The organism is Pseudomonas sp. G166 (assembly GCF_037027455.2).
GTDB lineage: Bacteria > Pseudomonadota > Gammaproteobacteria > Pseudomonadales > Pseudomonadaceae > Aquipseudomonas.
On sequence record NZ_CP146985.1, the window covers coordinates 5,900,798 to 5,957,726 of the forward strand.

At 56.6% G+C, this 56,929-nt stretch carries 58 protein-coding genes, 4 tRNA genes and 2 rRNA genes (1 of these 64 only partly in view); 6 read left to right on the forward strand and 58 right to left on the reverse strand.

Annotated features, from left to right (window positions below; genetic code table 11):
* Positions 1–226: 226 nt before the first annotated feature.
* Positions 227–1,225, reverse strand: coding sequence for a GlxA family transcriptional regulator (locus tag SGN16_RS26170; protein ID WP_335945999.1), 999 nt, complete (start codon positions 1,223–1,225; stop codon positions 227–229).
* Positions 1,226–1,321: 96 nt separating this feature from the next.
* On the opposite strand from SGN16_RS26170, the gene SGN16_RS26175 reads away from it, so the two are divergent.
* Positions 1,322–1,876: a cysteine hydrolase family protein gene (locus SGN16_RS26175; RefSeq protein ID WP_210641370.1), complete on the forward strand. Its 555-nt coding sequence runs from the start codon at positions 1,322–1,324 to the stop codon at positions 1,874–1,876.
* Positions 1,877–1,965: 89 nt separating this feature from the next.
* On the opposite strand, the gene SGN16_RS26180 is transcribed toward SGN16_RS26175, so the two are convergent.
* Positions 1,966–5,265, reverse strand: a complete 3,300-nt coding sequence (locus SGN16_RS26180) for an AAA family ATPase (protein ID WP_335946000.1) — start codon at positions 5,263–5,265, stop codon at positions 1,966–1,968.
* 210 nt (positions 5,266–5,475) lie between these two features.
* Here SGN16_RS26180 and SGN16_RS26185 point away from each other — a divergent pair, with 210 nt between their 5' ends.
* The 3 genes from SGN16_RS26185 (at position 5,476) to SGN16_RS26195 (ending at position 9,113) form a co-directional block, all read left to right on the forward strand.
* Positions 5,476–7,401, forward strand: a complete 1,926-nt coding sequence (locus tag SGN16_RS26185) for an MAC/perforin domain-containing protein (RefSeq protein ID WP_210641374.1) — start codon at positions 5,476–5,478, stop codon at positions 7,399–7,401.
* Positions 7,402–7,491: 90 nt separating this feature from the next.
* Entirely contained in the window at positions 7,492–8,346 is an 855-nt protein-coding gene (locus SGN16_RS26190; protein WP_335946001.1) for a hypothetical protein, read from the forward strand.
* 143 nt (positions 8,347–8,489) lie between these two features.
* On the forward strand, positions 8,490–9,113 hold the full coding sequence (locus tag SGN16_RS26195; RefSeq protein ID WP_210641376.1) for a hypothetical protein: 624 nt from the start codon (positions 8,490–8,492) through the stop codon (positions 9,111–9,113).
* Positions 9,114–9,211: 98 nt separating this feature from the next.
* Here the strand turns inward: SGN16_RS26195 and SGN16_RS26200 are convergent, their stop codons facing one another.
* Complete coding sequence (locus SGN16_RS26200; RefSeq protein ID WP_335946002.1) at positions 9,212–11,596, reverse strand: glycoside hydrolase family 31 protein; 2,385 nt, start codon at positions 11,594–11,596, stop codon at positions 9,212–9,214.
* Positions 11,593–12,909: an MFS transporter gene (locus SGN16_RS26205; protein ID WP_210641380.1), complete on the reverse strand. Its 1,317-nt coding sequence runs from the start codon at positions 12,907–12,909 to the stop codon at positions 11,593–11,595. The genes SGN16_RS26200 and SGN16_RS26205 overlap by 4 nt, the downstream gene beginning before the upstream one ends.
* Before the next feature lie 211 nt (positions 12,910–13,120).
* Between SGN16_RS26205 and SGN16_RS26210 the strand changes: the two genes are divergently transcribed.
* Positions 13,121–14,188: a LacI family DNA-binding transcriptional regulator gene (locus tag SGN16_RS26210; RefSeq protein ID WP_335946003.1), complete on the forward strand. Its 1,068-nt coding sequence runs from the start codon at positions 13,121–13,123 to the stop codon at positions 14,186–14,188.
* Between the two features lie 77 nt (positions 14,189–14,265).
* On the opposite strand, the gene SGN16_RS26215 is transcribed toward SGN16_RS26210, so the two are convergent.
* Both SGN16_RS26215 and SGN16_RS26220 read right to left on the reverse strand, forming a co-directional pair.
* Positions 14,266–14,784 (reverse strand): single-stranded DNA-binding protein, encoded by a 519-nt coding sequence (locus tag SGN16_RS26215; protein ID WP_092444796.1) that lies wholly within the window; start codon positions 14,782–14,784, stop codon positions 14,266–14,268.
* A 9-nt stretch (positions 14,785–14,793) separates the two neighbouring features.
* Positions 14,794–16,191, reverse strand: a complete 1,398-nt coding sequence (locus SGN16_RS26220) for an MFS transporter (protein ID WP_335946004.1) — start codon at positions 16,189–16,191, stop codon at positions 14,794–14,796.
* A gap of 179 nt (positions 16,192–16,370) precedes the next feature.
* Between SGN16_RS26220 and uvrA the strand changes: the two genes are divergently transcribed.
* Positions 16,371–19,205, forward strand: a complete 2,835-nt coding sequence (uvrA, locus tag SGN16_RS26225) for an excinuclease ABC subunit UvrA (protein ID WP_335946005.1) — start codon at positions 16,371–16,373, stop codon at positions 19,203–19,205.
* 94 nt (positions 19,206–19,299) lie between these two features.
* On the opposite strand, the gene bfr is transcribed toward uvrA, so the two are convergent.
* The 52 genes from bfr to SGN16_RS26485 form a co-directional block, all read right to left on the reverse strand.
* Complete coding sequence (bfr, locus tag SGN16_RS26230; RefSeq protein ID WP_025215751.1) at positions 19,300–19,764, reverse strand: bacterioferritin; 465 nt, start codon at positions 19,762–19,764, stop codon at positions 19,300–19,302.
* A gap of 157 nt (positions 19,765–19,921) precedes the next feature.
* Positions 19,922–21,370: a catalase gene (locus SGN16_RS26235; RefSeq protein ID WP_210641387.1), complete on the reverse strand. Its 1,449-nt coding sequence runs from the start codon at positions 21,368–21,370 to the stop codon at positions 19,922–19,924.
* A gap of 238 nt (positions 21,371–21,608) precedes the next feature.
* A complete protein-coding gene (rplQ, locus tag SGN16_RS26240; RefSeq protein ID WP_003176402.1) occupies positions 21,609–21,995 on the reverse strand; it encodes a 50S ribosomal protein L17 in 387 nt (128 codons plus the stop codon).
* Between the two features lie 42 nt (positions 21,996–22,037).
* Positions 22,038–23,039, reverse strand: a complete 1,002-nt coding sequence (rpoA, locus tag SGN16_RS26245; protein WP_003186012.1) for a DNA-directed RNA polymerase subunit alpha — start codon at positions 23,037–23,039, stop codon at positions 22,038–22,040.
* Between the two features lie 22 nt (positions 23,040–23,061).
* The gene (gene rpsD / locus SGN16_RS26250; protein WP_003176404.1) at positions 23,062–23,682 is read right to left on the reverse strand and encodes a 30S ribosomal protein S4; all 621 of its coding nucleotides are present in this window, start codon (positions 23,680–23,682) and stop codon (positions 23,062–23,064) included.
* 18 nt (positions 23,683–23,700) lie between these two features.
* Positions 23,701–24,090 (reverse strand): 30S ribosomal protein S11, encoded by a 390-nt coding sequence (gene rpsK / locus SGN16_RS26255; RefSeq protein ID WP_002555466.1) that lies wholly within the window; start codon positions 24,088–24,090, stop codon positions 23,701–23,703.
* A 30-nt stretch (positions 24,091–24,120) separates the two neighbouring features.
* A complete protein-coding gene (rpsM, locus tag SGN16_RS26260; RefSeq protein WP_003186020.1) occupies positions 24,121–24,477 on the reverse strand; it encodes a 30S ribosomal protein S13 in 357 nt (118 codons plus the stop codon).
* Positions 24,478–24,607: 130 nt separating this feature from the next.
* Positions 24,608–24,724, reverse strand: a complete 117-nt coding sequence (rpmJ, locus tag SGN16_RS26265) for a 50S ribosomal protein L36 (RefSeq protein ID WP_002555468.1) — start codon at positions 24,722–24,724, stop codon at positions 24,608–24,610.
* Between the two features lie 30 nt (positions 24,725–24,754).
* Positions 24,755–26,083 (reverse strand): preprotein translocase subunit SecY, encoded by a 1,329-nt coding sequence (gene secY, locus SGN16_RS26270; RefSeq protein WP_210641389.1) that lies wholly within the window; start codon positions 26,081–26,083, stop codon positions 24,755–24,757.
* On the reverse strand, positions 26,084–26,521 hold the full coding sequence (gene rplO, locus SGN16_RS26275) for a 50S ribosomal protein L15 (RefSeq protein WP_003186032.1): 438 nt from the start codon (positions 26,519–26,521) through the stop codon (positions 26,084–26,086).
* Between the two features lie 3 nt (positions 26,522–26,524).
* Positions 26,525–26,701: a 50S ribosomal protein L30 gene (rpmD, locus tag SGN16_RS26280; protein ID WP_003186033.1), complete on the reverse strand. Its 177-nt coding sequence runs from the start codon at positions 26,699–26,701 to the stop codon at positions 26,525–26,527.
* 2 nt (positions 26,702–26,703) lie between these two features.
* The gene (gene rpsE / locus SGN16_RS26285; protein ID WP_003186035.1) at positions 26,704–27,204 is read right to left on the reverse strand and encodes a 30S ribosomal protein S5; all 501 of its coding nucleotides are present in this window, start codon (positions 27,202–27,204) and stop codon (positions 26,704–26,706) included.
* 3 nt (positions 27,205–27,207) lie between these two features.
* Entirely contained in the window at positions 27,208–27,558 is a 351-nt protein-coding gene (gene rplR / locus SGN16_RS26290) for a 50S ribosomal protein L18 (protein ID WP_003186037.1), read from the reverse strand.
* 10 nt (positions 27,559–27,568) lie between these two features.
* Positions 27,569–28,102 (reverse strand): 50S ribosomal protein L6, encoded by a 534-nt coding sequence (gene rplF / locus SGN16_RS26295; RefSeq protein WP_003186039.1) that lies wholly within the window; start codon positions 28,100–28,102, stop codon positions 27,569–27,571.
* A 12-nt stretch (positions 28,103–28,114) separates the two neighbouring features.
* Positions 28,115–28,507, reverse strand: a complete 393-nt coding sequence (gene rpsH / locus SGN16_RS26300) for a 30S ribosomal protein S8 (RefSeq protein ID WP_003186040.1) — start codon at positions 28,505–28,507, stop codon at positions 28,115–28,117.
* 210 nt (positions 28,508–28,717) lie between these two features.
* Positions 28,718–29,023, reverse strand: a complete 306-nt coding sequence (gene rpsN / locus SGN16_RS26305; RefSeq protein ID WP_003186042.1) for a 30S ribosomal protein S14 — start codon at positions 29,021–29,023, stop codon at positions 28,718–28,720.
* A 13-nt stretch (positions 29,024–29,036) separates the two neighbouring features.
* Positions 29,037–29,576, reverse strand: a complete 540-nt coding sequence (gene rplE, locus SGN16_RS26310; protein WP_003186044.1) for a 50S ribosomal protein L5 — start codon at positions 29,574–29,576, stop codon at positions 29,037–29,039.
* Between the two features lie 20 nt (positions 29,577–29,596).
* Positions 29,597–29,911 (reverse strand): 50S ribosomal protein L24, encoded by a 315-nt coding sequence (gene rplX, locus SGN16_RS26315; protein WP_003186046.1) that lies wholly within the window; start codon positions 29,909–29,911, stop codon positions 29,597–29,599.
* 11 nt (positions 29,912–29,922) lie between these two features.
* The gene (gene rplN, locus SGN16_RS26320; protein ID WP_002555479.1) at positions 29,923–30,291 is read right to left on the reverse strand and encodes a 50S ribosomal protein L14; all 369 of its coding nucleotides are present in this window, start codon (positions 30,289–30,291) and stop codon (positions 29,923–29,925) included.
* 23 nt (positions 30,292–30,314) lie between these two features.
* Positions 30,315–30,581, reverse strand: coding sequence for a 30S ribosomal protein S17 (rpsQ, locus tag SGN16_RS26325; RefSeq protein ID WP_003176419.1), 267 nt, complete (start codon positions 30,579–30,581; stop codon positions 30,315–30,317).
* Positions 30,582–30,583: 2 nt separating this feature from the next.
* Positions 30,584–30,775, reverse strand: a complete 192-nt coding sequence (gene rpmC, locus SGN16_RS26330) for a 50S ribosomal protein L29 (protein ID WP_002555481.1) — start codon at positions 30,773–30,775, stop codon at positions 30,584–30,586.
* Positions 30,775–31,188 (reverse strand): 50S ribosomal protein L16, encoded by a 414-nt coding sequence (gene rplP / locus SGN16_RS26335; protein WP_003186052.1) that lies wholly within the window; start codon positions 31,186–31,188, stop codon positions 30,775–30,777. Before rplP ends, rpmC begins: the two co-directional genes overlap by 1 nt.
* 12 nt (positions 31,189–31,200) lie before the next feature.
* Entirely contained in the window at positions 31,201–31,887 is a 687-nt protein-coding gene (gene rpsC, locus SGN16_RS26340) for a 30S ribosomal protein S3 (RefSeq protein WP_003176422.1), read from the reverse strand.
* Between the two features lie 13 nt (positions 31,888–31,900).
* The gene (gene rplV, locus SGN16_RS26345) at positions 31,901–32,233 is read right to left on the reverse strand and encodes a 50S ribosomal protein L22 (protein WP_003103908.1); all 333 of its coding nucleotides are present in this window, start codon (positions 32,231–32,233) and stop codon (positions 31,901–31,903) included.
* A gap of 11 nt (positions 32,234–32,244) precedes the next feature.
* On the reverse strand, positions 32,245–32,520 hold the full coding sequence (gene rpsS / locus SGN16_RS26350; RefSeq protein ID WP_002555486.1) for a 30S ribosomal protein S19: 276 nt from the start codon (positions 32,518–32,520) through the stop codon (positions 32,245–32,247).
* A 16-nt stretch (positions 32,521–32,536) separates the two neighbouring features.
* Positions 32,537–33,361 (reverse strand): 50S ribosomal protein L2, encoded by an 825-nt coding sequence (rplB, locus tag SGN16_RS26355; protein WP_003186055.1) that lies wholly within the window; start codon positions 33,359–33,361, stop codon positions 32,537–32,539.
* Between the two features lie 14 nt (positions 33,362–33,375).
* Positions 33,376–33,675: a 50S ribosomal protein L23 gene (gene rplW, locus SGN16_RS26360; protein ID WP_002555488.1), complete on the reverse strand. Its 300-nt coding sequence runs from the start codon at positions 33,673–33,675 to the stop codon at positions 33,376–33,378.
* Complete coding sequence (gene rplD / locus SGN16_RS26365) at positions 33,672–34,274, reverse strand: 50S ribosomal protein L4 (RefSeq protein WP_003186057.1); 603 nt, start codon at positions 34,272–34,274, stop codon at positions 33,672–33,674. Before rplD ends, rplW begins: the two co-directional genes overlap by 4 nt.
* Positions 34,275–34,286: 12 nt before the next feature.
* Positions 34,287–34,922 carry a 50S ribosomal protein L3 gene (gene rplC, locus SGN16_RS26370; RefSeq protein ID WP_003186059.1) on the reverse strand — a complete coding sequence of 212 codons (636 nt, stop codon included), beginning with the start codon at positions 34,920–34,922 and terminating at the stop codon, positions 34,287–34,289.
* An 80-nt stretch (positions 34,923–35,002) separates the two neighbouring features.
* A complete protein-coding gene (rpsJ, locus tag SGN16_RS26375) occupies positions 35,003–35,314 on the reverse strand; it encodes a 30S ribosomal protein S10 (protein ID WP_003186070.1) in 312 nt (103 codons plus the stop codon).
* 157 nt (positions 35,315–35,471) lie between these two features.
* Complete coding sequence (gene tuf / locus SGN16_RS26380) at positions 35,472–36,665, reverse strand: elongation factor Tu (RefSeq protein WP_003186071.1); 1,194 nt, start codon at positions 36,663–36,665, stop codon at positions 35,472–35,474.
* Positions 36,666–36,696: 31 nt separating this feature from the next.
* Positions 36,697–38,802 carry an elongation factor G gene (fusA, locus tag SGN16_RS26385; protein WP_210641390.1) on the reverse strand — a complete coding sequence of 702 codons (2,106 nt, stop codon included), beginning with the start codon at positions 38,800–38,802 and terminating at the stop codon, positions 36,697–36,699.
* Between the two features lie 30 nt (positions 38,803–38,832).
* A complete protein-coding gene (gene rpsG, locus SGN16_RS26390; protein ID WP_003186074.1) occupies positions 38,833–39,303 on the reverse strand; it encodes a 30S ribosomal protein S7 in 471 nt (156 codons plus the stop codon).
* Positions 39,304–39,405: 102 nt separating this feature from the next.
* Entirely contained in the window at positions 39,406–39,777 is a 372-nt protein-coding gene (gene rpsL / locus SGN16_RS26395) for a 30S ribosomal protein S12 (RefSeq protein WP_003186084.1), read from the reverse strand.
* Positions 39,778–39,993: 216 nt separating this feature from the next.
* Positions 39,994–44,193, reverse strand: a complete 4,200-nt coding sequence (gene rpoC / locus SGN16_RS26400) for a DNA-directed RNA polymerase subunit beta' (RefSeq protein WP_123415185.1) — start codon at positions 44,191–44,193, stop codon at positions 39,994–39,996.
* A gap of 64 nt (positions 44,194–44,257) precedes the next feature.
* Complete coding sequence (gene rpoB, locus SGN16_RS26405) at positions 44,258–48,331, reverse strand: DNA-directed RNA polymerase subunit beta (protein ID WP_335946006.1); 4,074 nt, start codon at positions 48,329–48,331, stop codon at positions 44,258–44,260.
* A gap of 220 nt (positions 48,332–48,551) precedes the next feature.
* Positions 48,552–48,917 carry a 50S ribosomal protein L7/L12 gene (gene rplL / locus SGN16_RS26410; RefSeq protein ID WP_210641392.1) on the reverse strand — a complete coding sequence of 122 codons (366 nt, stop codon included), beginning with the start codon at positions 48,915–48,917 and terminating at the stop codon, positions 48,552–48,554.
* 78 nt (positions 48,918–48,995) lie between these two features.
* Positions 48,996–49,496 carry a 50S ribosomal protein L10 gene (gene rplJ / locus SGN16_RS26415; RefSeq protein WP_210641394.1) on the reverse strand — a complete coding sequence of 167 codons (501 nt, stop codon included), beginning with the start codon at positions 49,494–49,496 and terminating at the stop codon, positions 48,996–48,998.
* 198 nt (positions 49,497–49,694) lie between these two features.
* Entirely contained in the window at positions 49,695–50,390 is a 696-nt protein-coding gene (gene rplA, locus SGN16_RS26420; protein WP_003186095.1) for a 50S ribosomal protein L1, read from the reverse strand.
* Entirely contained in the window at positions 50,390–50,821 is a 432-nt protein-coding gene (rplK, locus tag SGN16_RS26425) for a 50S ribosomal protein L11 (RefSeq protein WP_003210097.1), read from the reverse strand. Before rplK ends, rplA begins: the two co-directional genes overlap by 1 nt.
* A gap of 117 nt (positions 50,822–50,938) precedes the next feature.
* Positions 50,939–51,472, reverse strand: a complete 534-nt coding sequence (nusG, locus tag SGN16_RS26430; protein ID WP_010443972.1) for a transcription termination/antitermination protein NusG — start codon at positions 51,470–51,472, stop codon at positions 50,939–50,941.
* Between the two features lie 9 nt (positions 51,473–51,481).
* Complete coding sequence (gene secE / locus SGN16_RS26435) at positions 51,482–51,850, reverse strand: preprotein translocase subunit SecE (protein WP_003186101.1); 369 nt, start codon at positions 51,848–51,850, stop codon at positions 51,482–51,484.
* A gap of 45 nt (positions 51,851–51,895) precedes the next feature.
* Positions 51,896–51,971: transfer RNA gene (locus SGN16_RS26440), tRNA-Trp, on the reverse strand.
* Between the two features lie 53 nt (positions 51,972–52,024).
* Positions 52,025–53,218: an elongation factor Tu gene (gene tuf / locus SGN16_RS26445; protein ID WP_003186103.1), complete on the reverse strand. Its 1,194-nt coding sequence runs from the start codon at positions 53,216–53,218 to the stop codon at positions 52,025–52,027.
* Between the two features lie 86 nt (positions 53,219–53,304).
* Positions 53,305–53,380: transfer RNA gene (locus tag SGN16_RS26450), tRNA-Thr, on the reverse strand.
* 26 nt (positions 53,381–53,406) lie between these two features.
* Positions 53,407–53,480 (reverse strand) — tRNA-Gly (locus SGN16_RS26455).
* Positions 53,481–53,504: 24 nt separating this feature from the next.
* Positions 53,505–53,589, reverse strand: a tRNA-Tyr gene (locus SGN16_RS26460).
* Between the two features lie 142 nt (positions 53,590–53,731).
* On the reverse strand, positions 53,732–54,187 hold the full coding sequence (locus SGN16_RS26465; protein ID WP_335946007.1) for a hypothetical protein: 456 nt from the start codon (positions 54,185–54,187) through the stop codon (positions 53,732–53,734).
* Between the two features lie 7 nt (positions 54,188–54,194).
* Entirely contained in the window at positions 54,195–54,944 is a 750-nt protein-coding gene (locus SGN16_RS26470; protein ID WP_335946008.1) for a pantothenate kinase, read from the reverse strand.
* Positions 54,934–55,890 carry a bifunctional biotin--[acetyl-CoA-carboxylase] ligase/biotin operon repressor BirA gene (gene birA, locus SGN16_RS26475; RefSeq protein WP_335946009.1) on the reverse strand — a complete coding sequence of 319 codons (957 nt, stop codon included), beginning with the start codon at positions 55,888–55,890 and terminating at the stop codon, positions 54,934–54,936. The genes SGN16_RS26470 and birA overlap by 11 nt, the downstream gene beginning before the upstream one ends.
* 133 nt (positions 55,891–56,023) lie before the next feature.
* Positions 56,024–56,139: ribosomal RNA gene (gene rrf, locus SGN16_RS26480) — 5S ribosomal RNA — on the reverse strand.
* Positions 56,140–56,288: 149 nt separating this feature from the next.
* Positions 56,289–56,929: ribosomal RNA gene (locus tag SGN16_RS26485) — 23S ribosomal RNA — on the reverse strand (it continues 2,254 nt past the right edge of the window).

Consider the following 56,929-nt stretch of genomic DNA (forward strand, 5'->3'; position numbering starts at 1 on the left):
CCCTTTATCTGTGCTCGATGGCTGTGAATAAAGGGGTGCAGAGATCAGGCCAACGATGGACGAGCAAGGACGGTCGAGCAAACGGGGGATGTCGCGAGGAGTTGATAGCACCTGGCCTGTTTCATTCTGCACGACCTGCGGTTGATATCCGGCAAATTGCACGAAACTTTTGAGTCAGGCGCTGCCCCCCCGTGGCGTGGGAATAAATCCCCTCGCCACAAAGCCTTCACTGCGGCCTAGTAACACCCGGCGGACTCACCCCAAACCTCGCCCGATAATCACTCGGCGCCAGCCCGGTAATCTTCTTGAACGTCGCCCGAAACGCACTCGGATCCTGATAGCCCACGGTCCAGGCGATGTGATCGATCGTGCCATTGGTGAACTCGAGCATTTCCCGGGCCTTGCCGACGCGCAGGTGCTGGCAGTATTCGGTGGGCTTGAGCCCGGTGGCGGCGCGGAACCGGCGCAGGAAAGTGCGCTCTTCCAAGCCGGCCCGTTCGGCCATCGCGCCAAGGGAAACCTCCACCGCGCCGCTGCTTTGCAGCCAATGCTGGACCTTGAGAATCGCTGCGTCGCCATGGCCGAGGATGGGGGCAAAGTTGCTGCCGCACTGGCTGGCACTGTCGCTGTGCTCGATCACCAGAAATTGCGCGGTGCGCGTGGCGATGCTCGGCCCGAGCAGACGGTCCACCAATCGCAGCCCCAGCTCCGACCAAGCCATCAACCCGGCCGTGGTGATCAGGTCGCCGTCGTCGACGATAGGTTTGTCGGCGTTAAGCTTGACCTTTGGATAACGCGCCGCGAAGGACTTGGCCGAAGTCCAGTGGGTGGTGGCGCTGCGCCCGTCGAGCAGGCCGCTTTCGGCCAGCAGGATCGAGCCCACACAAACCCCGCCCAGCACCGTGCCGTCGGCATGCTGCGCCCGCAACCAATCCATCAGCGCTTGGGAGACCAGGCCTTCACTGAAGCCGGCGAGGGACGGTGGAATCAACAACGCAACCAGCTTGCCCGCCGGACCGGGGGCGCTGTCGAACACCCGCAGCGGGGCCTTACCCTCCTCTGCCCGCCAGTGACTGATCCGCAGCTGCGGCAACTGCGTACTGGCCTGCTCGGCCGCGATCCGCTGCGCCACGGCAAACAGATCGGTCAAGCCATGCACCGCCGCCAGTTGTGCGCCGGGGTAGATGAGCACCCCGAGTTCGGCGACTGCCCTTTGCTGCGTCATTGTCAGTTTTCCCTCGCTTATTGTCGTTGCGGCCAATCCTCGAAGCGGCGTCAAAAGCCAATACTGGCTTCACACCAATCTGATCGAGGAAGCCCCATGTCCAAGCAAGCGCTCATCGTAGTCGATATCCAGAACGACTACTTCCCCCAAGGGAAATGGCCACTGGTCGGCGCCGACGCCGCCGCCGACAACGCCGCAAAATTGATCGAAGCCTTTCGCCAGGCCGGGGATCAAGTGGTGTTCATCCGCCATGAGTTCACCTCCGAAGACGCGCCGTTCTTCACCCCAGGTTCCGAAGGCGCGCAGTTGCACCCCAAGGTACTCAACCGTGCCGATGAACCGGTGGTCCTCAAGCACTTCGTCAATTCGTTTCGCGAGACCGAACTGCAGGCCCTCCTCGACCACCATGGCATCGAGCAACTGGTAGTGGTCGGCAGCATGAGCCACATGTGCGTCGATGGCGTCGTTCGTGCTGCGGCGGACCTGGGCTACGGCGTCACGGTCATTCACGACGCCTGTGCCACCCTCGACCTGGAATTCAACGGCGTCGTTGTACCGGCTGCCCAGGTGCATGCGGCGTTCATGGCCGCGCTGGGGTTTGCCTATGCGAGTGTGGTGAGCACCGCACAATTCCTGGCGGCCAATGGCTAAGCACCGGCACCTCTGAAAAAACGCCAAAAAAACCGCGCTTCAGCGAAGTGCGGTTTTGTCTCAAGCCTCTACGGGGTGCCTGGAAGCGATCAAATATCCAGTACCTGCAACAACCTCGGCATCGTCGCCACGAATCCCATTTGCTGAGCTTCGCGTGCTATCCCCTTCAGCTTCTCGCCGCTGGCTCGATCGGCGCTGCGCAGCCACTGCCCCGCCACATCGATCAACCGCACGTGATGGTTGATCCAGGCACACGACGCCGACTCGGGCAACGCCGCCATCTGTTGCCCATGCCAGATCGCTTGTTCGGGGTTGCCCGCCAACAGGCAGGTTTCAGCGGCGGCCACGCGAAAGCGCAAGGCGTTGTGGGCCAGGCAGGCCAGGGTGAGTTGGGCTTCGCCCGTCGCCAAGGCCTGTTGGCTGAGCGGCACATCCTCGCTGATCATCGCCAGGCTGCCATAGACCCATGGCCCGATGTAACGCTGCAGCTCAAAGCGTTCCACCAGGCTCGCCGCCTCCATGATCAAGGTTTGCGCCAGCCCGCGTTCGCCCTGGCGCAATGCCACCCGCGCCAACCCTTCCAGCAGGATCGCTTCGAAACGGCTGGCGCCAAGGTTGCGTGCCAACGTCAGGGCACAGGTCAGCTCTTGTTCAGCCAAGGCATCCTGGCCACCCGCCACCAACACCCAGGCTGCCGTGAGCCGTGAGAACACCTGTGCCCGGTGATTGCCCAGCCGGGCACTGCATTCGATGGCCTCCATGGCATCGCGCAAGGCTTGCTCCGGCCGGCCCAGGTAGAGTTGCGCCGAGCCTCGGGCGCTGCGATTGCCCGCCTCCACGTGTGCCCAGCCATTGCGCTCGCACAGGCGTACGCATTGATCGAAAACCTCGTAGGCGGTCTGCATGCGCCCTTGTGCGTAATAGGAGTCACCAATGCCACTCAAGGCCTTGGCCTCGGTTTGCAGGTCCCGACCGATGCGGGCAAAGGACAAGGCCTCTTCATGGAGCCGGCGACATTCGGCGTAATCGCCCCGTGGAAAATAGATGTTCCCGCGCAAGTGATTCAACCGCGCCAACGCCGTATGGGCCTGCATGGCCTGGGCGATGGGCAGCATGGCCTCGATCAGGCGCTCTTCCTCGTCCAGGCAATCGAGGGTATTGAGGACCGCTGCCAACCCCAACGCGGCCTCGATCTGATCCTGTGGCTGCTCGGCCAATGCCAATGCCCGCTGCAAATGCGCCCGTGCCTCCATCGTCTGGCCCAGGCCCGAGCACGCCTGGCCGCATAACAACGCAAAGGAAAAATTGCCCTGGGCACGCTCGGCAAACGCCGAGCATTGCCGCGCCAGCGTAAGAACACTGTCGTACTGGCAGGCCAGGCGCTTTTCGGCCATGGCGACCAACAGCGCGTCGAACGCCGCCGGATCGTTGGCCCGCAGCAAATGCTGGGCATAAAGCACCCGGTCGCGCTCGCGGTAAAGGCTCGCCACCTCACCGTGCAATTGCTCGCGAAGCAGCGTGGGCATCGCGTCGTAAAGACAGTGCATGACCAGGTCGTGAACGAACAGATAGCTACCTGGCTCGACTTCCCGCAGCAGCCCCTGGCGCATGTCCGTCGTCGGCAGATAACCAGGCTGCCCCAGCGCTTCGCGCCAAAGCGCCAACTCGAAGCGATTGCCCAGCACGGCGGCGTAATGCAGGGCGCGACGTTGCTCGGGGGCCAGTTTGTCAAAGCGGGTCTGGACCAGATGCCGCAAACTGTCGGGAAAAACACCTTCCTGGCTGGACAACAGTTGCGTCAGGTACAGCGGATTGCCTTGGGCGCGGGCGACACATTCGGCCCGATAGCGCGGCTCGACCTCGGTGAATTGCTCCGCCAGGAGCGTGGCCTCCCGTGCCCGGATCGGTGCGATGTCGAGCAGGCTCATGGGGCTGGAGGAATGCGCACGAATCTCACCGTCCAGCGGATCCCCTTCGGGACGGGACGTCAGCAGCCAGACGACCGGCGCTTCGTCAGTGGCATCGAGCAGCTTGCCCAACAGCGTAAACAGCGCGATGTCGCCCCAATGCAGGTCTTCGAGGCAGATCAACAAGGGCTGTTGCACCGCGACGCGCAGCAACACTTCGAGCAAAGCCTGGAACAGCCCCTGGGTACGGGCCTGGTTGCTCATCGCGCCATATTGGACGGGAGGCTCGGCAGACGACACGCCCATCAGCACTTGCAAGAACATTCGATGCTCGGCGGCCACTTTCAGGCGGGACAAGGCAGCGTCCAACAATGACGCGCTGATGGGCGGTGCGCTGCCCAGGTTGAGCAGGCTGGCCATCAGTTGGCCCAAGGGCCACAGGCTGTTGTTCATGCCGAAATCCAGCACATCGCCGCGATGGCAGGCGAAACCACGCTGCCGGGCCATTTCGAAAAACTCGCTGACCAGGCGAGTTTTGCCAATGCCTGCCGTACCGCGCACATAGACGATGTGCCCATCCTGGCATTCCTGGGTGGCCTCGATCACCGCCTTGAACTGCAATAGTTCGATGGCCCGTCCCACCAACGGGCGCGGCGCGTTTTCGTCGAGGCTGCGCGGGCGCAGGCATTTGCGATAGGCCCGGAACTCATCGTCGCTGGACGAAAACTCAAAGCGTGCTGCGAGTTGTTCCAACAGGTTCTGCGCGACATACACCGGCGCGTGCCCATGACGATCCAGCAACGGTTTTAGCGCAAGCAAGGCAGGCTCGGCCGCAGGCTCCGTGGTTTCGGTACTCAGGCGCACAAGCCGCAACACCAAGGCATGTCCGGGCGTGACGAATTGTTCCCGGCTCAGTGCCAGCGCGCAGAGCAGGCCCCGCTCGCTATCACTGCGATACGCCTGTGGAGAACCGAACTGGGCGATCATCACCTCCTGCGTCAGCCCCAGTGGAACGCCTCCGAACTGACGCACCAGGCGCTCGATCTCCTCCATCAACGCCGTTGCGGGCAACCCATCGATCCGAAAGGACAGTTCAAGCACATAACGGATAACGCTGTCATCGACCTGTTTCAGCGCCTGTTGCGCAAAGGCGGCCTGGTGCAACTCGCTCATCGTCTGTCGGATGTGCGCCAAAGCCGTCGAGGCGGGATCGCCCAGCAGCGCGCTCACATCGACCCCGAAGGCCGTCGCCAGGTGCCGAGCGGTGCGATAAAGCACCGGCTTGCCGGTTTCGGCGCGTTTGATGGAAGCGATCGAGACGCACAAATGCCGGTTCAGGCAGGCCTCGGCCAGGGTTTCCTGGCTCAGGCCATGCTGTTTGCGCAGCCCTTTCAACGACACGGCGTCCAGCAGGACACGACCATCGGATATCGAGGCATCGCGCTTGGGCAGGGCAGCAAAGGTGTTGTGTCGGGTGTCCATGTCGATAGCCCTTCTACCCTGGGACAACGGCAGCCGATCGAGTGTACTCCAGCGTCTCCTCCGGGTTCACAAAAAGATGGCATTTGGCCTGATACCAAACTGATACCGGACTGACACCGCTCTGGACTGTCCGGTTATCCCGGGCCTCCTGATACTCACTCCCATCAATTGGCACCCAGTTGATACAACCTGAGCGATGGGAGAAAGGCGATGAACGATGGACTGAAGGGCAACGCAGGCGACGATTTACGGGATATCGGCGGTTCGCAACTGCTGGGGCGCGGACTGAACCGGCTCGACTGGGCCGACGACAGCAACGAGTGCCAGAAGGTTGGTGATACCGAGTCAGGCAAACGCGCCGTGCCGTACCGGAAAACGGCCTACAACGTGGGGAAAAACGTCAGCATGTCCACGGTCGTGGCCAACGACAATTTCTCGACCGAGACGTTTTCCTCCCGTGACGAATACGAAAGACATACCCAGACCAGTGTCGAAGCCGCCGGTAAATATGGCGCCTTTTCCGCCGGTTTCAAAGCCACCTTCGGCAGTGAAATCAAGACGCTCGAAGAGCGCGAAGCCGCGCTCTACAGTCACACGGTGCGGTTATGGAAACTGACCTTCGAAGTCAACCCTGCCAATGCCACAGAAGCGTTCAAGAAGCGTGTCGATGAACTGCCCAAGACCTTCGATCCAGGCAGTCCGACGCCGTTCTTCAATTTCCTCGTCGATTTTGGCGCCGATATCGTCAGCGAAGTGACCGTCGGCGGCTCGCTGAACTATGCGATGACCGCCCTCAAGAGCTTCCTCAGCCAGACCAATACCCTCGATGCAATGGTCAAGGCCGAATACGGAGCATTCATCAGTGGCAGCGCGACGACGTCGATCTCGGAAACGGTCAAGAAAAACATCGCCCATCGCAACGCCAACCTGACCACCCAAGGGGGCACGCACGCTATCGCTTTCAACGCAATGGACCCCAGCAATTGCAACGCGGAGTTCGGCAAATGGCGTGAATCGCTGCCCGACGATCCGACGGTGGTGGAGTTGAAAATCGCGCCGGTCTATCGCTTCGTCAAGGAAGGCGAGACCCGCACCGCCCTGGAGCAAGCCTACCAGTGGTACACCAGCTACAAGGCGGAAATTGAAGGGACTTGGCAAGAGTCGGTGGTTGTCCTCGGCCGCTCCGGACGGCAAACCACCCCCAAGGGCACGGCGACCGGCCCGGCCTTGCGAATGGTGTTCGTCGACAACAAAAGCAAGGAAACCACCGAGAGCTTTCACTACCCGCCCGCAGCGACTGCGTCTACCGCGGAGTTTGACCAGTTCTGGGATGCACTGGCCCTGCTGCTGAGACAAAAAAGCGGGCATAAATTGCTCCTGGCCACCGAGCGCTGGCCTCGCGACTCACGCTACTACCCGGGGTACGCCATGCGTGAAGCCCTGCTGTCCAATGGCGCCAGTGACGTTTCGCTCAAGCGCTGGGAAACGCTGACCAAGCACATGCAACCCAACCCGTTGTCCGGCCTGACTTATGTGCTGGCGGGCAATGACTTCGAGGCGCCCGGTGTCGACGGGCTCATTGCCGGTTTTGGTCAGGCAGGTAAGGATCTCAACCCAACGGTGAAGATCAAGGCGCGCCTTGCCCACGACTCGTTCGGCAAGGTCAAGCTGGTCAAAACCGAAAAGACCGAGCAAGACCCTCGCACTGCGTTGTACATCGTGCGTAACAATACTGGCGATAAACCGGCACTGGCGGTCGATTCGCAAAACAAAACCCGCATTGCCATGCAAACGCCGGACAGGCACAACCCCGGGCAATTCTGGTACATGCCCGAGCTGGAAAAACCCTATCCGGAAATCAACCACCCGGTCCTGTTGATCAATTACGAGACGGGAGCCTGCTTGCAGGGCATGCACGACCAAGGCGACTGCCGGCTCAAGCCCATCGAGCCGGGTCGCCAGCAGGACGATGTCATTTGGGACCGGCGCGGCGATGAGGTGTTTCACCTGTTGATGGTCTACTACTGGATGGACGCCTTGTGCCTGACCCAGGTGGAAAAGCGCGCCGCCGTCCGGCCATGGCGCCAGCCTCACGGCATGGATTGGTTGCGCGAGCCGCATCGTCCGTATAGTTGATACCAGGCAGTTATCCCCCTGTGGGAGCTCGCTCCCACAGGTTTGGATTGCCATTCCCTGTAGCCCTGTTGCGTGCGTGGTACCGACCCGATGCAAGTCTTCAACTGTGTTCCCTTTATCGGCGACGGCGTGGAAACAGCGCTCGATCCCCGTCGTTTCCCCTATCTGTTCAACGACCACGGACTGGCGCAGCCGAGTGCCCAGGTGCGTGGCAACCTGATCCCGCTCAACCCCGAGAACCCGGCCCTGTCCCTGGGCACTCGCTACTCCGGCATCAGTTGGAGGGAGCGTGAGGTTCCAACGAACAGCGGTTCCTACTGGATCAAGACGTTCGACTTCCACGCCAGCGAAGTGCACTACGAGCCGATCTGGGCAACCCGGGAAACGGCGCAGGCCTTCGGCATGACTCTGCTCGGCAACGGCGAATGCCTGCGTTTCGAGTACGACCAACTGATTCTGGGCCAATACACCTACGGTAAATGGGCGGGTCACCAGTCGCCCTACCTGGGCCCGACACGTCAGCGCGAGCTGCTGACATACAACCCGACCGACCTCGAATACCACAACTTTCCCCACGCGTTTTTTTCCCGTTATGGGCGCTTGCCGCTGGTAATCAGCGTCGCCCGCTGGCGGCCTGCGACGAGAGAGATTCATCTGGCAGACCTATGGGTCCAACCCGGCGATGCGCTGGTCCTGCCGCCCAAGCATTACCCCGACATTGCTCCCAGTGATGCTCTTGGCGTCGAAAACTGGCCGGCCGTCGTGGACATGCATGGCAATCGAAATTCGGCGTTGGCCTGCTGGTTCGGGGACGGTGAGAACTGTTTACTGACGGAGACGATCCTGGCCAATTCGACCTTGATGAACTCTCCCCAGGGTAAACCGCACTATCACGAAGAAAAAACGCCGACGCGCCATGAATTACCGGCGAATTATCGGCCGTGAAGATGGCGGCATGGCAGGTCAGGCAGAAAAACCTGGATTGGCGGGGCCAGGAAGAACCCAACCTCGGGCGAACTGTTTTTTACCTAGGCGTGCTTGAGGAATAACGATAAGAATGGCCTGGTATTTTACCAAGAGCCTGCCGCATGAAACGCAAACGCCCGCCGCGCCTGGTCGACTCCCCCTTCCCGACCGACACCGCCGCCTCAGCGGCATGGCACCCTCCCACTTGGGATTGCTCAAGCGACGTATCCAGGCCGGGATACCTGGGCACCATGCTGTACGCCGTGGTGATATTGCTGGCCTTGCCGGTCTACGGACTGGCAGTGCTATCGATGAAGCTGTTTCAAGTCGGCCAAAGCCTGTCGCCCATTCACACAAGAGTGATCGAAGATCCCCTGTTTTTAGCACTCATGTTCATCAGCACATTCGTGGCCGTCTGCATCCTCAAATGGCTCGCCAGCGCGCCTGAAGTGCTCGGCTTCTGCTTTGACGAGCGCCAGCAACGCCTCACCTTCACCCAGCGACGCCGTGCCCGACAGACCACCGAAGAATGCGTGCCGTACAGCGATATCCATTCCATCCGGCCTTACATAACGACTGCTTCGGCCAACGTTTGTCACTTTGAGGTGTGCTTCGCCGGGGCCAATGGCAAGCCGATCGCACTGCGGTTTGGGGATGTAACGGTGCGGGACATGGCGTTCCATGCCGCGTGGTTGAGACAGTCGATTGGCGAAAGGATGCAGGAGGTACTGGATCTGGATTTGTGAGCCGAGGCAGGGAAACTCACGGTTCTTAGGAGAGATGAACGCCTCCGATGCCCCTTGGATCTGCCCTCCCGGACTGGGAGGGCAGATTTTTCAGGGGATCAATGAAATTCATGCTTCGCAATGTCGGCCAACGTTAAAGCGCAGTCGCTATGGCCGTTGATTCGCAGGGTTCTCGCATCCGTTCCCTTCAAGGACACCTCGAGCTGCTCCCACGCCGGACAAAAATCCCCCGTTTTAGAGATCGTCAAATCAATGAAGTCCAGGCCATATTCAATGGTCCATCTGATCACCAGGCTATTGCCGTTTTTCCAGCCATGACTGATGCCGTCATCTTCAAATAACACGCCGCTGGAGGTGCCTGAAGGTGCAGGAAAAATCACCAGCTCGCGACGCCGATCAAGCGAGGGGTCATTAAGCTTGTGGCATTCACCGGTCGCTATCGCAGCGCCCCCTCGCACCAACAATGGCAAACGTTCCAAAGGCGCATCCAGAGAAACGTATTGGCCGCCTTCGTACCAGCCACCGGTATGCCAGTCGCACCATCCTGTCGCGTTCAGGGGCAGCCACACCTCGCGCTCGCGTGCGCCTTCCTCTACAACGCTGGCGACGAGAACGTCTCGGCCAAGAAGGAACTCGTCGTTTTCCTCGAACGCTTGAAGGTCGTGCTCGTGGTCAAGAAACGTAGGTCGCAAAATGGGCTCATCTTCGTGACTGGCTTGCCACAGCAACGTATAGAAATAAGGCATCAACCTGTATCGGAGCCCAATAGCGTCACGGACCGCATCGGTGACCGTTGGATGCATCCATGGCTCATTGACGGTGCCATCGTCGTTCCAGGAGTGAATGGTGAAGCGCGGATGCATCACACCATTCTGGACCCAACGGACAAACAGCTCGGGATCCGGTTTATTACCGGAGAACCCACCTACATCGTGCCCCACGTTGTACAACCCCGACAGGCTCATGCCCAGGCCCATGCGGGTGTTATAGCGGAGCGTTTTCCAGTTGGTTCGGTTATCACCGCTCCAGGTCTGAACGTAGCGTTGCATGCCGGCGCAACCTGAGCGTGAGATGAGGTAGGGCCGCTCTGACGGTGAGAAGCGCTGTTGTGCCTCTAGAGACGCTCTCATCATCAGCAATGCCATGACGGGCCGGATATGTTTGATGGCTATCTCGCGCCCGAAGCCTTGGCAGCGTGCCTCGCCGTCCCACACTTCGAATTCATTGTTATCGTTCCACGTAGACTCAATGCCCAGTTCCAACAGCTGTGACGTGACGTTTGACTGCCACCAACTGACAGAGTCCGGGTTGGTGAAGTCCAGATGAGAGCCCTCATCGTCCCAGAAGACCGACCGCTCTGGCCTGTCGTGCTCAGAGTCGGTAATGAACATCTTTTGATTGGCCACCTCGGCGTAGCGCGGATGGTCCTGCAGCAGACAAGGCTTTATGTTGGCAATCAGTCTGACGCCGGCATCACGGTAGGCCTGGGCAAGCGCCTTGGGGTCCGGGACTTTTTCATGGTTCCAGTTGAACACATAGCGTTTGTCGCCAATGGAGGTGTACCCCGATGACAGTTGAAAAGAGTCACAGGGAATATCGTGCCGGCGGCACAGATCAAGAAACTCCAGCAACTGTTCCTGGGCATTTTCGGCATCGGTGTAACGCATGGTCGAGCCGCTGTAGCCCAGGCTCCATTTAGGTAGAAACAAGGTGCGTCCGGTCAGACGAACGAAAGCCTTTGTCACATCCAGTATGCGCGGGCCTGCGAGTACCCAGTAGTCGAGGTCGCCGGCCTCCGCTTTGTACCGACGGTAGGGCCGGTGATAATTATCCAGCTCGTTACCCAGATCAAACAGGCTGGTGTTCAGGTTGTCATAAAACATCCCGAAGCTGACGTGTTCCTGGTGCGTGATGACAAAGGGAATATGCTTGTACAGCGGGTCGGTGCTCGCAGCGTCATATCCCATTGCGTCCAGGTTACGCATTTCAAAACGTCTGCCGGTGCGGTTCAAATCGCCGGTTTTTTCGCCGAGCCCGTAGTAGCGATGTTCGGGCGCGCGAAGCTGGTAGTGCTCCAGGCCTTCACCATGAGCGTCAAGCGAATAGGCACCGGTGGGCCGATCCGAGACCAACGGCTTCCAGCTCTGGCCATCATGGTATTCCCACTGTAACCACAGCGGCCGATTCACAGTGATGCGGAGTTTTTTGGTGGTGAGCACCAACCGGTCCTGAAACTCTTCGACCCGGTACGCGGGCAAAGAGAAATCCGCTACCGACTCGCGGGACCGGCCCTCCCAGGCGACGTCCTCCCGGGGCGCAATGCTCCAGGTCCGATCCAGTGCCAACGCGCCTGCACGCATGAGCAGAACACGCGCCAAACCGTCTTCAAGAATATAGATTCGGAATAGATGTCGGCCCTCAACCAGCAGCTCGATGTAGCCTTTTTCCTGGGCCTGTAACGTCCAGACTTTAAGTGATTTCATTGTGCACGCACCGCTTTAGGTTTGGACGCTCTGTCTGCGATAAACAAAATCATGAAAAACGCACCTATAAAATCAAAGAGCCCCATTGCAATGAACAATGGGTTGAATCCTATTTTGTCCACGCTGACACCGATGATCAGCGAGAAAATAAAGCTGGCAATCCAGGCGCAGGAACCTCGCATTCCGTTAACCGTCGCCAACTCATCCCGATCAAACGTTTCGACGACCAGCGCACTTAACATGCAAGAAATAATCTGGTGGCCAAAACCGCCGACTGAAATAAGCGCAATCGCAACATAGGGGTCTTGCACCTGAGTCATCACGGCCAACGAAAACATCAGGAACGCGCCGGTGATTGAACTGGCGACTATCGAGTTCACCCGGGTGCATTTGAAAAATCGATGGTAAGCGCGTGACAGATAACCGCTGGCGATACTGCCCAAGTCCGCGGCCAGAAACGGAACCCAGGCAAACAGTACGATTTGCTTAAGGTCCATTCCTCTTTCGTTGGCCAGATACAGGGGCACCCAGAAACTCATGACCGCCCATGCCGGTTCTGCCATGAAGGCGGGAAGCGCGATACCGTAAAACCGCTTGTCCCGGCCAATCTTTTTCAACGCCTTAAAAAATGGCATTTGCTGGCCGATTTTTTCGCCGTCTTGTTGAATATGCTTCAACTCATTGGGCGATAAGCGCGGGTGGATATTGGGGGCGTGGTAGAGCCATCCCCAGATGGCGGCCCAGACCAGGCCGATCCCCCCGGAGATTAGAAATGCGCCCTGCCAGCCCAGAGATACATGAGCCAGATAGATGATGGGAGGGGCGAGCATGGCCCCCAAGGAAAAGCCAACCCCTGCCCAACCTGCGGCGATAGGTCGTTCTTTTTTTGGAAACCAATCCCCTATCGCCTTGGCATTGGCTGGTGTAGCCGCGGCCTCCGAAGCGCCCATAAAAAAACGCAGAATCGCCAGATGAACCCAACTCGCTGCCCCGGCATGCAGAAGGCACATCACCGACCATATGACGGCGCATACCACAAAGCCGAGCTTGAGCCCGATCGCATCGATCAGCCATCCGCAGATGGGTTGGAAAACGGTATAGGCAAGCTGGAAAGAGGCGACCACCCACGAGTATTGTTCAGTGGACATGCTGAACGTGGTTTTTAGTTCCGGCGCCAATATGCCTAATGAATTGCGGGTTATGTAGTTTACGGTGACGCCGAGCAAAAACAGGGAAAGCATCCACCAACGCAGATGTGGGATGAATGTTCGCTTGGCCGAAAGTCGAGCATTGCGTTCGATATCGATAGTCATCAATTCTTCGCCTGTCGCCGGATTTTCCGGCGTTTTGTTTTTATTTGAGGCTTGACGCTATGGCAACGGCTCATGACTCGTACAGAAGTAAGCGTGTATAAACTTACATCCTCTTTCACCATGGCTAGGCAAAGACCCAAGGACGCTAGGCTTGCTGGCCCTTTTCTGCTATGAAAGCTTTTACATAAATTGTCTCAATGGATAAGCCGCGGTGGGGAAATTACACATTGCTGAAATCGCGGCACAGACTGGCCTGTCCACAGCTACGGTGTCGCGGGTGCTTGCTGGCAAATCAAATACCCGCCCGGCCACCAGAGAAAAAGTATTAGCAGCGGCTCGTCAGCAGGGCGTGATGGAAGACCTTGCCAATGGTCGTTTCCTGCTCAACGGACTGACCATCTTCGCGCCCTCGCGGGCCTTCAACGTACGCTCTGATATTTTCTACTACAAAGTTATCCAGGGCATCACGCAGGCAGTCGCGCAGCATGATGTTCGAGTCCGCTACTGTGAGCTCGAAGAGGTCGATAGCAACGCATTATTGTTTTTGGAAAAGATGAATCAGAAGGACACCGATGCGGCGATCCTGATTGGTATTGATGATCCGCACATACACCAACTTGCGGCCGACCTCAGCAAGCCGACGGTGCTAATCAACTGCATCGATCGCAGCATGCGCCTGCCCTCGATATCGCCCGACCACTTTTTAATCGGTCATTATTCGATGAATTATCTATTTCAGATGGGCCATCGAAATGTACTGACCCTCCAGTGTCTCAGGCGCTACACGATGGACCTTCGAATACGTGGAATTCGTGACGCCTGGAAGGAGCAAAATCTCGAGTTTGTCGAAGCGAAACACCTAGTAATTTCCGAAGGTTTCGGCAGTGCTGAATCTGAAGCGCAGGTGGCGGCCTTCATGGAAAACTGCGCAGCCGAAGACCGACCGACTGCCATCCTGGCCGGAGGTGACTTTATGGCAGCCGGGGCAGTTAAAGCGCTCCAGAATGCTGGCCTGAGGGTTCCTCACGATGTTTCAGTGATGAGCATGGACGGGTTCAACCTGGCGGACATCAACGATATACCGCTCACCACGCTTCACGTGCCCCGCGATGAGCTGGGCGCAGAAGCGATAAGGGTATTAAGACAGCAGCTTTTCGAACCGCGATCTCCTTGTGGCAATCTTCTTCTCGGTGGGCAACTCATCACAGGTAGCTCAGTGCGACGCATCAAGCACAGCGCCAAGCAAACGCCGGTTTATCAGAAGATTATTTATGACTGATTTTACACTGCCAAAAACGCGAAACCCCCGCATGGCGGGGGTTCCTTAGTCAAACTTTATAAAAAGTCCGAATAGACTCAGAACGGAATATCGTCATCAAAGCTGTCGAAATCCGGAGCCGGTTGCGGCGCGGCCTGTTGTGGGGCCGGACGCTCGCGTTGTGGCTGTGGAGCCGACTGCTGTGGACGAGGCGCCTGCTGACGCGGAGCCGACTGCTGGTAGTTGTTGCCACCTTGTTGCTGGTCGCCCTGTGGACGGCCGCCCAGCAGTTGCATGGTGCCTTGCATGTCGACCACGATTTCGGTGGTGTAACGCTTGATACCGTCTTTTTCCCACTCGCGGGTCTGCAGCTTGCCCTCGATGTATACCTGCGAACCCTTGCGCAGGTATTCGCCGGCGATCTCCGCCACTTTGCCGAACATCGACACGCGGTGCCATTCGGTCTTCTCGACCTTCTGGCCGGTCTGCTTGTCGGTCCACTGTTCGCTGGTCGCCAGACTCAGGTTGGTCACGGCGTTGCCGTTGGGCAGGTAGCGAACCTCAGGATCCTGGCCGCAAGTACCGACCAATATGACTTTGTTAACCCCACGGGCCATAACGTTCTCCTAGGCTTCGCACGTGGTCGGGGCCGGGTTGTTCACCAGGCGCTCGAGCGTCGCGCGATCCAATAATTCGGTGTCGAGTTTGATATACACGGCCGCCTCGTCGGCGACCACCACTGCATCGGTTACTCCAACGACGGCCTTCAGACGCTCGGTCAGGCCAGCCTCACGAATCGCCTCGGGCGATAAGGGCAAGCGCAGGCTCGTCACATAGGGAGGTTCGCGCATGGTAACAGCAAAGGCCAGCCAAAGTGCAGCCAGCGCGGCACATCCCAGGAACACAACCGACAAACCGCCATGCTGGAACAGCCAGCCGCCGAGGATCCCGCCCAACGCCGAACCCAGGAACTGGCTGGTGGAATAAACCCCCATCGCCGTGCCCTTGCCGCCCGCTGGTGAAACCTTGCTGATCAGCGACGGCAGCGACGCCTCCAACAGGTTGAACGCGGTGAAGAACACCACCGTGCCGATCACCAGGGCCCGCAAGCTGTCGCCGAACTGCCAGAAGAATAGCTCAGTGAGCATCAGCGTCATGACGGCGCCGAGCAAAACTCGTTTCATTTTGCGTCGCTTCTCGCCATAGATGATGAACGGGATCATGGCGAAGAACGAAATCAGCAGCGCGGTCAGGTACACCCACCAATGCTGCTCCTTGGGCAGGCCGGCCTTCTGCACCAGCGCCAACGGCAAGGCGACGAAACTGGACATGAGCATGGCGTGGAGCACAAAGATGCCCAGGTCCAGGCGCAACAGGTCCGGATGCTTGAGCGTCGGGATCAACGCCTGGCGGGCTACCCCGGACTCCCGGTGCTGCAACGGCCCGGTGGCATGCGGCACCATGAACGCCACGATCAGGATGCCCACCAGCGCCATGGCACCGGTGGCCAGGAACAGCCCCGACAAACCAAAGGCACGGGTCAGCAAGGGACCTACGACCATGGCGACGGCGAACGACAGACCGATGGTCATGCCGATCATGGCCATGGCTTTGGTCCGATGCTGTTCGCGGGTCAAGTCCGACAGCAGCGCCATGACGGCAGCGGAAATGGCCCCGGCGCCCTGTAGGATGCGTCCGGCGATCACGCCCCAGATCGAATCGGCATTGGCCGCCAGCACACTGCCCAGGGCGAAGACGATCAGTCCCAGGTAGATAACCGGACGACGGCCGATGCGGTCGGAAATGATCCCGAACGGGATCTGGAAAATCGCCTGGGTCAGGCCGTAAGCGCCAATCGCCAAGCCAATGAGGGCCGGCGTCGCGCCCGCCAGGTCCATGCCATAGGTCGCCAGCACCGGCAACACCATGAACATGCCCAGCATACGGAAGGCGAACACCAGGGCAAGACCGCTTGCCGCGCGGGTCTCTGCGCTACTCATGCGTTCGCTGTGGGGATCGTGCATGGAAAAACCTCATGTGAACCGGCGGCGATTCTACCAGTCCCATCGATTGAGAGGGTATATGGCGACCGTTTGCCGCGCAGTCTTCATGTATGGCTGCAAACTCACTTTCAATAGTGTGCATCCATCCAGTATTTGCCCGTATACTCCTACGTTTTCGACGCCCGCCGAGCGAGGCCACTTTGGACAAGATCCTGATTCGTGGGGCCCGTACCCACAACCTGAAGAACATCGACCTGACCCTGCCACGGGACAAACTGATCGTCATCACCGGCCTGTCCGGATCCGGCAAATCATCCCTGGCCTTCGATACCCTGTACGCCGAAGGTCAGCGGCGCTATGTCGAATCGCTGTCGGCCTATGCCCGGCAGTTCCTGTCGATGATGGAAAAACCCGACGTCGACACCATCGAAGGCCTGTCGCCGGCGATCTCCATCGAGCAGAAGTCGACGTCCCATAACCCACGGTCGACGGTCGGCACCATCACCGAGATCTACGACTACTTGCGCCTGCTGTATGCGCGAGTGGGCATCCCCCGCTGCCCCGACCACGACATTCCCCTGGAAGCCCAGACCGTCAGCCAGATGGTCGACCTGGTGCTGGCCCAGCCAGAAGGCAGCAAGCTGATGCTGCTGGCCCCGGTGATTCGCGAGCGCAAGGGCGAGCACCTGATGGTCTTCGAAGAACTGCGCGCCCAGGGCTTCGTGCGGGCCCGGGTCAACGGCAAGCTGTGCGAGCTGGACGAACTGCCGAAGCTGGATAAACAGAAGAAGCATTCGATTGATGTCGTCGTGGACCGCTTCAAAGTCCGTGCCGACCTGCAACAGCGGCTGGCCGAGTCCTTCGAGACCGCACTGAAGCTGGCCGACGGCATCGCCCTGGTCGCGCCGATGGACGACGAACCCGGCGAGGAAATCATCTTCTCCGCGCGCTTCGCCTGCCCGATCTGCGGTCATGCCATCAGTGAGCTGGAACCCAAGCTGTTTTCCTTCAACAACCCGGCCGGCGCCTGCCCGACCTGCGATGGCCTGGGGGTCAAGCAGTTCTTCGACACCAAGCGCCTGGTCAACGGCGAACTGACCCTGGCCGAAGGGGCGATTCGCGGCTGGGACAGGCGCAACGTCTATTACTTCCAGATGCTCGGGTCGCTGGCGGCCCATTACAAGTTCAGCCTGGACAAGCCGTTCAACGAGCTCCCCGCCGACCAGCAGAAATTCATCCTGCATGGCAGTGGTTCGCAGAATGTCGACTTCAAATACCTGAACGACCGCGGTGATATCGTCAAGCGCTCCCACCCTTTCGAAGGCATCGTACCGAACCTGGAACGTCGCTATCGCGAGACCGAGTCGGCCAGCGTGCGCGAAGAACTGGCCAAGTTCCTCAGCACCCAGCCCTGCCCCGATTGCCGTGGCACCCGGTTGCGGCGAGAAGCGCGGCATGTGTGGGTCGGCGAGAAAACCTTGCCAGCGGTGACCAATCTGCCGATCGGCGACGCCACCGATTATTTCGGCGGTTTGAAACTCACCGGTCGCAGGGGCGAGATTGCCGACAAGATCCTCAAGGAAATCCGCGAGCGCCTGCAGTTTCTGGTGAACGTCGGCCTGGATTACCTGACCCTCGATCGCAGCGCTGACACCTTGTCCGGCGGCGAAGCCCAGCGTATCCGCCTGGCCAGCCAGATCGGCGCCGGCCTGGTGGGGGTGATGTACATCCTCGACGAGCCGTCCATCGGCCTGCACCAGCGGGACAACGACCGGCTGCTCGGCACCCTCAAGCACCTGCGGGACATCGGCAATACGGTGATTGTGGTCGAGCACGACGAAGACGCCATTCGCCTGGCCGATTATGTGGTGGACATCGGCCCGGGCGCAGGAGTGCATGGCGGGCATATCGTTGCCCAGGGCACCGCCGCCGAAGTCATGGCGCATCCCGACTCCCTGACCGGTAAATACCTGTCGGGGCGGGTGAAGATCAAGGTGCCCGCCAAGCGCACACCGCGCAACAAGAAGCTGTCGCTGACCCTCAAGGGCGCCCGTGGCAACAACTTGCGCAACGTCGACCTGGAAATCCCGATCGGCCTGCTGACCTGCGTTACCGGCGTGTCCGGTTCCGGTAAATCGACGCTTATCAACAACACCTTGTTCCCCCTCAGTGCCACGGCCCTGAACGGCGCCACCACCCTGGAAGCTGCCGCCCACGACAGCATCAAGGGCCTGGAGCACCTGGACAAGGTCGTCGATATCGACCAGAGCCCGATCGGCCGCACGCCGCGCTCCAACCCGGCGACCTACACCGGGCTGTTCACGCCGATCCGCGAACTGTTCGCCGGCGTGCCGGAGTCGCGCTCCCGGGGCTACGGCCCTGGCCGCTTCTCGTTCAACGTCAAGGGTGGGCGCTGCGAAGCCTGCCAGGGCGATGGCCTGATCAAGGTGGAGATGCACTTCCTGCCGGACATCTACGTGCCCTGCGATGTGTGCAAGAGCAAGCGCTACAACCGCGAAACCCTGGAGATCAAGTACAAGGGCAAGAACATCCACGAAACCCTCGAGATGACCATCGAGGAAGCACGGGTGTTCTTCGACGCGGTACCGGCGCTGGCGCGCAAGCTCCAGACCTTGATGGATGTAGGTCTGTCGTACATCAAGCTGGGGCAGTCGGCAACGACCTTGTCCGGCGGCGAGGCCCAGCGGGTCAAGTTGTCCCGTGAACTGTCCAAGCGCGACACCGGCAAGACCCTGTACATCCTCGACGAGCCGACCACTGGCCTGCACTTCGCCGATATTCAGCAATTGCTCGACGTACTGCATCGTCTGCGCGACCACGGCAACACCGTGGTGGTGATCGAGCACAACCTGGATGTGATCAAGACCGCTGACTGGCTGGTGGACCTGGGGCCGGAAGGCGGCTCCAAGGGTGGACAGATCATCGCGGTAGGTACACCTGAGCAAGTGGCCGAGATGAAGCAGTCCTACACCGGCCACTACCTCAAGCCGTTGCTGGAGCGTGATCGGGACTGATGTCCCCCGGGCATGCAAAAGCCCCTGTCATCTCATCGATGACAGGGGCTTTTTGTTTTTCTGTGGGACCGAGCTGGCTCCCACAATGCGTACGTCAGAACTGCGACTGCAGGTAGTTTTCCAGGCCTATCAACTTGATCAGACCCAACTGCTTCTCGAGCCAGTAGGTATGGTCTTCTTCGGTATCGTTGAGCTGGATGCGCAGGATTTCGCGGGTTACGTAGTCATTGTGCTGTTCGCAAAGCTCGATGCCTTTGCACAGCGCAGCGCGTACTTTGTATTCCAGGCGCAAGTCGGCGGCAAGCATGTCAGGCACCGTGGTCCCAATGTCCAGATCGTCCGGGCGCATCCGCGGCGTGCCTTCGAGCATCAGGATCCGGCGCATCAATGCATCGGCGTGCTGTGCTTCTTCTTCCATCTCATGGTTGATACGTTCGTAGAGCTCGGTAAAACCCCAATCCTCGTACATCCGCGAGTGGATGAAATATTGATCACGGGCTGCCAGCTCACCTGTCAGCAACGTGTTGAGGTAATCGATTACATCTGGGTGACCTTGCATCGCCCACATCTCCACAAGCTTTGAAAGGCTGTAGTTTGAACCAAGCTGAACGCGAGGTCACTGGCTCATCGCAATAAAAGCGAAGAAAATCCGAGAAAAGCAGGTGAAATAACGCAAAAACCGCCCTAATGCGGGCGGTTCTGCTTCTCGTTTAGACTTAGTTAAGCTGTACGCCCAACGCCTTGGCAATGCCTTCCCCGTAAGCGACGTCCGCCTTGAAGAAATGCTGCAACTGACGGTCAACGACATCTGCCGATACACCGGCCATCGCACCGGCGATATTGTTGATCAGCAGAGCTTTCTGCTCGACGTTCATCAAGCGGAACAGCGCGCCGGCGTGGCTGTAGTAATCGGTGTCTTCGCGATGATCATAACGATCCGCCGCACCACTGAGCTCCAGCGCTGGCTCGGCATAGCGTGGAGCTTGCTTCGGCGCTTCGACATAGCTATTGGGCTCGTAGTTCGGTGCCGCACCGCCGTTGCTGCCAAAAGCCATGGCTCCATCGCGCTGGTAGGTGTTGACCGGGCTGCGTGGGGCATTCACTGGCAATTGCTGGTGGTTGGTGCCTACACGGTAGCGGTGTGCATCAGCGTAAGCGAATACACGGCCTTGCAGCATGCGATCGGGCGAAAGACCAACACCCGGCACCATGTTGCTCGGTCCGAATGCCGCCTGCTCGACCTCAGCAAAGTAGTTCAGCGGGTTACGGTTGAGTTCGAGCTCCCCCACTTCAATCAGCGGAAACTCTTTCTGTGACCAGGTCTTGGTCACGTCGAACGGGTTTTCGTAATGAGCAGCGGCCTGGGCCTCGGTCATGATCTGGATGCAGACACTCCATTTCGGGAAATCACCACGCTCAATCGCATTGAACAGGTCGCGCTGAGCGTAGTCCGGATCGGTGCCGGCCAGGCGTGCCGCTTCGGCGGGAGCCAGGTTCTTGATCCCCTGCTTGGTCTTGTAGTGCCACTTCACCCAGTGCCGCTCACCCTGGGCGCTGATCAGGCTGTAGGTGTGACTGCCGAAGCCGTGCATATGCCGGTAGCCATCCGGAATGCCCCGGTCAGAGAACAAAATGGTGACCTGGTGCAACGCCTCAGGCGAGTGCGACCAGAAATCCCACATCGCCTGGGCACTTTTCAGGTTGCTTTGCGGCAGGCGCTTCTGGGTATGGATGAAGTCTGGAAATTTCAGCGGGTCACGGATGAAAAAGACCGGCGTGTTGTTGCCAACAATGTCCCAGTTTCCTTCCTCGGTATAGAACTTCAAGGCAAAGCCGCGCGGATCGCGCTCAGTGTCGGCAGAACCACGCTCACCACCTACAGTGGAAAACCGCAGGAAGGTTGGCGTTTGCTTACCGACCGACTCGAACAGCTTGGCGCTGGTGTATTGAGTGATGTCCCGGGTGACGGTGAATGTACCGTAGGCCCCCGACCCCTTGGCGTGCACACGACGCTCAGGAATGTTCTCGCGGTTGAAGTGAGCAAGCTTCTCGATGAGGTGGAAATCGTCGAGCAACAGCGGGCCGCGCGGGCCGGCGGAGCGAGAATTCTGGTTATCGGCGACAGGAGCGCCACTGGCGGTCGTAAGCGTTTTGGTCTGGCTCATGCTCTATCTTCCTAGGTCGGTCTTTGAACTGCCGGCTAATCGGCTGGAAGGGAGTATTGATCAACAATCATGACACCTACAAATTCATTAAACTGCAGACACCCATAGAAAATATCTACCAACACCCCCTGTGCCAATAGTGCCGCCTAACCTCCAGCGGAAACTTGTACGAATAGAGCTTTCTTACGCCCACAAAAAACCGGGCGCTAGGCCCGGTTCTTCGTTACAGACTGTCGTCTTACTCGGCGCTTACAGCTTCGCCGGCAGTAGCACGATCAACCAACTCGACGTACGCCATAGGCGCGTTGTCGCCAGCGCGGAAACCGCACTTGAGGATGCGCAGGTAGCCACCCTCACGGGTAGCGTAACGCTTGCCCAGGTCGTTGAAGAGCTTACCAACGATAGCTTTCGAACGAGTACGGTCGAAAGCCAGACGGCGGTTAGCCAGGCTATCTGTCTTGGCCAGAGTGATCAGCGGCTCAGCAACGCGGCGCAGTTCTTTGGCTTTCGGCAGTGTAGTTTTGATCAGCTCGTGCTCGAACAGCGACACCGCCATGTTTTGGAACATGGCCTTGCGGTGCGAGCTGGTGCGGCTCAGGTGACGACCACTTTTACGATGACGCATGGTTCATTCCTTACCAAACACAACGTTCGGTGATTACGACGATCAGGCAGTCGCCTTGTCGTCCTTCTTAAGACTTGCAGGCGGCCAGTTGTCGAGGCGCATGCCGAGGGACAGACCGCGGGAGGCCAGAACGTCCTTGATTTCAGTCAAGGATTTCTTGCCAAGGTTCGGAGTCTTCAACAGCTCTACTTCGGTACGCTGAATCAGGTCGCCGATGTAGTAGATGTTTTCCGCCTTAAGGCAGTTAGCCGAACGTACAGTCAGTTCCAGATCGTCAACCGGGCGAAGCAGGATCGGATCGATCTCGTCTTCCTGCTCGACAACCACTGGCTCACTGTCACCTTTGAGGTCGACGAACGCAGCCAACTGCTGTTGCAGGATGGTTGCAGCGCGGCGAATAGCCTCTTCAGGATCCAGGGTACCGTTGGTTTCCAGATCAATAACCAGCTTGTCCAGGTTGGTACGCTGCTCGACACGGGCGTTTTCTACCACGTATGCGATACGGCGAACTGGGCTGAACGAAGAGTCAAGCTGCAAGCGACCGATGCTGCGGCTTTCGTCTTCATCGCTCTGACGCGAGTCTGCCGGTTCATAACCACGACCACGAGCTACAGTGAGCTTCATGTTCAGGGCGCCGTTAGACGCCAGGTTAGCGATTACGTGATCGGGGTTAACGATCTCGACATCATGATCCAGCTGAATATCGGCAGCGGTAACCACCCCCGAACCCTTCTTCGACAAGGTCAGCGTAACTTCGTCACGACCGTGCAGCTTGATAGCCAGACCTTTAAGGTTCAACAGGATTTCAATTACATCTTCCTGTACACCTTCGATGGCGCTGTACTCGTGGAGCACACCGTCAATCTCGGCCTCGACTACTGCACAGCCGGGCATTGAGGACAACAGGATGCGGCGCAGCGCGTTGCCCAGGGTGTGGCCGAAACCACGCTCGAGAGGCTCGAGTGTGATCTTGGCGCGGGTTGGACTGACAACCTGCACATCAATATGGCGGGGTGTCAGGAACTCATTTACCGAAATCTGCATGGATGCACCTATTTTCTAGCCCTTACTTGGAGTAGAGCTCGACAATCAGGCTTTCGTTGATGTCGGCGGACAGATCACTGCGAGCAGGAACGTTCTTGAAAACGCCCGACTTCTTCTCAGTGTCTACTTCTACCCATTCTACGCGGCCACGTTGGGCACACAGATCGAGAGCTTGGACAATGCGAAGTTGGTTCTTTGCTTTCTCGCGAACAGCAACCACGTCACCAGCACGAACCTGGTAGGACGGAACGTTTACGGTTTGACCGTTAACGCTGATCGACTTGTGCGATACCAGCTGACGGGATTCGGCACGAGTAGAACCGAAACCCATACGGTATACAACGTTGTCCAGACGGCATTCGAGCAGCTGCAGCAGGTTTTCACCGGTTGCGCCTTTCTTGCCAGCAGCTTCTTTGTAGTAGCCGCTGAATTGACGCTCGAGAACGCCGTAGATACGACGGACCTTCTGCTTTTCACGCAGTTGGGTGCCGTAATCGGACTGGCGACCGCGGCGTTGGCCGTGGATACCAGGTGCTGCTTCAATGTTGCACTTCGATTCGATCGCGCGCACGCCGCTCTTCAGAAAGAGATCGGTGCCTTCGCGACGAGCGAGTTTGCATTTTGGACCAATGTAACGAGCCATTCTTTACAATCTCCTGGATTACACGCGGCGCTTCTTCGGCGGACGGCACCCGTTGTGCGGGATTGGCGTCACGTCGGTGATGCTGGCGATCTTGTAGCCACAGCCGTTCAAAGCGCGGACTGCGGATTCACGACCTGGACCTGGACCTTTGACGTTGACGTCGAGGTTTTTCAGGCCGTATTCCAGCGCAGCTTGACCAGCACGCTCAGCAGCTACTTGAGCAGCGAACGGGGTGGACTTGCGGGAACCGCGGAAACCCGAACCACCGGAGGTAGCCCAGGAAAGAGCGTTACCTTGACGGTCGGTAATGGTCACGATGGTGTTGTTAAAAGAAGCATGGATGTGGGCGATGCCATCAACCACTGTCTTTTTAACTTTTTTACGAGGACGAGCAGCAGGTTTTGCCATGATTAAATTCCTGTCGATTCGCTGGGGCGATTACTTGCGGATCGGCTTACGCGGACCTTTACGGGTACGCGCGTTGGTCTTGGTACGCTGACCGCGTACTGGAAGACCACGACGATGACGCAGACCGCGATAGCAACCGAGGTCCATCAAGCGCTTGATTTTCATGTTGATTTCGCGACGCAGGTCACCTTCAGTGGTGAACTTCGCCACTTCGCCACGCAGCTGTTCAATCTGCTCGTCGCTCAGATCTTTGATCTTTGCCGCTGGGTTGACCCCAGTCACTGCACAAATTTTCTGTGCAGTAGTGCGACCAACACCATAGATGTAGGTCAGCGAGATAACAGTATGCTTGTTATCTGGAATGTTAACGCCTGCAATACGGGCCATTCAGTGGGACTCCAATTGACAGCTACCTACGCCCCGGAAGCCAAGAAATAGGGCGCGAGATAATATCGCTGTAATAACAAATAATCAACCCGGCAGCGCACTAGCTGCCGGGCTTAAAGCACAATCACACTCAGCCTTGGCGCTGTTTGTGACGCGGTTCCGCGCTGCAAATTACCCGAACAACACCTTCGCGGCGAATAATCTTGCAGTTACGGCACAGCTTTTTCACCGATGCACGAACTTTCATCACCAACTCCTCGAACCTTATGGACGCTACTCAGCGCAACATGCCGCTGCCGTAGCCCTTCAGGTTGGCTTTCTTCATCAGGGATTCGTACTGGTGCGAAACGAGGTGCGATTGTACTTGGGACATGAAGTCCATCACAACCACGACCACGATCAGCAACGAGGTCCCGCCAAGGTAGAACGGTACGTTTGCCGCAACCACCAGGAACTGGGGCAACAGACAGACGGCCGTCATGTAAAGAGCACCGAACATGGTCAAGCGAGTCAGAACGCCATCAATGTAGCGCGCAGACTGCTCACCTGGACGGATGCCCGGAATAAAGGCACCGGACTTCTTCAGGTTTTCCGCTACGTCTTTCGGATTGAACATCAACGCCGTATAGAAGAAGCAGAAGAAAATAATCCCTGCACTAAACAGCAGAATATTCAACGGCTGACCAGGAGCGATCGACTGCGAGATGTCCTGTAACCAGCCCATACCTTCAGACTGGCCGAACCAGGCACCCAACGAAGCCGGGAACAGCAGGATGCTGCTCGCGAAAATAGCCGGAATTACGCCGGCCATGTTCACCTTCAACGGCAAGTGGCTGGTCTGCGCAGCAAAGACCTTGCGGCCCTGCTGACGCTTGGCGTAGTGAACAGCAATACGACGCTGACCACGCTCAATGAACACCACGAAACCGATAATCGCTACTGCCAGCAAACCGATGGCAACCAGGGCGAAAATGTTGATATCACCCTGACGCGCAGACTCGAAAGACTGCCCGATCGCTCTCGGAAGACCGGCGACGATACCTGCGAAAATCAACATCGAGATACCGTTGCCAACACCACGCTCAGTAATCTGCTCACCCAGCCACATCATGAACATCGCGCCCGCCACAAAAGTGGTTACCGCAACGAAATAGAAGCTAAAGTCAGCAGTGAACGATACGCCCTGCCCCGCCAGGCCAATGGACATGCCAATGGCTTGAACGAGGGCGAGGACGACAGTGCCGTAGCGGGTGTACTGGCTGATCTTGCGACGGCCAGCTTCACCTTCCTTCTTCAACTGCTCCAGCTGCGGGCTGACGGCGGTCATCAGTTGCATGATGATCGATGCCGAGATGTACGGCATGATCCCCAGTGCAAAGATGCTCATCCGTTCCAGCGCGCCGCCGGAAAACATGTTGAACAAGCTAAGAATGGTCCCCTCATTCTGTCGAAACAGGTCCGCGAGTCGGTCCGGGTTGATACCTGGAACCGGGATGTGTGCGCCTATTCGGTAGACGATAATCGCCAGGAACAGAAAACGCAGACGAGCCCAGAGTTCAGACATACCGCCTTTGCCGAGCGCAGAGAGAGCACCTTGCTTAGCCATTTATTCCTCGAACTTGCCGCCAGCTGCTTCGATAGCCGCACGCGCACCTTTGGTGGCGCCGATTCCCTTTCCGATGGTGACAGCACGAGCAACTTCGCCCGACAGCATGATTTTCACACGCTGTACGTTCTGGTTGATCACGTTGGCATCCTTCAGGGACTGCACGGTGACGATGTCGCCATCCACTTTAGCCAGCTCGGACAGACGCACTTCTGCGCGGTCCATGGCCTTCAGGGAAACGAAACCGAACTTCGGCAGGCGACGATGCAGCGGCTGTTGACCGCCTTCAAAGCCTGGAGCAATAGTGCCACCGGAGCGGGAGGTCTGACCTTTGTGGCCACGGCCACCGGTCTTGCCCAAACCACTACCGATACCACGGCCCGGACGATGCTTTTCGCGACGGGAACCCGGCGCTGGACTCAGATCATTGAGTTTCATCGATTAACCCTCGACACGCAGCATGTAGTAAGCCTTGTTGATCATCCCGCGATTCTCGGGAGTATCCAGGACTTCTACAGTGTGACCGATGCGACGCAGACCCAGACCCTTAACGCACAATTTGTGGTTAGGGATGCGGCCGGTCATGCTTTTGATCAGCGTAACTTTTACGGTAGCCATGATCAGAAGATCTCCTTGACGCTTTTGCCACGCTTGGCGGCAATGGATTCAGGAGACTGCATTGCTTTCAAACCCTTGAAAGTGGCGTGAACCACGTTTACCGGGTTAGTCGAGCCGTAGCACTTGGCCAGAACGTTCTGAACGCCAGCAACTTCGAGGACAGCACGCATAGCGCCGCCAGCGATGATACCGGTACCTTCAGAAGCAGGCTGCATGTACACCTTCGAAGCGCCATGAGCAGACTTCATTGCGTACTGCAGAGTGGTGCCGTTCAGATCAACCTGGATCATGTTGCGGCGAGCAGCTTCCATTGCCTTCTGGATCGCAGCAGGCACTTCACGCGACTTGCCACGGCCGAAGCCAACACGGCCCTTACCATCACCTACCACGGTCAACGCGGTGAAAGTGAAGATACGGCCGCCTTTAACGGTTTTGGCTACGCGGTTAACTTGAACCAGCTTCTCGATGTAGCCTTCGTCGCGCTTTTGGTCGTTATTTGACATAACTTAGAACTCCAGCCCAGCTTCACGAGCAGCATCAGCCAGCGCCTTGACGCGGCCGTGGTACTTGAAGCCAGAGCGGTCGAAAGCCACCTGCGAGACGCCAGCGGCTTTTGCACGCGTAGCGACCAGCTGGCCAACCTTAGTGGCCGCGTCGATGTTGCCAGTGGCGCCATCACGCAGTTCTTTATCCAAAGTCGAGGCACTTGCCAGGACTTTGTTGCCGTCGGCCGAAATGACCTGGGCGTAGATGTGCTGCGACGAGCGGAACACGCAGAGACGCACGACTTCGAGTTCGTGCATTTTCAGGCGTGCTTTGCGAGCGCGACGCAGTCGAGTAACTTTTTTGTCGGTCATTTGCTATGCCCTACTTCTTCTTGGCTTCTTTACGACGGACGACTTCGTCCGCGTAGCGCACACCTTTGCCTTTGTACGGCTCTGGTGGACGGAAGTCGCGGATCTCGGCGGCCACTTGACCTACCAGCTGCTTGTCGATGCCCTTGATCAGGATATCGGTCTGGCTAGGAGTCTCAGCGGTGATGCCTTCCGGCAGTTCATAATCCACTGGGTGCGAGAAGCCAAGAGCCAGGTTCAGCACTGTGCCTTTTGCTTGCGCTTTGTAACCAACACCGACCAGCTGGAGCTTACGCTCGAAGCCTTGGCTTACGCCTTGGACCATGTTGTTTACCAACGCACGAGTGGTACCAGCCATTGCGCGAGTCTGTTGATCGCCATTGCGAGCAGCGAAACGCAGCTCACCAGCTTCTTCAACGATCTCAACGGACGAATGGATGTTCAGTTGCAGAGTGCCCTTGGCACCCTTCACCGAAAGCTGTTGGCCTGCGAATTTGACTTCGACACCGGCTGGCAGCTTAACGGGGTTCTTAGCGACGCGTGACATGCTTATCCCCCCTTAGAACACAGTGCAAAGAACTTCGCCGCCGACACCGGCAGCGCGCGCAGCACGATCCGTCATCACACCTTTGTTGGTGGAGACGATAGACACACCGAGACCGCCACGAACTTTTGGCAGATCATCGACGGACTTGTACTGACGCAGGCCTGGACGGCTAACGCGCTTCACTTCCTCGATGACCGGACGGCCTTCGAAGTACTTCAGCTCGATGGACAGCAGAGGCTTGATTTCGCTGCTGATCTGATAACCCGCAATGTAACCTTCGTCCTTCAGGACTTTGGCAACAGCTACCTTCAACGTAGAAGATGGCATGCTTACGACGGACTTTTCAGCCATCTGGGCATTACGGATACGAGTTAGCATGTCCGCTAACGGGTCCTGCATACTCATGGGCTAGACGCTCCTAATACACAAAAAATTAGCCTTGCGGCTAGTACGTGTCGCCGAGCGCATCCGCGCAAAAAAAGCACGGGCTCAGGCGAGCCGGGTATTCTAGACACACCCCACAAATGAATCAAGCCCCAAAAGGGGCTTGATTCAAGTTCAAGGTCACCGGTGGTCAGGATCTTGCGACCCGGAACACCGCGACTTTGATCAGGCTTACCAGCTGGCTTTAACCAGACCTGGAACGTCACCACGCATTGCAGCTTGACGCAGCATGTTACGGCCGAGGCCGAACTTGCGGTACACGCCGTGCGGACGACCAGTCAGGCGGCAGCGGTTACGCATGCGCGAGGCGCTTGCGTCACGTGGCTGCTTCTGCAGTGCCACGGTAGCTTCCCAACGTGCTTCTGGACTTGCGTTCAGATCTACGATGATAGCTTTCAGCGCTGCACGCTTGGTGGCGTACTTGGCAACGGTGAGCTGACGCTTCAGCTCACGGTTTTTCATGCTCTTCTTGGCCATTTTCCTACTCCAATCAGTTGCGGAACGGGAATTTGAAAGCGCGCAGCAGTGCGCGACCTTCGTCATCCGTCCGAGCAGTGGTGGTCAGGGTAATGTCCAGACCGCGGAGAGCGTCGATCTTGTCGTAATCGATTTCCGGGAAAATGATCTGCTCTTTAACGCCCATGCTGTAGTTACCACGACCATCGAAGGACTTGGCATTCAGGCCGCGGAAGTCGCGAACCCGAGGCAGGGAGATCGACAGCAGACGATCCAGGAACTCGTACATACGCTCACGGCGCAGGGTCACTTTGACGCCGATCGGCCAACCTTCACGGACTTTAAAGCCAGCGATGGATTTCCGAGCGTAAGTCACAACGACTTTCTGACCGGTGATCTTTTCCAGGTCAGCAACAGCGTGCTCGATGACTTTTTTGTCGCCGATCGCTTCGCCCAGACCCATGTTCAGGGTGATTTTGGTAACGCGCGGAACTTCCATCACGTTCGAAAGCTTAAGTTCTTCCTTAAGTTTCGGTGCGATTTCCTTCCGGTAAATCTCTTTTAGTCGTGCCATGGTCTTCTACCTAGCAGTGTTCAAGCATCAACCGCTTTTTGGGTCGACTTGAAGACACGAATTTTCTTACCGTCTTCTACTTTGAAACCAACGCGGTCAGCCTTGTTGGTTTCGCCGTTGAAAATGGCGACGTTGGAAGCGTGCAGTGGCGCTTCTTTCTCGACGATACCGCCCTGTACGCCCGACATCGGGTTAGGCTTGGTATGACGCTTGACCAGGTTCAGACCACCAACAACCAGACGGTTGTCAGCAAGAACCTTCAGCACCTTACCGCGCTTACCTTTGTCTTTGCCGGCGATCACGATGATCTCGTCGTCACGACGAATCTTTTGCATGTCGGATCTCCTTACAGCACTTCTGGGGCGAGCGAGACGATCTTCATGAACTTCTCAGTACGAAGTTCACGGGTCACTGGCCCAAAGATACGGGTGCCGATCGGCTCTTGCTTGTTGTTCAGAAGAACAGCAGCGTTGCCATCAAAGCGGATAATGGAGCCATCTGCACGGCGAACGCCGTGACGAGTGCGGACTACAACAGCAGTCATCACTTGGCCTTTTTTCACCTTACCGCGAGGAATTGCTTCCTTCACGGTAACTTTGATGATGTCACCAATACCAGCGTAACGACGATGGGAGCCACCCAGCACCTTGATGCACATAACGCGGCGAGCGCCGCTGTTATCGGCCACATCGAGCATGGATTGAGTCTGAATCATATAATTTCTCCGACCCCTAGTCCTTAGACTTCCACAGCGCGTTCGAGAACATCAACCAGCGCCCAAGACTTGGTCTTGGCCAAAGGACGAGTTTCACGAATAGTGACTTTGTCGCCGATGTGGCACTGATTGGTTTCGTCGTGCGCGTGCAGCTTAGTCGAACGCTTAACGTATTTACCGTAGATCGGGTGCTTAACGCGACGCTCGATCAGAACGGTGATGGTTTTGTCCATCTTGTCGCTGACAACACGGCCAGTCAGCGTACGGACAGTTTTTTCGGCTTCAGCCATGATTACTTACCTGCCTGCTGGTTGAGCACAGTTTTCACGCGAGCGATGTCACGCTTAACTTGCGAGAGCAGATGAGACTGCCCCAACTGGCCAGTTGCTTTCTGCATACGCAGATTGAACTGGTCGCGCAGCAGGCCGAGCAGTTGCTCGTTCAGCTGCTGTGCTGATTTTTCACGAAGTTCATTCGCTTTCATCACATCACCGTCCGTTTAACAAAGGAGGTGGCGAGCGGCAGCTTTGCAGCAGCCAGGGCGAAAGCCTCACGCGCCAGCTCTTCAGAAACACCCTCGATTTCATACAGGACTTTGCCTGGCTGAATCTGGGCAACCCAGTACTCCACGTTACCCTTACCTTTACCCATCCGAACTTCGAGTGGCTTCTTGGTGACAGGCTTGTCCGGGAATACACGGATCCAGATCTTGCCGCCACGTTTTACGTGACGGGTCAGAGCACGACGCGCTGACTCGATCTGACGAGCGGTGAGACGACCACGAGCAACAGACTTCAGCGCGAACTCGCCGAAGCTGACTTTGCTACCGCGCAATGCCAGGCCACGGTTGTGACCGGTCATCTGCTTGCGGAACTTCGTACGCTTTGGTTGCAACATTTGGCGTACCCCTTACTTAGCAGCTTTTTTACGAGGCGCTGGTGCTTGTGGTTTCAGCTCTTCTTGGCGACCACCAATTACTTCGCCTTTGAAGATCCAAACCTTTACACCGATCACACCGTAGGTGGTGTGAGCTTCGTAGTTGGCATAGTCGATGTCGGCACGCAGGGTGTGCAGTGGCACACGACCTTCGCGATACCATTCAGTACGTGCGATTTCAGCACCGCCGAGACGACCGCTCACTTGGATTTTGATGCCTTTGGCACCAATGCGCATTGCGTTCTGTACAGCGCGCTTCATAGCGCGACGGAACATTACGCGACGCTCCAGCTGCTGAGCTACGCTCTGCGCAACCAGCATACCGTCGAGCTCCGGCTTGCGGATCTCTTCGATATTGATGTGCACAGGCACACCCATTTGCTTGGTCAGGTCCTGACGCAGTTTCTCAACATCTTCACCTTTCTTCCCGATAACGATACCTGGACGAGCGGTGTGGATGGTGATACGTGCAGTCTGCGCCGGACGATGGATATCGATACGGCTTACGGACGCGCTTTTTAGTTTGTCTTGGAGATACTCACGCACCTTCAGATCAGCGAACAAGTAGTCCGCATAAGTCCGACCGTCTGCGTACCAGACGGAGGTGTGCTCCTTGACGATTCCCAGGCGAATGCCAATGGGATGTACTTTCTGACCCATCTCTTCGACTCCGTTACTTGTCAGCAACCTTGACAGTGATATGGCAAGACCGCTTGACGATGCGATCAGCACGGCCTTTGGCACGTGGCATGATGCGCTTCAGCGAACGCCCTTCGTTGACGAAAACGGTGCTGACCTTCAGGTCATCAACGTCTGCGCCTTCGTTATGCTCGGCGTTGGCTACGGCCGACTCCAGCACTTTCTTCATGATCTCGGCGGCTTTCTTACTGCTGAAAGCCAACAGGTTGAGCGCTTCGCCCACCTTCTTCCCGCGGATCTGGTCGGCGACCAAGCGGGCTTTCTGGGCGGAGATTCGAGCGCCCGACAACTTAGCGGCTACTTCCATTTCCTAACCCCTTAACGCTTGGCTTTCTTGTCAGCCACGTGCCCACGGTATGTGCGGGTACCGGCAAACTCGCCCAGTTTGTGGCCGACCATGTCTTCGTTCACGAGAACTGGGACGTGTTGACGACCGTTGTGTACTGCGATGGTCAGACCGACCATTTGTGGCAGGATCATCGAACGACGCGACCAGGTCTTAACTGGTTTGCGATCGTTCTTTTCCGCCGCCACTTCGATCTTCTTCAGTAGGTGAAGATCAATAAAAGGACCTTTTTTCAGAGAACGTGGCACTGTCGTATCCCTCTATTTACTTGCGACGACGGACGATCATTTTGTCGGTACGCTTATTACCACGAGTCTTCGCGCCCTTAGTCGGGAAGCCCCATGGCGATACCGGATGACGACCACCAGAGGTACGACCTTCACCACCACCATGTGGGTGGTCAACCGGGTTCATGGCAACACCACGAACGGTTGGGCGAACGCCACGCCAGCGCTTGGCACCAGCTTTACCCAACGAACGCAGGCTGTGCTCGGAGTTCGAGACTTCGCCCAGGGTCGCACGGCATTCAGCCAGTACTTTACGCATCTCACCAGAACGCAGACGCAGGGTCACGTAGACACCTTCACGAGCGATCAGCTGAGCCGAAGCACCAGCGGAACGAGCGATTTGCGCGCCTTTACCTGGCTTCAATTCGATGCCGTGTACGGTGCTACCAACTGGAATGTTACGCAGTTGCAGAGCGTTGCCCGGCTTGATCGGTGCCAGGGCACCTGCGATCAGCTGGTCGCCAGCGCTCACGCCTTTAGGGGCGATGATGTAGCGACGCTCGCCATCTGCGTACAACAGCAGAGCGATGTGAGCAGTACGGTTTGGATCGTATTCGATACGCTCGACGGTGGCAGCGATGCCATCCTTGTCGTTACGACGGAAGTCGACCAGACGATAATGCTGCTTATGACCACCACCGATGTGACGAGTGGTAATACGGCCATTGTTGTTACGACCACCAGACTTCGATTTTTTCTCGAGCAGCGGTGCGTGAGGAGCGCCTTTATGCAGCTCCTGGTTGACCACCTTGACCACAAAACGGCGGCCAGGGGAAGTCGGTTTGCATTTAACGATTGCCATGATGCACCCCTTCCTTACTCAGCACTGCTGCTGAAATCGAGATCTTGGCCTGGCTGAAGGGAGATAACTGCCTTCTTCCAGTCATTACGCTTGCCCAGACCGCGAGCAGTGCGCTTGCTTTTACCCAGAACATTCAGGGTAGTCACGCGCTCTACTTTCACGCTGAACAGGCTTTCGACGGCCTTCTTGATTTCCAGCTTGGTTGCGTCAGTCGCAACCTTGAAAACGAACTGGCCTTTCTTGTCTGCCAGAACCGTAGCCTTCTCGGAAACGTGCGGGCCAAGCAGAACTTTAAATACGCGTTCCTGGTTCATCCCAGCAGCTCCTCGAATTTCTTCACGGCCGACACGGTGATCAACACCTTGTCGTATGCGATCAGACTGACCGGATCGGAACCTTGCACGTCACGAACATCAACGTGTGGCAGGTTGCGAGCAGCCAGGTACAGGTTCTGATCAACAGCGTCAGACACGATCAGGACGTCAGTCAGGCCCATGCCGTTCAGCTTGTTCAGCAGATCTTTGGTTTTCGGTGCTTCAACAGCGAAGTCCTGAACCACGACCAGACGATCAGTACGCACCAGCTCAGCAAGGATGGAACGCATTGCTGCGCGATACATCTTCTTGTTCAGCTTCTGGGAGTGATCCTGAGGACGAGCTGCGAAAGTGGTACCGCCGCCACGCCAGATTGGGCTACGGATAGTACCGGCACGAGCACGGCCAGTACCTTTCTGACGCCATGGGCGCTTACCGCCACCAGAAACGTCGGAACGGGTCTTTTGCTGCTTGCTACCCTGACGGCCGCCGGCCATGTAGGCCACGACTGCTTGGTGAACCAGCGTCTCGTTGAATTCGCCGCCAAATGTCAGTTCGGAAACTTCGATCGCTTGAGCGTCATTTACATTTAATTGCATGTCAGCTTCCCCTTAACCGCGAGCCTTGGCTGCTGGACGTACAACCAAGTTGCCGCCAGTAGCGCCAGGAACAGCGCCCTTGACCAACAACAGATTGCGTTCAGCGTCCACGCGCACTACTTCGAGGGACTGCACGGTCACGCGCTCAGCGCCCATATGACCGGACATTTTTTTGCCCTTGAATACACGACCAGGAGTCTGGCACTGGCCGATAGAGCCTGGAACGCGGTGGGATACGGAGTTACCGTGGGTGTTATCTTGCCCGCGGAAGTTCCAACGCTTGATCGTACCCTGGAAGCCTTTACCCTTGGACTGACCGGTTACATCAACCAGTTGACCAGCAGCGAAGATTTCAGCGTTGATCAGATCGCCGGCCTGGTACTCGCCTTCTTCAAGACGGAATTCCATTACGGTACGACCAGCGGCAACGTTCGCTTTAGCGAAGTGGCCAGCCTGAGCAGCTGTTACACGCGAAGCACGACGCTCGCCGACAGTGACTTGCACTGCACGATAGCCATCGGTCTCTTCAGTTTTGAACTGGGTGACGCGATTCGGCTCGATCTCAATGACCGTGACCGGAATGGAGACACCTTCTTCGGTGAAAATACGGGTCATACCGCATTTACGACCGACTACACCAATAGTCATGTTGTAAACCTCATGAGTGTACGGGGCTTTCACCCGCTATGGCCGCCCATTTCAGAGCGTTACACGACTAAGACCGAGTCTTAGCCGAGGCTGATCTGCACTTCCACACCGGCCGCAAGATCGAGCTTCATAAGAGCATCAACGGTTTTATCCGTTGGCTGGACGATGTCCAGAACGCGCTTATGAGTACGGATCTCGTACTGGTCACGCGCGTCTTTGTTGACGTGCGGGGAGACCAGAACGGTGAACCGCTCTTTACGGGTAGGCAGTGGAATTGGACCACGCACTTGAGCACCAGTACGTTTCGCGGTTTCCACGATTTCCTGGGTGGATTGGTCGATCAGGCGATGGTCAAAAGCCTTCAACCTGATACGGATTTGCTGATTTTGCATTGGATTTCAGACTCCGGCTGCTATTCCCACCGAGCGCAATACGCCCGTTAAAAGGAGGCGCAATTCTATAGACGCCCCATATAGGTGTCAACCCAATAAAAAAGCCCCCGCTAAGCGGAGGCTTTTTCAACTCATCAAAGCTAACTCAAAAAAGAGCTTACTCGATGATTTTGGCTACGACACCAGCGCCGACGGTACGACCGCCTTCACGGATAGCGAAACGCAGACCGTCTTCCATTGCGATGGTTTTGATCAGGGTGACAACCATTTTGATGTTGTCGCCTGGCATTACCATTTCAACGCCTTCCGGCAGTTCGCAGTTACCGGTCACGTCAGTGGTACGGAAGTAGAACTGTGGACGGTAGCCTTTGAAGAACGGAGTGTGACGACCACCTTCTTCCTTGCTCAGAACGTACACTTCAGCTTCGAACTTGGTGTGCGGCTTGACCGAACCTGGCTTGACCAGAACCTGGCCACGCTCAACGTCGTCACGCTTGGTACCACGCAGCAGAACGCCGCAGTTCTCGCCAGCACGACCTTCGTCGAGCAGCTTACGGAACATTTCAACACCGGTGCAGGTGGTGACGGTAGTGTCACGCAGACCAACGATTTCCAGTGGATCCTGAACCTTGACGATACCGCGCTCGATACGGCCAGTTACAACAGTACCGCGACCCGAGATCGAGAACACGTCTTCGATTGGCATCAGGAATGGCTTGTCGATAACACGAACTGGCTCTGGAATGTAGCTGTCCAGAGTTTCTACCAGGCGCTTAACAGCGGTGGTACCCATTTCGTTGTCGTCTTGGCCGTTCAGAGCCATCAGAGCCGAACCGATGATGATTGGAGTGTCATCACCTGGGAAGTCGTAAGTGCTCAGCAGGTCGCGCACTTCCATCTCAACCAGTTCCAGCAGCTCAGCGTCGTCAACCATGTCAGCCTTGTTCAGGAAGACAACGATGTACGGAACGCCTACCTGACGGGACAGCAGGATGTGCTCACGAGTTTGTGGCATCGGACCATCAGCGGCCGAGCAAACCAGGATCGCGCCGTCCATCTGGGCAGCACCGGTGATCATGTTCTTCACATAGTCAGCGTGACCTGGGCAGTCAACGTGAGCGTAGTGACGAATCGAAGAGTTGTACTCAACGTGCGCGGTGTTGATGGTGATACCACGAGCCTTCTCTTCCGGAGCGCTGTCGATTTTGTCGAAAGCAACAACGGCCGAACCGAAAACTTCGGAGCAGACACGAGTCAGAGCAGCAGTCAGAGTGGTTTTACCGTGGTCAACGTGACCAATGGTGCCAACGTTGACGTGCGGTAGGGAACGATCAAATTTTTCTTTAGCCACGACAATTAACTCCTAGCCTAAAGGGGCTGAATCAGCCTTGTTTTTTGGTAACAGTTTCGACGATATGCGACGGAGCTGTATTGTATTTTTTGAATTCCATAGAGTAGCTTGCGCGACCCTGAGACATGGAACGAACGTCGGTCGCGTAACCGAACATTTCACCCAACGGAACCTCGGCACGAATAACCTTGCCGGAAACCGTATCTTCCATACCCAGAATCATGCCACGACGACGGTTAAGGTCACCCATGACATCACCCATGTAGTCTTCAGGCGTTACGACTTCTACCGCCATGATCGGCTCGAGCAACTCACCACCACCCTTCTGGGCCAGTTGCTTGGTTGCCATGGAAGCAGCCACCTTGAACGCCATCTCGTTGGAGTCGACGTCGTGGTAAGAACCATCGAACACAGTTGCCTTCAGGCCGATCAGCGGATAGCCGGCAACAACGCCGTTCTTCATCTGCTCTTCGATACCCTTCTGGATCGCCGGGATGTATTCCTTAGGAACCACACCACCCACGACTTCGTTCACGAACTGCAGACCTTCCTGACCTTCATCAGCCGGTGCAAAACGGATCCAGCAGTGACCGAATTGACCACGGCCGCCAGACTGGCGAACGAACTTACCTTCGATTTCACAGTTCTTCGTGATGCGCTCACGATAGGAAACCTGAGGCTTACCGATGTTGGCTTCGACGTTGAACTCACGGCGCATCCGGTCAACCAGGATGTCCAGGTGCAACTCGCCCATGCCAGAGATGATCGTTTGACCAGTCTCTTCATCAGTCTTGACGCGGAAAGATGGATCTTCCTGAGCAAGCTTGCCCAGAGCGATACCCATTTTTTCCTGGTCATCCTTGGTTTTTGGCTCAACGGCAACCGAAATAACCGGCTCCGGGAAGTCCATGCGAACCAGGATGATTGGCTTGTCAGCGTTGCACAAGGTTTCGCCAGTGGTGACGTCCTTCATGCCGATCAAGGCCGCGATGTCGCCAGCGCGCACTTCCTTGATCTCTTCGCGGGCGTTTGCGTGCATTTGCACCATACGACCCACACGCTCTTTCTTGCCTTTAACAGAGTTGATCACGCCGTCGCCGGAGTTCAACACGCCCGAGTAAACCCGAACAAAGGTCAAGGTACCCACGAATGGGTCGGTAGCGATCTTGAACGCCAGAGCCGCGAAAGGCTCGTCATCGCTTGCATGACGCTCCATTTCCTCTTCCTCGTTATCAGGGTTGGTACCCTTGATAGCAGGAATGTCGGTTGGAGCAGGCAGGAAGTCGATCACAGCGTCGAGAACCAGGGGAACACCCTTGTTCTTGAAGGAAGAACCGCAAACAGCCAGGACGATCTCACCAGCGATGGTACGCTGACGCAGAGCAGCCTTGATTTCCTCGTTGGTGAGTTCTTCACCCTCGAGATACTTGTTCATCAGCTCTTCGTTGGCTTCGGCCGCAGCCTCAACCATGTTGCCGCGCCACTTCTCGGCTTCTTCCAGCAACTCTGCCGGGATGTCCTTGCGAACAGGAACCATACCCTTGTCAGCATCGTTCCAGTAGACAGCTTGCATGTTGATCAGATCGATCTGACCCTGGAAGTTGTCTTCGGAACCGATAGCCAGCTGGATCGGCACCGGAGTGTGACCCAGGCGCTGCTTGATCTGACCGATCACGCGCAGGAAGTTGGCACCAGCACGGTCCATCTTGTTTACGTAAACAAGACGAGGAACACCGTACTTGTTGGCCTGACGCCACACGGTTTCCGACTGAGGCTCAACACCCGAAGTACCGCAGAACACGACGACAGCGCCGTCGAGTACACGCAGGGAACGCTCAACTTCGATGGTGAAGTCTACGTGGCCCGGGGTATCGATAACGTTGAAGCGATGCTCGTGCGGGTACTGCTTCTCGGAACCCTTCCAGAAAGCGGTAATAGCAGCAGAAGTAATGGTAATACCACGCTCCTGCTCCTGCACCATCCAGTCGGTGGTCGCGGCGCCATCATGCACCTCGCCCATCTTGTGACTTTTGCCGGTGTAAAAAAGGACGCGCTCAGTGGTGGTGGTTTTACCAGCATCCACGTGGGCAACGATACCGATGTTACGGTAGCGGTTAATCGGTGTAGTACGAGCCATAAAGCCCTCGCAAAATTAGTGACGCTAGAATTAGAAGCGGTAGTGCGAGAAAGCCTTGTTGGCTTCAGCCATGCGGTGCACGTCTTCACGCTTCTTAACTGCAGCACCTTTACCTTCAGCAGCGTCCAACAGTTCGCCAGCCAAACGCAGAGCCATGGACTTCTCACCGCGCTTGCGGGCGAAGTCTACCAACCAGCGCATTGCCAGGGCGTTACGACGGGACGGACGAACTTCGACCGGAACCTGGTAAGTAGCACCGCCTACACGGCGCGACTTCACTTCGACCAGCGGAGCGATGGCGTCGAGAGCTTTCTCGAAGATTTCCAGGGGATCGCTGTTCTTGCGTTCCTTAACTTTGTCCAGTGCGCCATAAACAATACGCTCGGCAACGGCTTTCTTGCCGCTTTCCATTACGTGGTTCATGAACTTGGCGAGGATCTGGCTTCCGTATTTCGGATCGTCCAGAATCTCACGTTTGGCTGCTACGCGACGTCTTGGCATTGATAAGCCCTCAAACGGTCTTCAGGTTAGCCCGGGACAGCTAATGCGTGCCCGACCTTACTCTTATCGACTCAATAAAATGAAAAACTGTAAAACGGCCGATTATTTCGGACGCTTGGTACCGTACTTCGAACGACCCTGGTTACGACCTTTGACGCCGGAAGTATCCAAAGAACCGCGAACGGTGTGGTAACGAACACCTGGCAAGTCTTTTACACGGCCACCGCGGATCAGTACCACGCTGTGCTCTTGCAGGTTGTGGCCTTCACCGCCGATGTACGAGGAAACCTCGAAACCGTTGGTCAGACGCACACGGCATACTTTACGCAGTGCCGAGTTAGGTTTTTTCGGCGTGGTGGTATACACACGGGTGCATACGCCACGACGTTGCGGGCAGTTCTGCAGCGCAGGCACGTCGGATTTCTCGACGATACGCTTACGCGGCTGACGTACCAGCTGGTTGATAGTTGCCATCTACTAGCTCCACTGTTGTCTTGCGACGCTATTGTCTTACAAGAAAAGCAAAATGGCAGGAACGAATTCCCGCCAAATTTAGGGGATCAAGAGTCTAAAGAGGATCTTGTTCCCAGTCAAGGCAAGGCCCCGACCTCCCCGCCCGCCGGATCTCGACAATCTGTCTCGATTCGGCGTGCGGGATGACCAGGGCCAGGCACTCAATTACTACAGAACTCAGTTACCGCTCGAGTTCAGCGCTTCGGTCAGTGCAGCTTCCACTTCACTGGCGCTTACGCGCAACGGTTTGTCTGCATCACGGCGACGCTTGCGCTCGCTGTGATAGGCCAAACCGGTACCAGCCGGGATCAGACGACCCACGACCACGTTTTCTTTCAGGCCGCGCAGGTAATCGCGCTTGCCGGTTACCGCCGCCTCGGTCAGTACACGGGTGGTTTCCTGGAAGGAAGCCGCCGAGATGAACGATTCGGTGGACAACGACGCCTTGGTGATACCCAGCAGCACGCGAGTGAACTTGGATACGAACTTGTCGTCCGCAGCCAGGCGCTCGTTTTCTACCAGTACGTGAGTCAGTTCCATTTGGTCGCCCTTGATGAAACTCGAATCGCCGGATTCAGCGATTTCAACTTTACGCAGCATCTGACGCAGGATGGTCTCGATGTGCTTGTCGTTGATCTTCACGCCTTGCAGACGATAAACGTCCTGGATCTCGTTCACGATGTACTTGGCCAGCGCACTCACACCCAGCAGACGCAGGATGTCGTGTGGATCGCTCGGGCCGTCGGAGATAACTTCGCCGCGGTTTACCTGTTCGCCTTCGAAGACGTTCAGGTGACGCCACTTCGGAATCAGCTCTTCGTACGGATCGCTACCGTCGTTCGGGGTAATGACCAGACGACGCTTGCCCTTGGTCTCTTTACCGAACGCGATGGTGCCGCTGACTTCAGCCAGAATCGAGGCTTCTTTCGGACGACGGGCTTCGAACAAGTCGGCAACACGCGGCAGACCACCGGTGATGTCACGGGTTTTCGAAGTTTCCTGCGGGATACGAGCGATAACATCACCGATCGCGATCCGCGCACCGTCCGCAACACCGACCAGGGCGTTGGCTGGCAGGAAGTACTGAGCGATTACGTCAGTGCCTGGCAGCAACAGATCCTTGCCGTTGTCGTCGACCATCTTCACGGCCGGACGGATGTCCTTGCCCGCAGCTGGACGATCTTTCGCATCAAGTACTTCAATGTTGGTCATACCGGTCAATTCGTCAGTCTGACGCTTGATCGTGATGCCTTCTTCCATGCCCACGTAGGTCACGGTACCTTTCATTTCGGTCACGATTGGGTGGGTGTGCGGATCCCACTTGGCCACGATAGCGCCAGCGTCGACCTTGTCACCTTCCTTGACCGAAATCACAGCACCGTACGGCAGCTTGTAGCGCTCGCGCTCGCGACCGAAGTCGTCAGCGATCGCCAGCTCACCGGAACGCGATACAGCCACCAGGTGACCGTCCACGCGCTCTACGTGCTTGAGGTTGTGCAGACGGACAGTACCGCCATTCTTCACCTGTACGCTGTCTGCAGCGGAGGTCCGGCTTGCCGCACCACCGATGTGGAACGTACGCATCGTCAGCTGGGTACCCGGCTCACCGATGGACTGGGCAGCGATAACGCCGACCGCTTCACCGATGTTCACCTGATGACCACGAGCCAGGTCGCGACCGTAGCACTTGGCGCAGATGCCGTAGCGGGTTTCGCAGCTGATCGGCGAACGTACGATCACTTCGTCGATGCTGTTGAGTTCGATGAACTCGACCCACTTCTCGTCAACCAGGGTGCCGGCAGGAACGATTACGTCCTCGGTACCCGGCTTGAATACGTCACGGGCGATGACACGACCTAATACGCGCTCACCCAGCGGCTCTACAACGTCACCGCCTTCAATGTGCGGAGTCATTACCAAGCCGTGTTCGGTGCCGCAATCGATCTCGGTCACGACCAGATCCTGCGCAACGTCTACCAGACGACGAGTCAGGTAACCGGAGTTCGCCGTTTTCAACGCGGTATCCGCAAGACCCTTACGAGCACCGTGAGTGGAGATGAAGTACTGGAGTACGCTCAAACCTTCACGGAAGTTCGCGGTAATCGGGGTCTCGATGATGGAGCCGTCCGGCTTGGCCATCAGGCCACGCATACCGGCGAGCTGACGGATCTGCGCAGCAGAACCCCGTGCGCCCGAGTCAGCCATCATGTACATCGAGTTGAAGGACTCTTGGTCGACTTCGTTGCCATGACGGTCGATGACTTTCTCTTTCGAGAGGTTTGCCATCATCGCCTTGGATACTTCGTCGTTCGCCTTGGACCAGAGGTCGATCACCTTGTTGTACTTCTCGCCCTGGGTTACCAGGCCGGAGGCGTACTGACTTTCGATCTCTTTCACTTCTTCGGTGGCAGCACCGATGATGCGGGCTTTTTCATCCGGGATAACAAAGTCGTTAACACCGATGGAAACGCCGGAAATGGTCGAATAGGCAAAACCGGTGTACATCAACTGGTCAGCGAAGATCACGGTCTCTTTCAGACCAACCACGCGGTAGCACTGGTTGATCAGCTTGGAGATCGCCTTTTTCTTCATCGGCAAGTTGACGACGTCGAAGGACAGGCCTTTTGGCACAACCTGGAACAACAGCGCACGGCCGACGGTGGTGTCGACGATACGGGTGTTGGTCACGCTGCCGCCATCACGATCGTTCACGGTTTCGTTGATCCGCACTTTGACCTTGGCGTGCAGTGCGGCTTCGCCGGCACGGAACACACGGTCAACTTCCTGCAGATCTGCGAACACACGACCTTCGCCCTTGGCGTTGATCGCTTCACGAGTCATGTAGTACAGACCCAATACAACGTCCTGCGACGGAACGATGATTGGCTCACCGTTGGCTGGCGACAGAATGTTGTTGGTCGACATCATCAGCGCACGCGCTTCGAGCTGGGCTTCCAGCGTCAGCGGTACGTGCACGGCCATTTGGTCGCCGTCGAAGTCGGCGTTGTACGCAGCACAGACCAGCGGGTGCAGCTGGATAGCCTTACCTTCGATCAGTACCGGTTCAAACGCCTGGATACCCAGACGGTGAAGGGTCGGTGCACGGTTGAGCAGCACTGGGTGTTCGCGAATCACTTCAGCGAGAACGTCCCAGACCTCTGGCAGCTCGCGCTCGACCATCTTCTTGGCTGCTTTGATGGTGGTCGCGAGACCACGCATTTCCAGCTTGCCGAAAATGAACGGCTTGAACAGCTCCAGAGCCATTTTCTTAGGCAGACCGCACTGGTGCAGACGCAGGGTCGGGCCGACGGTAATTACCGAACGACCAGAGTAGTCAACACGCTTACCGAGCAAGTTCTGACGGAAACGACCCTGCTTACCCTTGATCATGTCAGCCAGGGATTTCAGAGGACGCTTGTTGGAACCGGTGATAGCGCGGCCACGACGACCGTTGTCGAGCAATGCGTCGACCGCTTCCTGCAACATACGCTTTTCGTTGCGCACGATGATGTCCGGAGCGGACAGATCGAGCAGGCGCTTCAAGCGGTTGTTACGGTTGATCACTCGACGATACAAGTCGTTGAGGTCGGAAGTCGCGAAACGACCGCCATCGAGCGGAACCAGTGGACGCAGGTCTGGCGGCAGAACCGGCAGAACGGTCAGCACCATCCACTCTGGCAGGTTGCCGGAGCCCTGGAAGGCTTCCATCAACTTCAGACGCTTGGACAGCTTCTTGATCTTGGTTTCGGAGTTGGTTTGCGGAATTTCTTCGCGCAGACGGCCAATCTCGTGCTCCAGGTCGATAGCGTGCAGCAGCTCGCGGACAGCTTCGGCACCCATGCGGGCATCGAAATCGTCGCCGAACTCTTCCAGCGCTTCGAAGTACTGCTCGTCGTTGAGCAACTGACCTTTTTCAAGGGTGGTCATGCCCGGATCGATAACGACATAGCTCTCGAAGTAGAGAACACGTTCGATATCACGCAGGGTCATGTCCATCAGCAGGCCGATACGGGACGGCAGCGACTTCAGGAACCAGATGTGGGCAACCGGCGAGGCCAGTTCGATGTGCGCCATGCGCTCACGACGAACTTTTGCCAGCGCAACTTCAACGCCGCACTTCTCGCAAATCACACCACGGTGCTTCAAGCGCTTGTACTTACCGCACAGGCACTCGTAATCCTTTACCGGGCCAAAGATCTTGGCGCAGAACAGGCCGTCACGCTCGGGTTTGAACGTACGGTAGTTGATGGTTTCCGGCTTTTTAACTTCACCGAACGACCACGAACGGATCATCTCAGGCGAGGCCAATCCAATACGGATGGCGTCGAACTCTTCGACTTGACCCTGGTTTTTCAGCAAATTCAGTAGGTCTTTCAAGGCCTTTCCTCCTGGCGGAGCAGAGAGCGGGCAAAACAGCCCCGCTCTCGATTCGCGTCACGTGTTATTCGGTTTCCAGATCGATATCGATGCCGAGGGAACGAATTTCCTTGATCAACACGTTGAAAGACTCGGGCATGCCCGGCTCCATACGGTGATCGCCGTCCACGATGTTTTTGTACATCTTGGTCCGGCCGTTCACATCGTCCGACTTCACTGTGAGCATTTCTTGCAGAGTGTATGCGGCACCGTACGCTTCCAGTGCCCAGACCTCCATCTCCCCGAAACGCTGACCACCGAACTGTGCCTTACCACCCAGCGGTTGCTGGGTAACCAGGCTGTAAGAACCGGTAGAACGAGCGTGCATCTTGTCGTCCACCAAGTGGTTCAGCTTCAGCATGTACATGTAGCCAACAGTAACCGGGCGCTCGAACTTGTTGCCGGTACGGCCGTCGAACAGCTGCATCTGGCCGCTTTCTGGCAAGTCTGCCAGTTTCAGCATGGCCTTGATTTCGCTTTCCTTGGCACCGTCGAACACCGGAGTAGCCATTGGAACGCCGCCGCGCAGGTTCTTCGCCAAGTCCAGGATTTCCTGGTCGGTGAAGGTGTCCAGCTCTTCGTTGCGCCCACCGATCTCGTTGTAGATCTCGTGCAGGAACTTACGCAGGTCAGCGACCTTGCGCTGCTCTTCGATCATACGGTTGATCTTCTCGCCCAGACCTTTGGCCGCGAGGCCCAGGTGGGTTTCAAGGATCTGACCAACGTTCATACGCGAAGGTACGCCCAACGGGTTGAGGACCACATCGACCGGGGTGCCATTGGCATCGTGCGGCATGTCTTCAACTGGCATGATCACGGAGACCACACCCTTGTTACCGTGACGACCGGCCATCTTGTCGCCCGGCTGGATGCGACGACGGATTGCCAGGTAAACCTTGACGATTTTCAGCACGCCCGGAGCCAGGTCATCGCCCTGCTGCAGTTTGCGCTTCTTGTCTTCAAACTTGTCGTCCAGCAGACGGCGGCGATCAACGATATAGGCCTGAGCCTTCTCGAGTTGCTCGTTCAGAGCATCTTCAGCCATGCGCAGCTTGAACCACTGGCCATGCTCAAGACCGTCGAGAACTTCGTCGGTGATTTCCTGACCTTTCTTCAGGCCGGCGCCGCCTTCGGCTTTGTGGCCGACCAGAGCAGAGCGCAGACGTTCGAAAGTTGCGCCTTCGATGATACGGAACTCTTCGTTCAGGTCCTTGCGGATCTCGTCGAGTTGAGTCTTCTCTATGGACAGTGCACGAGCGTCACGCTCAACGCCGTCACGAGTGAAGACCTGTACGTCGATGACAGTACCCTTGGTGCCGGTAGGCACGCGCAGGGAGGTGTCTTTAACGTCGCTGGCTTTTTCACCGAAGATGGCACGCAGCAGTTTTTCTTCCGGAGTCAGCTGGGTCTCGCCTTTCGGAGTGACCTTGCCGACCAGGATGTCGCCTGCGCCAACTTCAGCACCTACGTAAACGATACCGGCTTCGTCCAGCTTGTTCAGTGCAGCTTCACCCACGTTCGGGATGTCCGCAGTGATTTCCTCTGGGCCAAGCTTGGTATCACGGGCCACACAGGTCAGTTCCTGAATGTGGATCGTGGTGAAGCGATCTTCCTGAACAACACGCTCGGACAGGCAGATGGAGTCTTCGAAGTTGAAGCCGTTCCACGCCATGAACGCGATGCGCATGTTCTGACCCAGCGCCAGCTCACCCATATCGGTGGACGGGCCGTCGGCCATGATGTCGCTACGCTGAACCCGGTCACCCTTGCTCACCAGCGGACGCTGGTTGATGCAGGTGTTCTGGTTGGAGCGGGTGTATTTGGTCAGGTTGTAGATGTCGACACCGGCTTCGCCAGTTTCAACTTCGTCATCGGCAACACGAACCACGATACGACTGGCATCGACGGAGTCGATCACGCCGCCACGACGAGCCACGACGCAAACGCCGGAGTCACGGGCTACGTTACGCTCCATGCCGGTACCTACCAGCGGCTTGTCGGCACGCAGAGTGGGTACAGCCTGACGCTGCATGTTCGAACCCATCAACGCACGGTTGGCGTCGTCGTGCTCGAGGAACGGGATCAGCGACGCTGCAACCGAAACTACCTGCTTCGGCGATACGTCCATCAAGGTGACGTCTTCCGGCGCCTTGACGGTGAACTCGTTCAAGTGACGAACAGCTACCAGCTCGTCGATCAGGACTTTCTTGTCGTTCATCGTGGCCGAAGCCTGAGCGATCACGTGATCGGCTTCTTCGATGGCGGACAGGAACACGATCTCGTCGGTGACCAGAGCGTCTTTCACCACACGGTACGGGCTCTCGAGGAAGCCATACTGGTTGGTGCGCGCATAGGCGGCCAGGGAGTTGATCAGACCGATGTTCGGACCTTCCGGCGTTTCAATCGGGCATACACGACCGTAGTGAGTCGGGTGTACGTCACGAACTTCGAAGCCTGCGCGCTCGCGGGTCAGACCGCCCGGGCCGAGTGCGGAGACACGACGCTTGTGGGTGATCTCGGACAGCGGGTTGTTCTGGTCCATGAACTGAGACAGCTGGCTCGAACCGAAGAACTCCTTCACTGCCGCAGCCACTGGCTTGGCGTTGATCAGGTCTTGCGGCATCAGGCCTTCGCTTTCAGCCATCGACAGACGTTCCTTGACCGCGCGCTCTACACGCACCAGGCCAACACGGAACTGGTTCTCGGCCATTTCGCCTACGCAGCGAACACGACGGTTACCCAGGTGGTCGATGTCATCGACGATGCCTTTACCGTTGCGGATGTCGACCAGAGTCTTGAGTACCGCGACGATGTCGTCTTTATTCAACACGCCCGAACCTTCGATCTCGGTACGACCGATACGACGGTTGAACTTCATCCGGCCGACCGCAGACAGGTCATAGCGCTCAGGGCTGAAGAACAGGTTGTTGAACAGAGTCTCGGCTGCATCCTTGGTTGGCGGCTCGCCAGGACGCATCATGCGATAGATCTCGACCAGGGCTTCCAGTTGGTTGCCGGTGGAGTCGATCTTCAGCGTGTCGGAGATGAACGGACCGCAGTCGATATCGTTGGTGTACAGAGTTTCGATGCGAACGACCTGGGCCTTGGCGATTTTTGCCAGGATCTCAGTGTTCAGCTCGGTGTTGCACTCTGCCAGGATTTCGCCGGTAGCCGGGTGCACGATGACCTTGGCGGTGGTGCGACCCAGGACGTAGTCCAGAGGCACCTGCAGCTCTTTGATCCCGGCCTTTTCCAGCTGGTTGATGTGGCGAGCGGTGATACGGCGACCCTGCTCGACAATAACCTTGCCCTTGTCATCCTGGATATCGAGGACAGCGATTTCACCGCGCAGACGCTGAGGCACCAGCTCCAGGCTGAGGTTTTCACCCTGCACGTGGAAAACGTTGGTGGTGTAGAACGCGTCCAGTACTTCTTCGGTGGTATAGCCGAGCGCACGCAGCAGTACCGAGGCAGGCAGCTTGCGACGACGGTCGATACGCACGAATACGCAATCTTTCGGGTCGAACTCGAAGTCCAACCACGAGCCGCGGTAAGGAATGATGCGCGCGGAGTAGAGCAGTTTGCCGGAGCTGTGCGTCTTGCCACGGTCGTGGTCGAAGAACACGCCTGGAGAACGGTGCAGCTGGGAAACGATTACACGCTCGGTACCGTTGATTACGAAGGTACCGTTCTCAGTCATCAGGGGGATTTCACCCATGTAGACTTCTTGCTCTTTGATGTCCTTGATCGCTTTGTTCGACGATTCTTTGTCGAAAATGATCAGGCGCACTTTTACCCGCAAAGGTACGGCGTAAGTTACACCGCGCAATACGCATTCTTTGACATCAAATGCCGGTTCGCCCAGGCGATAACCGACGTACTCCAGCGCAGCATTGCCGGAGTAGCTGATGATCGGGAAAACGGATTTGAAGGCCGCATGCAGGCCCACGTCGCGGAACTGATCTTTAGTCGCTCCCGCTTGCAAGAATTCACGATACGAATCCAGCTGGATGGCCAGGAGGTACGGCACATCCATGACGTCCGGCAACTTGCTAAAGTCCTTGCGGATACGTTTTTTCTCAGTATATGAGTAAGCCATCAGCGTTCCCCAGCTTGGTCACCTGCTTGTTTGGCCCCTCCCGACGGGAGCAGCCAGAAAATCGTGCAAACCCCATGGTTTGCGCCACCACATCGGGTGGTTACAGCTCGCTATCAGCACCGACCCAGTCGGCTGCCAGTAACGGAAAAAGGCCGGTGGCAAGAGCCACCAGCCATCAGCCTGTCGCTTAACGCTCGGGCTGGAGACGCAAAGTCGATGCTTACTTCAGCTCGACTTTAGCGCCTGCTTCTTCCAGAACAGCTTTGGCTTTGTCAGCTGCGTCTTTGGCAACAGCTTCCAGAACCATGGCAGGAGCGCCGTCAACTACAGCCTTGGCTTCTTTCAGGCCCAGACCGGTCAGTTCACGTACTGCCTTGATCACGTTAACTTTCTTCTCGCCAGCTTCGGTCAGCATGACGTTGAATTCGGTTTGCTCTTCAGCAGCAGCAACAGCAACAGCTGGACCAGCCGAAGCGGCAGCAGCGGTAACACCGAATTTTTCTTCGAAAGCTTTGATCAGCTCAACAACTTCCATTACGGACATGTTGCCAACGGCTTCGAGGATATCGTTTTGAGAGATAGACATGACTCTAAATTCCTGAATTGGGGGACGGCCTACGCGACCATCGAAATAAACAAAAAACGCGAAAAGAGGTGCTCAGCCTTAGGCTGCGGCAGCTTCTTTCTGGTCGCGCAGTGCCGCCAGGGTACGAGCCAATTTGCTGGTTGCGCCTTGAATCACGCTCATCAGCTGAGAAATTGCTTCGTCACGGGTCGGCAGAGTTGCCAGTACGTCGATCTGGTTAGCTGCGAGGAACTTGCCCTCGAACGCAGCTGCCTTAATCTCGAACTTGTCCTGACCTTTTGCGAACTCTTTGAAGATACGAGCAGCAGCGCCCGGATGTTCTTTCGAGAATGCAATCAAGGTCGGGCCGGTGAACACGTCGTTGAGGACACTGTATTCAGTGTCAGCAACAGCGCGCTTGAGCAGGGTGTTACGTACAACACGTACGTAAACGCCAGCTTCACGAGCCTCTTTACGGAGTCCGGTCATAGCGCCTACTGTTACGCCACGGGCATCAGCCACGACAGCGGACAGAGCAGCTTTGGCAGCCTCGTTGACTTCAGCGACGATGGCCTTCTTGTCTTCGAGTTTAATTGCCACGGGTTTAACTCCTGCTTGTTACCGTTTCATCCAATCGAAATCGGATGTCGTTTTGGTGTCTGATTCGGTAAGGAACCGGGAGCACCATCTGCGTAGGCTTGTGGTTTAAGACTTGCGTCGCCTACGGTCTTGGACAGCCCCCGCCAGGCAGGGACCCCAATTTTTCGATTGGCGCAATTGCTTGCGCCAATCCGCGTCTTACGCGTCCAGCGAGCTCTGATCGATGACCAGACCTGGGCCCATGGTGGTGCTCAGGGTAACGCGCTTGACGTAGATACCTTTCGAAGAAGCTGGCTTGATACGCTTCAGATCAGCGATCAGGGCTTCAACGTTTTCCTTCAGCTTGACGGCGTCGAAGCCAATCTTGCCAACGGAGGTGTGAATGATGCCGTTTTTGTCGGTGCGATAACGAACCTGACCCGCCTTGGCGTTTTTAACCGCAGTGGCTACGTCTGGTGTTACGGTGCCGACTTTAGGGTTAGGCATCAGGCCACGTGGACCGAGGATCTGACCCAACTGACCTACAACGCGCATGGCATCAGGAGATGCGATAACTACGTCATAGTTCAGGTCGCCGCCTTTCATTTCGGCAGCCAGATCGTCCATGCCTACGCGATCAGCACCAGCAGCCAGAGCAGCTTCAGCTGCAGGGCCCTGGGTGAAAACAGCAACACGAACGGTCTTGCCAGTGCCGTGTGGCAGCACGGTAGCGCTACGAACGACCTGGTCGGATTTACGTGGGTCAACACCCAGGTTTACAGCAACGTCGAACGACTCGCTGAACTTGACAGTCGACAGCTCGGCCAGCAGAGCGGCGGCGTCTACAAAGTTGTAGGCCTTGCCTGCTTCGATTTTGCCGGCGATAGCCTTTTGACGCTTGGTCAGCTTAGCCATTACACACCCTCCACGTTAAGGCCCATGCTACGAGCAGAACCGGCGATAGTACGCACGGCTGCATCCATATCAGCTGCAGTCAGATCCGCGTTTTTGGTTTTCGCGATTTCTTCCAGCTGAGCACGGGTAACGGTGCCAACCTTAACGGTGTTTGGACGAGCGGAACCGCTGGTCAAACCTGCAGCCTTCTTCAGCAGAACCGAAGCAGGGGTGCTTTTTGTTTCGAAGGTGAAGCTACGGTCGCTGTAGACAGTGATGATCACTGGAGTCGGCAGGCCTGGCTCAATACCCTGGGTACGGGCGTTGAAGGCCTTGCAGAATTCCATGATGTTCACGCCATGCTGACCCAGGGCAGGACCAACAGGTGGGCTTGGGTTAGCCTGAGCAGCCTTCACTTGCAGCTTGATGTAAGCGGTAATTTTCTTGGCCATGAGGCACTCCAATTACGGGTTCGAGCGCCTCGAAAGGCTCCCCGGTTACTTGCGCGTTTATCCCAGTGACGACAAAACCCCACAGCCTAGGGCTGCGGGGTTGGGATGCCTGCTCAATCAGACCTTTTCGACCTGACTGAACTCTAGCTCTACCGGAGTAGAGCGACCGAAAATGAGCACTGCCACTTGGATCCGGCTCTTTTCGTAGTTAACTTCTTCAACCGTGCCATTAAAATCGGCGAATGGACCATCAGTGACACGTACAACTTCACCCGGCTCAAACAGCGTTTTTGGCTTCGGCTTGTCGCTACCATCAGCGACGCGACGCAGAATTGCTTCTGCCTCTTTGTCCGTGATCGGTGCAGGCTTATCAGCGGTACCGCCGATGAAACCCATCACCCGAGGGGTATCCTTGACCAAGTGCCAAGTCCCTTCGTTCATGTCCATCTGTACCAGCACATAGCCTGGAAAGAACTTGCGTTCGCTTTTGCGCTTCTGGCCATTACGCATCTCAACCACTTCTTCAGTGGGGACCAGAATTTCGCCAAAGCCATCTTCCATGCCAGCCAGCTTGACGCGCTCTATCAGCGAGCGCATAACATGCTTCTCGTAACCCGAGTAAGCATGCACAACGTACCAACGCTTAGCCACGGGACACCCTTAGCCAACAATCAAGGAAACAAGCCAGCCGAGCAGGGAATCGAGCCCCCACAACAGCAACGCCATTACCAGAACAACAGCCACAACGATCAACGTGGTCTGCGTGGTTTCTTGGCGAGTCGGCCATACGACTTTACGAATCTCGGTGCGAGCTTCCTTAGCGAGTACAAAGAAAGACTTGCCCTTGGCTGTTTGCAGACCAACAAAGGCAGCAACAGCAGCAATGGCAAGCAATGCGAGTACGCGGTACAGGATCGGCGAAGCAGAGTAATACTGATTGCCGACAACGCCAACAACCACCAAAGCGACTACCACTAGCCACTTGAGCAGATCGAAGCGAGAGCCTTGAGCTTCAGCTTTAGGAGTCATCTATGAAGATCCTGTGAAAAGAAAGCCAGATACACCAAGTGAATCTGGCAGGTCAGGAGGGAATCGAACCCCCAACCTACGGTTTTGGAGACCGTCGCTCTGCCAATTGAGCTACTGACCTAAAACAAAATCAGGCCGACCATTATGCCGGCCCGAAAAAGACATTACAACTGTTTACTCGATAACTTTGGCTACGACGCCAGCGCCAACGGTACGACCACCCTCACGGATAGCGAAACGCAGACCGTCTTCCATCGCAATGGTCTTGATCAGGGTAACAGTCATCTGAATGTTGTCACCTGGCATTACCATTTCAACGCCTTCTGGCAGCTCGCAGTTACCGGTCACATCAGTGGTACGGAAGTAGAACTGCGGACGGTAGCCTTTGAAGAACGGAGTATGACGACCGCCTTCTTCCTTACTCAGAACGTAAACTTCTGCGGTGAACTTGGTGTGCGGCTTGACGGTGCCCGGCTTGACCAGAACCTGGCCACGCTCAACATCGTCACGCTTGGTACCACGGAGCAGCACGCCACAGTTCTCACCAGCACGACCTTCATCGAGCAGCTTGCGGAACATTTCAACGCCGGTGCAGGTTGTCTTCTGAGTGTCGCGCAGACCAACAATCTCAACCTCTTCCTGGATACGAACGATGCCACGCTCAACACGACCAGTGACAACAGTACCGCGACCGGAGATCGAGAACACGTCCTCAATCGGCATCAGGAACGGCTTGTCGATAGCACGCTCCGGCTCTGGGATGTAGCTATCCAGAGTTTCCACCAGCTTCTTGACAGCGGTGGTACCCATTTCGTTGTCGTCCTGACCATTCAGCGCCATCAGAGCCGAACCAATGATGATTGGAGTGTCATCACCTGGGAAGTCGTAGGTGCTCAGCAGATCACGCACCTCCATCTCAACCAGCTCAAGCAGCTCGGCGTCGTCAACCATGTCAGCCTTGTTCAGGAAGACAACGATGTACGGAACGCCTACCTGACGAGACAGCAGGATGTGCTCACGAGTTTGCGGCATCGGACCATCAGCGGCCGAGCAAACCAGGATCGCACCATCCATCTGGGCAGCACCGGTGATCATGTTCTTCACGTAGTCAGCGTGACCCGGGCAATCAACGTGCGCATAGTGACGCACAGCCGAATCGTACTCAACGTGAGCAGTATTGATGGTAATACCGCGAGCCTTCTCTTCTGGGGCGCTGTCGATCTTGTCGAAGTCAACCTTGGCCGAACCGAAAACTTCGGAGCAGACCCGGGTCAGAGCAGCAGTCAGCGTGGTTTTGCCATGGTCAACGTGACCAATAGTACCAACGTTGACGTGCGGCTTATTACGTTCGAACTTTTCCTTAGCCATCGCAATCACCCCTAGGAGAAGAATTTAACAAGTCACACAAGCCATTAAAACAAAGGCAGATATTTTCATATCTGCCTTGTTATATATGGAGCTCTTGAGCGGATTTGAACCGCTGACCTCACCCTTACCAAGGGTGTGCTCTACCAACTGAGCTACAAGAGCAAAACACTCTGCACAACCTGCAAACGTGGAGCGGGTAGCGGGAATCGAACCCGCATCATCAGCTTGGAAGGCTGAGGTTCTACCACTAAACTATACCCGCGGAGCTTGCAGCTCACGCTAAAAATGGTGGAGGGGGAAGGATTCGAACCTTCGAAGTCGTAGACGTCAGATTTACAGTCTGATCCCTTTGGCCGCTCGGGAACCCCTCCTAAGCGAGCCGGCATTCTATATTATGCCAGCCTTCTGTCAAGCATTTTCTCATAAAAAACCTGAGGTTAGCTGCGTTGACCACGCTTCACATCGTTAACCGTTAAAGGCCTTCACTGCGAAGCGGGCGCCATTCTATGCAAACTACCCTGCGGGCGCAACCCCTTCGCAAGGCATTATTTTATGTTTTAACTCATTGAATTCTTTAGAAAGGTTTTGAAGCAGCGTTTCATTCACCTTTCCGGAGCCCTCCGGAGAAACCTGAACCCAAAAACCTCCCACCTCAGGTGAGTTCGGCGAACCCAGCGTAGCGGGACGAACCACAACACCCAATACTGCTAGTCGTTGCTCTAGCTGCTTCGCCATTTCCGGGCGAGCAAAGCCACCCAAGTAGACACATGTTTTTTGCGCCTCACCGGATTTGCCCGAATCACGCTTCACAAGCGCATCCGCCGTCTCACTCAATAGGTGGATATCCTGCTGCGAGCCGCGGTACAAACTTAGCGGCGTAACATCCTTCGCGCGAAGGGGGGCCTCCTGTTGATGCCAGACGTAATAGAAGACATTCAAAACCAGCAACAATAGGAACAGCCACCGCATAGGAACCTCAGGACAAAGGACAGGCCATCGCCAAACCAACAAAAACCAGGTCAGGCACCATTCTGGCACCAGGAACAACCCCGGAAACCAAATTGGCATCCCCACCAGTGAGAAACACTACGAAATCCTCCCCCCAATATTCCCGGGCCAACTCAAGCTGAGTCAGGACAAACCCTCTGAGCATCAACATGCAACCACGCTCGACCGCCTCCACGGTCGTACGCCCCGGAGCAAGGCTCTCATGAGCTCGCTCAGCCGCCGTATCGTCATAACGAATTCGTCGAGTATGCGTACGCAATTGATTGCGCATCAAAGGCATACCTGGGCAAATGAACCCCCCGAGATGCCCACCATCAGCAGCCACGAAATCCGCTGTAATCGCCGTACCAAAATCAAGTACCAGACATGCTCCCGAAGCAAGATGAAACCCGCCGAGCAGAGCTAGCCAACGGTCGAGCCCCAATCGCTGGTAATCCTCATAGCCGTTTTTCACTCCCGCCATTTCCCTAGCGGGTAAAGCACGCGCTACAGAAACTCCAAATACGTTAACCAGCGATGCGACCAACGCGTCTGTTTCTTCTGCTGTTCTCACGCTAACCAGGCGACATTTCTTGAGCTGGAATTTCTCAGCACAGCTCAGGCACGCCAATAGATCACTATCGGAACTGACGACCCCTCCCTCGACGGGCGTAAGGCCATCAGACTGAAGGACACGCCACTTGATAAAGCTGTTGCCACAGTCGAGCTCAAGAATCATCACGCAACCTCAAACTGAGCTCACCACCACTAAAGATTTTTTCCACACCATCTACCTTCAAGCGCAGAGCACCCTGACGATCAACCCCCACCACAACACCGTCAATTTGATTGACACCGGCAATCAGTGATACAGCGCGCCCCTGCCAGAGGTGGTACCGCTCCCAATCCGATTGGATCGCAGCAAATCCGGACACATGATGCAGCTTCAGATATTGCTGAAGCTTCGCTCCCAATCGCGCCACCAACTCATTCCGGTCAAAATCCCTGCCCGCCTCGAGACACATGGATGTCCACTGCTGGTCAACCTCGGTGGTCGACCGCATATTCACATTGACCCCCACGCCCAGGACAACATGACAGACGTCCGCAGGATCCCCTACCAACTCAAGTAAAATGCCCGCGATTTTTTTCTCGCCAACCAGGACATCGTTAGGCCACTTCAACCCCGCCTCCACGATTCCCATATCCCGCAAAGCGTGCATGACAGCAAGCCCAACAACAAGACTGAGCCCTTCGATCTGTCGCATGCCACCGTCAATGCGCAAGACCATGCTGCAATAGAGATTCTCAGCAAACGGACTGACCCATTTACGACCACGACGACCTCGGCCAGCCATTTGTCGCTCAGCCAACACCATGAATGGAGCCGCCACCCCGCGCTCTATTGAGCGTAAGGCTTCTGCGTTAGTGGAATCGATGGAGTCAAATATATGAATGGGCCACTCACGAAGACCATTTGCGCCAATCTCAGCAGCATCCAAAAGCAGCAGGGGCTTGGCCAACTGATACCCTCTGCCCCGAACTTTATGAACAGACAACCCCAAGTCCGCCTCCAGGTGCTGCAGCTGCTTCCAGACCGCACTGCGACTGATACCCAGCGCAATGCCGAGCGCTTGGCCCGAATGAAAGCGGCCATCTTTCAGAAGTTTTAGCAACGTGAGCATGCGAACTGCGCCCTGATAATGAGGCCCGCATGATAGCTATGCACAAGACCGTTGCATAGAAACACAAAATGCCTTTCCTGCGGGCAAAACAAAACCCCTACCTGCGTCAGCAGATAGGGGTTTCGGAATTTAATCTTGACGATGACCTACTCTCACATGGGGAAACCCCACACTACCATCGGCGATGCATCGTTTCACTGCTGAGTTCGGGATGGGATCAGGTGGTTCCAATGCTCTATGGTCGTCAAGAAATTCGGTAGCCAGCGCGTGCCTTACGGTCACGTTCCAGCGAATGGGTATGCGATAGTTTGTGTGTTTGCTGCGAACTTTCGGTTCATGTCGTCTTCACACACCGCAATCTGGTGCCCTTTCGGGTCAGCAAATTGCTTGGGTGTTATATGGTCAAGCCTCACGGGCAATTAGTACAGGTTAGCTCAACGCCTCACAGCGCTTACACACCCTGCCTATCAACGTCGTAGTCTTCGACGGCCCTTCAGGGGACTCAAGGTCCCAGTGAGATCTCATCTTGAGGCAAGTTTCCCGCTTAGATGCTTTCAGCGGTTATCTTTCCCGAACATAGCTACCCGGCAATGCCACTGGCGTGACAACCGGAACACCAGAGGTTCGTCCACTCCGGTCCTCTCGTACTAGGAGCAGCCCCTCTCAAATCTCAAACGTCCACGGCAGATAGGGACCGAACTGTCTCACGACGTTCTAAACCCAGCTCGCGTACCACTTTAAATGGCGAACAGCCATACCCTTGGGACCGGCTTCAGCCCCAGGATGTGATGAGCCGACATCGAGGTGCCAAACACCGCCGTCGATATGAACTCTTGGGCGGTATCAGCCTGTTATCCCCGGAGTACCTTTTATCCGTTGAGCGATGGCCCTTCCATACAGAACCACCGGATCACTAAGACCTACTTTCGTACCTGCTCGACGTGTCTGTCTCGCAGTCAAGCGCGCTTTTGCCTTTATACTCTACGACCGATTTCCGACCGGTCTGAGCGCACCTTCGTACTCCTCCGTTACTCTTTAG

Coding starts and splice junctions, on each gene's coding strand:
- SGN16_RS26170 (WP_335945999.1), bottom strand. CDS start 1,225: ATGACGCAGCAAAGGGCAGTCGCCGAACTCGGGGTGCTCATCTACCCC.
- SGN16_RS26175 (WP_210641370.1), top strand. CDS start 1,322: ATGTCCAAGCAAGCGCTCATCGTAGTCGATATCCAGAACGACTACTTC.
- SGN16_RS26180 (WP_335946000.1), bottom strand. CDS start 5,265: ATGGACACCCGACACAACACCTTTGCTGCCCTGCCCAAGCGCGATGCC.
- SGN16_RS26185 (WP_210641374.1), top strand. CDS start 5,476: ATGAACGATGGACTGAAGGGCAACGCAGGCGACGATTTACGGGATATC.
- SGN16_RS26190 (WP_335946001.1), top strand. CDS start 7,492: ATGCAAGTCTTCAACTGTGTTCCCTTTATCGGCGACGGCGTGGAAACA.
- SGN16_RS26195 (WP_210641376.1), top strand. CDS start 8,490: ATGAAACGCAAACGCCCGCCGCGCCTGGTCGACTCCCCCTTCCCGACC.
- SGN16_RS26200 (WP_335946002.1), bottom strand. CDS start 11,596: ATGAAATCACTTAAAGTCTGGACGTTACAGGCCCAGGAAAAAGGCTAC.
- SGN16_RS26205 (WP_210641380.1), bottom strand. CDS start 12,909: ATGACTATCGATATCGAACGCAATGCTCGACTTTCGGCCAAGCGAACA.
- SGN16_RS26215 (WP_092444796.1), bottom strand. CDS start 14,784: ATGGCCCGTGGGGTTAACAAAGTCATATTGGTCGGTACTTGCGGCCAG.
- SGN16_RS26220 (WP_335946004.1), bottom strand. CDS start 16,191: ATGCACGATCCCCACAGCGAACGCATGAGTAGCGCAGAGACCCGCGCG.
- bfr (WP_025215751.1), bottom strand. CDS start 19,764: ATGCAAGGTCACCCAGATGTAATCGATTACCTCAACACGTTGCTGACA.
- SGN16_RS26235 (WP_210641387.1), bottom strand. CDS start 21,370: ATGAGCCAGACCAAAACGCTTACGACCGCCAGTGGCGCTCCTGTCGCC.
- rplQ (WP_003176402.1), bottom strand. CDS start 21,995: ATGCGTCATCGTAAAAGTGGTCGTCACCTGAGCCGCACCAGCTCGCAC.
- rpoA (WP_003186012.1), bottom strand. CDS start 23,039: ATGCAGATTTCGGTAAATGAGTTCCTGACACCCCGCCATATTGATGTG.
- rpsD (WP_003176404.1), bottom strand. CDS start 23,682: ATGGCTCGTTACATTGGTCCAAAATGCAAACTCGCTCGTCGCGAAGGC.
- rpsK (WP_002555466.1), bottom strand. CDS start 24,090: ATGGCAAAACCTGCTGCTCGTCCTCGTAAAAAAGTTAAAAAGACAGTG.
- rpsM (WP_003186020.1), bottom strand. CDS start 24,477: ATGGCCCGTATTGCAGGCGTTAACATTCCAGATAACAAGCATACTGTT.
- rpmJ (WP_002555468.1), bottom strand. CDS start 24,724: ATGAAAGTTCGTGCATCGGTGAAAAAGCTGTGCCGTAACTGCAAGATT.
- secY (WP_210641389.1), bottom strand. CDS start 26,083: ATGGCTAAGCAAGGTGCTCTCTCTGCGCTCGGCAAAGGCGGTATGTCT.
- rplO (WP_003186032.1), bottom strand. CDS start 26,521: ATGAAACTCAATGATCTGAGTCCAGCGCCGGGTTCCCGTCGCGAAAAG.
- rpmD (WP_003186033.1), bottom strand. CDS start 26,701: ATGGCTACCGTAAAAGTTACGCTGATCAAAAGCATGACCGGCCGCATC.
- rpsE (WP_003186035.1), bottom strand. CDS start 27,204: ATGTCAAATAACGACCAAAAGCGCGACGAAGGCTACATCGAGAAGCTG.
- rplR (WP_003186037.1), bottom strand. CDS start 27,558: ATGACCGACAAAAAAGTTACTCGACTGCGTCGCGCTCGCAAAGCACGC.
- rplF (WP_003186039.1), bottom strand. CDS start 28,102: ATGTCACGCGTCGCTAAGAACCCCGTTAAGCTGCCAGCCGGTGTCGAA.
- rpsH (WP_003186040.1), bottom strand. CDS start 28,507: ATGAGTATGCAGGACCCGTTAGCGGACATGCTAACTCGTATCCGTAAT.
- rpsN (WP_003186042.1), bottom strand. CDS start 29,023: ATGGCCAAGAAGAGCATGAAAAACCGTGAGCTGAAGCGTCAGCTCACC.
- rplE (WP_003186044.1), bottom strand. CDS start 29,576: ATGGCACGACTAAAAGAGATTTACCGGAAGGAAATCGCACCGAAACTT.
- rplX (WP_003186046.1), bottom strand. CDS start 29,911: ATGCAAAAGATTCGTCGTGACGACGAGATCATCGTGATCGCCGGCAAA.
- rplN (WP_002555479.1), bottom strand. CDS start 30,291: ATGATTCAGACTCAATCCATGCTCGATGTGGCCGATAACAGCGGCGCT.
- rpsQ (WP_003176419.1), bottom strand. CDS start 30,581: ATGGCTGAAGCCGAAAAAACTGTCCGTACGCTGACTGGCCGTGTTGTC.
- rpmC (WP_002555481.1), bottom strand. CDS start 30,775: ATGAAAGCGAATGAACTTCGTGAAAAATCAGCACAGCAGCTGAACGAG.
- rplP (WP_003186052.1), bottom strand. CDS start 31,188: ATGTTGCAACCAAAGCGTACGAAGTTCCGCAAGCAGATGACCGGTCAC.
- rpsC (WP_003176422.1), bottom strand. CDS start 31,887: ATGGGTCAGAAAGTACATCCCATTGGCATTCGCCTGGGAATCGTCAAG.
- rplV (WP_003103908.1), bottom strand. CDS start 32,233: ATGGAAGTAGCCGCTAAGTTGTCGGGCGCTCGAATCTCCGCCCAGAAA.
- rplB (WP_003186055.1), bottom strand. CDS start 33,361: ATGGCAATCGTTAAATGCAAACCGACTTCCCCTGGCCGCCGTTTTGTG.
- rplW (WP_002555488.1), bottom strand. CDS start 33,675: ATGAACCAGGAACGCGTATTTAAAGTTCTGCTTGGCCCGCACGTTTCC.
- rplD (WP_003186057.1), bottom strand. CDS start 34,274: ATGCAATTAAATGTAAATGACGCTCAAGCGATCGAAGTTTCCGAACTG.
- rplC (WP_003186059.1), bottom strand. CDS start 34,922: ATGACTATTGGTGTAGTCGGTCGTAAATGCGGTATGACCCGTATTTTC.
- rpsJ (WP_003186070.1), bottom strand. CDS start 35,314: ATGCAAAATCAGCAAATCCGTATCAGGTTGAAGGCTTTTGACCATCGC.
- fusA (WP_210641390.1), bottom strand. CDS start 38,802: ATGGCTCGTACTACACCGATTAACCGCTACCGTAACATCGGTATCGTT.
- rpsG (WP_003186074.1), bottom strand. CDS start 39,303: ATGCCAAGACGTCGCGTAGCAGCCAAACGTGAGATTCTGGACGATCCG.
- rpsL (WP_003186084.1), bottom strand. CDS start 39,777: ATGGCAACTATCAACCAGCTGGTACGTCAGCCGCGTAAGCGTATCGTC.
- rpoB (WP_335946006.1), bottom strand. CDS start 48,331: ATGGCTTACTCATATACTGAGAAAAAACGTATCCGCAAGGACTTTAGC.
- rplL (WP_210641392.1), bottom strand. CDS start 48,917: ATGTCTATCTCTCAAAACGATATCCTCGAAGCCGTTGGCAACATGTCC.
- rplA (WP_003186095.1), bottom strand. CDS start 50,390: ATGGCTAAGCTGACCAAGCGTCAAAAGGCTATCGCCGGCAAAATCGAA.
- rplK (WP_003210097.1), bottom strand. CDS start 50,821: ATGGCCAAGAAAATTACCGCTTACATCAAGCTGCAAGTGAAGGCTGCT.
- secE (WP_003186101.1), bottom strand. CDS start 51,850: ATGACTCCTAAAGCTGAAGCTCAAGGCTCTCGCTTCGATCTGCTCAAG.
- tuf (WP_003186103.1), bottom strand. CDS start 53,218: ATGGCTAAGGAAAAGTTCGAACGTAATAAGCCGCACGTCAACGTTGGT.
- SGN16_RS26465 (WP_335946007.1), bottom strand. CDS start 54,187: ATGCGGTGGCTGTTCCTATTGTTGCTGGTTTTGAATGTCTTCTATTAC.
- SGN16_RS26470 (WP_335946008.1), bottom strand. CDS start 54,944: ATGATTCTTGAGCTCGACTGTGGCAACAGCTTTATCAAGTGGCGTGTC.
- birA (WP_335946009.1), bottom strand. CDS start 55,890: ATGCTCACGTTGCTAAAACTTCTGAAAGATGGCCGCTTTCATTCGGGC.